Raw genomic sequence first — 57671 nt, 5'->3', positions numbered from 1 at the left:
CCGTGGTTCTCCCTCGCCGTCGTCGCGCTGCACGCGAGTACCGCGGTGGTCCGCCCGGACGGCGCGGGCCTGGCCGACCTCGTCTGCCGCGTGCGGGTCCGCACCCGGTCCAGTCTCAACGGCGAACTGCCCGGACGCCTGGTCCGCTACGCCCCTCCCCGGGAGGAGACTCCCGCCCCGGTGTGAGCGCCTAGTTCTCCCCCCAGTGGAGATAGCCCAGGAACAGGCCGATGAGCACCAGCACCAGCCCGAGCCCCCCGAACATGCCGCGGACCCAGTGGCTCAGCCAGGGCGCGGAGACGATCCGGGCCCGCTCGGGGGACTCCGGGTCGTAGGAGACGGTGACGATCTCCCCGGCACGGGAGGCCATCCACCCGGTGTTCTCGTGCTCCGCGTGGACCTCCCTGCCGTCCTCGGTCTGGAACTGCACGATCATCCGGGAGGCCACCGACGTCTCGTGGTAGCCGATCACCCTCCCCTTGGCGCGCACGCCGTTGCGGACCAGGAGCAGTTCGGTGCGGGTGTCCCTGGTGACCATCCACAGCAGGACGGCACCGACGATCACGGGCAGCAGAGGGTACAGGTCGACCATGGCGGGGGATCCTCTCCGGGGTTCTTCTTCAGGATGTCAGCGCGGGGAGGCGGGGGAGCCGATGAGTCCGTCGGCCATGTGCGCCAGGGTGGTGTGGATCTCCTCGACGGGACGCTCTGGCTGGAGGGTACGCCAGTCGAGGGCCACGGTCACCACCATGCCGAACAGTGCCGATCCCGCAAGGGCCGTGTCCAGGTCCGGTCGCGTCAGGCCGCGTTCCACCATGGCGTCGAGCTGCCCGGTGATGACGCCGATGGCCTCGGTGCGGATCTGTCGGATGGTCGCGTACCAGGCCCGGTTGGTGCGCCAGGCCTCGGCCATCAGCAGCCGGGCCAGTGCCTCGTGGGTGCTGATGAACACCACGCCCGCGCGCAGCACCGTCGCCAGGGCCTCCCGGGGTTCGACCTGCCGCTCGGGGGCGGGGACCGAGGCGCGCAGTGTGTCGGCCAGCCGGGTGATGCCCCACTCCATCAGGGCCGCGTACAGCTCGTTCTTGCCAGCGAAGTTGTAGTAGACAGTGCCCTTGGCGACTCCGGCGCGCTCGGCGATCTCGTCGACCGTGGTCGAGCCGTATCCCTGTTCGGAGATCAGCGTGACCGCCGCCTCGAACAGCTTCCGCCGGGTGGCCTCACGGCGCCCGCTGCGGGGCCTGTCTGCTTCGGTCACGTTCATCGGTTTCCTATCTTTTTGCATCTCCGCTTCGCTTCGATGCGTGTTCGGTGCCTTTGCAGAGGAACCTTCGGCGCCTGCGGTGTGATGGCTCGTTCCTCGCAATCCCACCTCCACCACCTCCAGAACCCTCTCCGGCACTCTCACCTTTTTGGGCCTCCGCTTCGCTTTGGCCCGGGGTTCGGTGCCTTTGCAGAGGAACCTTCGGCGCCTTCGGTGTGATGGCTCGTTCCTCGCAATCCCACCTCCACCACCTCCAGAACCCTCTCCGGCACCGAACGGGCACCCCCTTGTGGTCAAGCTTCGCAGGCGGACCCTCGGCTTGTGGCTGAGGCGGGCGCTCGGCACTCAACCGGGGTTGAGGCTCCCGTTCGGTTCTTCGGAAGTGACCGAAGTGGGGCGGACCGGCTTCCTCCTGTCGCTGAGGTGCGCGGGCAGGGTTCTCGGCCTGTGGTTGAGGTTGGCGGATGGGCCTTTTGCCAGGTGACGGTTGGTGGACGGGGGCATCCTGGGTCCGAGGTGAGCGAGTGGGCCTCACACCTGGGGTCGAGGCTCCCGTTCGGTTCTTCGGTGGTGGCTGAGATGGACCGGGCGGGACCTCGTGGGCCGGGGGCGCCCGTGGTGGGCGCCCCCGGATGTCAGATCTTCAGCGCCGGATAGAGCGTGGACATCGTCCACACCCGCTTGCTGTTCACCGCCCTCCAGGTGAGCAGCAGGGGCACCACGAGCCACAGGGCCATCACCCCGAAGGCCTGCGCGACCAGCATCATGTCCCCGCCGCCGATCAGATGGCGCATGGCGGTCACTGCCCAGTGCAGGGGCAGGTACGGACCGATCGCCTGGAAGAACGTCGGACTCGTCTCGATCGGGTAGGTACCGCCCGCCGACGTCAGCTGGAGGACCAGCAGCGCCAGCGCGACGACCCGGCCCGCCGCGTTGAACCTCACGTTCAGGTACTGGACGGTCGTGGTGAAGGCGGCCGAGGTGAGCGCCAGGAAGGCGAGCATCAGCGGCCAGTTCTGGGCCTGCAACCCCAGGGTCAGGTGCAGGACGGTCATCATGACCGCCACCTGCGCCCAGCCGAGCAGCAGCGGCACGACACGTCCGGACAGCGCCACCCGCCAGGACGGTGCGGAGGAGGCCAGGGCCCGGGTGGACAGCGCGGGCAGGACCATGAACACCACCATGGCGCCCACCCACAGGGACAGGGGCACGAAGAACGGGGCGAAGCCCGTGCCGTAGTTGGGCGCCTCGTTGTCCACCTCGCTGTCCAGACGGACCGGCTCGCTCATCATGTCGGTGGCGCTGACCCGGCCGTCGTCGGAGTAGGTGGGGATCTCGTCCGTGCCGTCGGACAGCCCCTCGGCGAGTTCGTCCGAACCCGAGGCCAGGTCACCCAGGCCCTCGTGGAGGTCTCCGGCGCCGCCGCTGAGCTGCCCCAGCCCGCTGTTCAGCTCCCCGGCGCCCGTGGAGGCCTCGGAGAGTCCGTCGCGGAGCGTGCGCGAACCCTCGGCCAGGTCCTCCAGACCCTCGGCGAGCTCGTCGGCCCTGGCCCTCGCGTCCTTGGCGTCCTCGGCCATGGTGGGCAGGTCCTCGGACAGGGTCGCGGCCTTCTCGCTGAGCGCGGCGGCCTCGGCGGCGGTCGCGTTGATGTCCTCGCGGTTGTCGTTGACGTAACCGGCCACCGACAGCGCGGTGTCCATGGCCTCCTGGAGGTCGGTGAGCAGCGCGTGCAGGTCGGGCTGCTCCTCTTCGAGCTCGGGGTGGTCCCGGAGGTAGGTGGACAGGCGGCCGTCCACCTCACTCAGGGCGGTGACGTCGATCTCCTGAGGCAGGTCCTCCAGGGCCTCGGACACCCCGGCGGAGACCTTCGCGGCCTCCCCGGCGCGCTGCTGGATGTCGGGGATGTCCTCCTCCAGCTGCGGCAGCCACTCGTCGGCCAGGTCGTCGAGCTTGTCGACCTGGTCGGAGACCTGGGTGGAGGCGCTCGTGGCACCGGAGGCGAGGGTCCTGGAGCCCTCGTGGAGCTCCCCGATACCCCCGCTGAGCGTGCCGGCCCCCTCGTGGGCGCCGTCGATGCCCTCGGAGAGTTCACCGGATCCGCTCTCGGCGTCTCCGGCGCCGGTGGCGATCTCCCCGGCGCCGTCGGCCGCCTCCTCCGTCTTGCCGTGGATCTCGTTGAAGCCCAGGAAGATCTGGTCCAGGTAGTCGCTGATGGCCGAGGAGGCCGCCGCCGCGCGGATCTCGTTGAAGGCGCTGCCCGCGAGCTGGCGTACGACGTAGCTGTTGGAGTCGTTGTAGTTGGCGACCAACAGCGCGGGGACCGGGTCCTCGCGGTCCCGCGAGGGCGAGGTGAGGGCCTCACTGAAGTACGTGGGGATGGTGAGGGTGACGTAGTAGGTGCCGTCCTCCAGCCCCTGGGAGGCGTCGGCGGCGTCCACCAGGTGCCAGTCGAGGTCGCCCCGCTCCAGGAGGGTGTCGCTGAGCTCCTCGCCCGCGTTGACCTCCTCGTCGTCGACCTCGGCGCCCTCGTCCTCGTTCACCAGGGCTACCGGCAGGTGCTCCATCCGGTCGAAGGGGTCCCAGAACGACCACAGGTACATGCCGGAGTACAGCAGGGGGATGAGCATGAGCGCGGCCAGCGCCGCTGTGGGCAGCGGTGACCGCAGGAAGGACCGCATGGTGAGCAGCCCGAGCCTGGGCACCGACATGAACCGGTAGACCGGCGCGTCGTCGTTCTTCCCGGCGCCCTCCTTCTTCCTGTCACGAACGCCCACGGTGCCTGCCCCCCTTCGGAGCGGGTCCGTCCCCGGACGGTGAGCCCGCGCCGGGAGCGTCCGTCACGGGGTCCTCGTGGTCGAGCAGTCGGTCGATCCCGATCACTTCCTCGGTCGGTGCCTTCTCGGAGTCCTCTCCGGCGGCCGGGTCCCCGTCCTCCGCGCCGTCGCCCTGCCTGATCAGGAGGGGGCCCTGGGTGTCGGGTCCGGCCACGGCGTCGAGTTCCTGGGCGTCGGCGCAGGTGGCGATGACGGTGAGTCCCTCGTCGGTGAGGTTCCTCAGGGACCGCCACATGTCGGCCTGGTGTTCGCGGCTGAGGCCGCCGTCCACGTTGTCGACCACGAGCAGGCGCGGTTCGTAGACCAGCGCGAGCGCGACACCGAGGCGCCGCCGCTCCAGCATGGAGAGCTCCTTGACCATCGTGCGGCGGTCCAGGTCGGCCAGGTCGGCCGCCTCCATCGCCTGGTCGGTCACGGACCGCGCCGCGGGGCGCATGCGCAGCAGGCGGGCCTCGGAGAGGTGTTCGCTCACCCGCAGGCGGTCGTCGAGGGCGTTGACGTCGTCCATCAGCCCGAGCGAGCTGATCCGCCGTACCCTCCGTGCCTGCTCGGGCAGCGAGTATCCGTCGACGTGCAGGCTGCCCGCGGTCGGCCTCATCCGGCCGGACAGGGTGAGCAGCAGCGCGCTGCGTCCGCCCCCGGAGTCCGCCTGGAAGACGGTGAGCGTTCCGGGCCGGGCGGTGAAGTCGACCCCCGTGTAGACGGGTCCCTCTCGGGTGGTGAGTGTGACGCCCTCGGCGTGCACACGAGCTCCGGTGGCCCGACGCATTCTTGCGACCTCCCCTTTTTTGAACTGACCAGTCAGTACAAATTCACGGCTCCACGGTACTGCTCCGGGGCGGCGCTCCCGAGCGTTCGGGTCTGTGTCCTCGCGCACAACGCGACGCACCACGGGCGGGAGGATCGGCGCGCGAAAAATGAGGGGTGCTGGCCCCGGGTTCGAAGTCAGGTACGTTGATACGTAATTACGTAGAAATGGCGATCTCAGGGAGACCAGCATGCGCGGCATCCTCACGAACCTCGGCGGACCCCTGCTGGTGGTGTACTTCGCCTACGCCGCCGTGGCGATCGCCTTCGATCTCCCCTTGGAGCCGCTGCTGCCCCTGCTCCTCCTCGCCGGGGTGTTCCTCGTCGGCCCGCGACTGTGGACCCGGAAGCCCTCCGAACAGGCCGTGCGGGACGCCACCGTCGAGGTGGCCCCGCCGGTCACCGGTGAGTGGGTGGGACTCAACAGTCCGGCGGACAGGGTGCCCAGCCACGGCACCCACCAGTACGGCCAGACCTACGCGATCGACGTCTACGTGGACGAGGGCAGACCCCCGGGCCGCAACTACTGGTGGCCGCTCTCGCGCCGCCCCGACGACGGCTATCCCGCCTTCGACCAGCCGCTCCTCGCGGTCGCCGACGCCACCGTCGTGCGCGTGCGCGACGGCCAACGTGACCACCGCAGCCGCGACACCTGGCCCGCGCTGCCCTACATGTTCCTCGAAGGGATCGTCCGGAGCCTCGGAGGTGCGCGCCGGGTGATCGGCAACCACGTCGTCCTGGACCTCGGCGACGGTGTGTACGCCGCCTACGCACACCTGAGGAGGGGGTCAGCCGAGGTCCGCGAGGGCGACCGGGTCACCGTCGGAGAGCGGATCGGGCGGTGCGGCAACTCGGGAAACTCCAGCGAGCCCCACCTGCACTTCCAGCTCATGGACCACCCCGACCCCCACCGGGCAGTCGGCGTCCCCTTCCGTTGGACCGGGGTCGGAGTCCCTGCCGCGGGGCAGTCCTTCACCGGCCTAGACTGCGCCTGAGAGCCCGGACGGGGAGCGGACGAGGAACCGAGGAACACACGTGAGCGACGTCGCGCAGCGGGCGGCCCAGGCCCTGGACGACCCGGAGAACTGGCCGAGCGACCCCAAGGAGGCGGTGGCCCGGCAGCGCCTGCTGGCCGACCGGGTCCGCACGGAGGCACTCGACCCGGACTCGGTGCGCTACGTGGCGGGCCTCGACGTCAGCTACGGAGTGGGTGACAAGGAGCTCGCGGCCGCCGCCGTGGTCCTGGACGCCCGCACTCTGGAGGTGGTGGACACCTCCCTGGTCGCCGACACCCCGTCCTTCCCCTACATCTCCGGACTGTTCGCCTTCCGGGAGCTGCCCCCCGTGCTCCGCGCCATCGAGGGCCTGTCCGTCACCCCGGACGTGTTCGTCTGCGACGGCTTCGGCCTCGCCCACCCGCGCCGCTTCGGGATCGCCAGCCACCTGGGGGTCCTCATCGACGCTCCGGTGGTCGGCTCCGCCAAGTCCGTGCTCTACGGCCGCAACTCCATGCCGGGGGAAGAGCGCGGCTCGTGGACGCCCATGGTCGCCGGCCGCTCCGAACTGGTCGAGGACACCGAGACCCTCGCCGCGGAGGGAGGCGAGGTCATCGGCCGCGTCCTGCGCACCCGCGCCCGGACCAAGCCCGTCTACGTCTCCGTGGGCCACCGCGTGGACCTGGAGGGCTCCGCCGACCTCATCCTGCGCGTGTCCCCCAAGTACCGCGTCCCCGAACCCATCCGGCACGCTGACCGCCTCTGCGGCCAGTACCGCAAGGAACACGTGGCCGCCCAGGGAGGGACCGCCGAACCCGCCTAGGGCGGACCGGCCCCGGACACGCGGAAGGGGAGGGGCCCGAAGACCCCTCCCCTTCACGGAGGTCCCGTAAGGGGACCCGTGTCGTCTACCAGCCGTTCTCCACGGGGCGGCCCTCGTTGTACCCGGCGGCGCTCTGCACGCCGACCACGGCGCGCTCGTGGAACTCCGCCAGCGAGGTGGCGCCCGCGTACGTCATGGAGCTGCGCACACCGGCGATGATCTGGTCGATCAGGTCCTCGACACCGGGACGCTCGGCGTCCAGGTACATGCGGCCGGTCGAGATGCCCTCCTCGAACAGCGCCTTGCGGGCCCGCTCGAACGGGGAGTCCTCGGACGTGCGCAGACGCACCGCACGCGCCGAGGCCATTCCGAAGCTCTCCTTGTACTGGCGCCCCTGGGCGTCACGCATGACGTCGCCGGGCGACTCGTAGGTACCGGCGAACCAGGAACCCACCATCACGTTGGAGGCACCGGCGGCCAGGGCCAGGGCGACGTCACGCGGGTGGCGCACCCCTCCGTCCGCCCACACGTGCCTGCCCAGCTCACGGGCGGCGGCCGCGCACTCCAGCACGGCGGAGAACTGCGGACGGCCGACGGCGGTCATCATCCGGGTGGTGCACATCGCGCCCGGACCCACGCCGACCTTGACGATGTCGGCCCCGGCCTCGATGAGGTCCCGGGTGCCCTGCGCGGTCACGATGTTGCCCGCGACGATCGGCACGTTCGGCGACAGCGCGCGGACCTTGCGGATCGCGGAGATCATCTTCTCCTGGTGGCCGTGCGCGGTGTCGATCACCAGGGTGTCCACCCCGGCCTCGAGCAGCTCGGCGGCCTTACCGGACACGTCGCCGTTGATGCCCACCGCGGCCGCGATGCGCAGCCGGTTCCGGTCGTCCACGGCGGGCCGGTACAGGGTGGAGCGCAGCGCGCCGGTGCGGCTGAGCACGCCCACCAGGGCACCGTTCCCGTCGACGACCGGGGCCAGACGGTGCCGGTTCTCGTGGAGTATCCCGAACGCGGCCTGCGGCTCGGTGCCCTCGGGGATGGTCAGCAACTCGGCGGACATCACGTCGTGCAGTTGGGCGAACCGGTCGGCTCCCGCGCAGTCCGCCTCGGTGACCACGCCGACCGGGCGGCGCGCGTCGTCGACCACGATGACGGCGTTGTGCGCCCGCTTGGGCAGCAGGTTGAGCGCCTCACCGACGGTACTGGTGGGGTTCAGGGTGATGGCGGTGTCGTAGACCAGGTCGCGCTGCTTGGTCCACGCGATGACGTCGGAGACCACCTCGAAGGGGATGTCCTGCGGGATGACGGCGATACCGCCCCGACGGGCGACCGTCTCGGCCATCCTGCGGCCCGCCACGGCGGTCATGTTCGCGACGACCAGCGGCATGGTGGTGCCGGTGCCGTCAGGGGAGGACAGGTCGACGCTCAGCCGGGAACCCACGGCGCTGCGGCCCGGGACCATGAAGACGTCGCTGTAGGTCAGGTCCTGGCTGGGAACCTGGTCGTTGAGAAAACGCAATGCCTCTACCTCGGTCAAGACCGAAGGGGGTGGACCACTCCGCCCGACTGCGCGCGGGCGGCACCCTGTTGATCCCCCTCTTACCTGTCAAGTATGCCGTCACCGATTAGGTTGGGGGTACCCCCGTCTGGCATGATGACTCGATTCCCGCCTCAACCCGGTCCTCGCCCCTGCCCTCGAACGGTGCCGATTCCTCCGCGCCGTAGGCGTTCACGGGTTTAACAGGGCCCTCCAGGAGAACCCCGCATGTCGCGTTTCACGCTCGCGCAAGTCAAGGAAGAGACCTACAAGGCGAAGGACGCCTGGTGGACGGTCTTCCTGGTCGATCCGCTCGCGGGTCGCATGGTGGTGTGGACGGCGAACCGGACCAACATCACACCGAACCAGCTCACCCTGGGCGCGGGCGTGCTGGGCCTGCTGTCCGCGATCTGCTTCGCCGCGCCGATCTGGGCCGGTCCCCTGGGCTGGGCCTGGCTGCTCGCCGGTGCCCTGCTGTTCCACCTGAGCTTCGTCCTGGACTGCATGGACGGCAAGATCGCCCGCCTGAAGGGCACCGGATCGGTCTTCGGGAGCTGGGTCGACTTCGTCTTCGACCGCATCCGCTTCTTCGGCTGCGTGATGGCCCTGCTGATCGGCCAGTGGCTGGTGACGGGGCAGGCCGCCTACCTGATCGTCGCGCCGGTGGTGGTCTTCTTCGACCTGCTGCGCTACCTCAACGGTTCGCAGGTCGCCAAGACCCGCAAGACCATGAAGCAGGCGCTCGCCGTGGCCTCGGGGGACACCGAGCGGCTGCGTGACGAGGCCACCAACCCCGACGTGTCCGACCCCGAGGACGACGAGGTGTCGGAGACCCCGGGCAACGCGGACGCTCCGGCTCCCCGCGGCCTCTACCCCCGGGTGCGCAACGCGCTGCTGAAGCACCGGGTGCGCCCGCACCTGTTCAGCGGCATCGAGTTCGAGATGTTCGTGTGCGTGGTGGCGCCCGTGACCGTCCTGGTCGCCTTCTTCACGCCGCTGAACAGCCTGATCATCCCGGTGGCGGTCTTCTCCTGCCTGGCGCTGGGCTTCTTCGAGGTGGTGCTGGTGGCCCGCCTGTGGAAGGAGTCCCGCCGCTTCGAGGCGCGCCGCCGTGAGCTGGCCGCCGTGACCCCGGCGAGCGCGGGCGGCAGCTGAGCCCGACCCGGAGCCGGGTGCCCGAACGAGGGAGGGGGCGCTTCCGCGAGATGCGGAAGGCGCCCCCTCTTCCCGTCTGCGGGCGTGTCGGTCCGTCCGTCTAGGCGGACGCACGCTCCTTCTCGGCCGTCCGCTTCCTCGCGTCGGCCTCCTTCCTGGCCAGTCCCTTGTCGTCCTGGCGCAGGAACCAGGTGGGTTGTGGTTCGACCGCCCACCGCATGCACGCGCGCACCCACGGGGTGCACAGCAGGAGGGTGAGCCCCAGGCCCAGCGACAGTGTGGTGGCCAGGGCCACCGGGCCGGACATCAGGTCGTACCAGGGGGTGTTCTTGAGCAGGATCAGGAACACCGAGTGGCCCAGGTACACGTAGAGCGTGTAGGCGCCCAGCGACGTGTACCAGGTCTCCCTCTTGGGCGTGAGCGCCAGGACCGCGATGGTCATGACCAGGGCGATGGCCATGAAGGCCAGCCGGAGACCGATGCTCGGCATCAGCGGGTCGATGTCGCGGTCGGTGAGGCTCTCCTTCCAGAAGAGCCAGTCCCTGCTCAGGCGGTCCGAGACCGGCACGGCCAGGACGGCGGTGACGCCCAGCACCAGCACGGAGCCGATCCGCACCCAGAGCCGGTCCAGGTGGGCGAAGTGCTCTCGGCGCAGGCTCAGCCCCAGCACGAAGAACGGCAGGAAGCTGAGCACCCGGCCGATCGAGAGGGTGCTGCCCAGGTCCGCCGTGGTGGCGAACAGGGAGATGACCACGGCGATCGCCACGGGCCAGCGCAGCCGCTGCCAGACCGGCACGGTGAGGCGCCACAGGAACAGGGCGACCAGGAACCACAGGGTCCAGGTCGGCTTGAGCACGGACAGGGTGTCCGGGAGTCCGCCCCGCTCGACCGTGTAGATCGCCTGGTGAATGGTCCAGAAGACGAGGTAGGGGACGGCCAGCGTCAGGACCAGCTTCTCCACCCGCATCGACGAGGAGTCGAAGGACCGGGAGAGATAGCCGCTGATCATGATGAACGCGGGCATGTGGAAGAAGTAGATCCAGTAGTAGAGGGCACTGGCGGGCCCGTAGTCGGAGAGCGGCTCGATCGCGTGGCCGACGACGACCAGGGCGATGAGGATGAACTTGGCGTTGTCGAGTCGGGCGTCACGGCCCGGCGGTCGCGCTGCCGTCGGGGCCTGGGCTCCCGGGGCCGGGGCGGCGGCGCCGTCCCCGTTCTCCGCGGACTGGGGTGCCGGACTGGTCGTGGATGAGGCCACTAGGGACTCCGAGATCACTGATTTCTGGGGCTTGGTATGTCGGTCCCGCGACCCTCCGTGCGGGATTGGGGTCGACCTTCGGTCAGGGGCAGTGGTCCGATGGCGTGGTGCCGCGTGGCGCGCGAGGGGGGCACCGGCGAATCCGTTGCGCAAACACAGTTCCGTTACCTTACTGAGACATACTGCGGTATGCCAGTAGTTCGCACAAATCAGGTAAAAGTTCCCGGAGGCGTGCCGGGGTCCGAGGAACCGGGACCCGCGAGGGCGCGCGCACCCGTGGACACGGGTGTGGGATGGCTTACCGTGTGCAGACCCTAACCCATGGGCACCACCGAGGGGCACCAAGGCACACCGCGGCACGAACGTGTCGGTGTGAACCGGCGACGGACACGCCGATAGGCTGCCCCCAGGCGGCAGAACCCCCAGTCAAACTGTCACTGCCCGCCAGTCGAGAACGAAGAAGGCGGTGGAAACCGTGCCGCACGCGGTGGACCCCAACCGTGCAGCCCAGCACGGAAGCGTGGTCATGCGACTCCTAGACGAGCTGTTCCCGCTCGTCGAGGGGGTCTACGTCGACCTCCACAAGAACCCGGAGCTCTCCCACTCCGAACAGCGCACCGCCAGCGTCGTCGCGGAATGGCTGAACCGAACCGGCTACGAGGTCCACCGGGGCGTCGGCGGCACCGGTGTGGTCGGCATCCTCCGCAACGGCCCCGGCCCCACGGTGATGCTGCGCGCGGACATGGACGCCCTCCCCCTGGAGGAGAAGACCGGTCTGCCCTACGCCAGCACGGCCAGGGCCGAGGGCCCCGACGGCGCCGAGGTACCCGTCATGCACGCCTGCGGCCACGACGCCCACACCGCCTGCCTGATCGGCGTCGCCGACCTGCTCTCGGAGACCCGCGAGGAGTGGGCCGGGACCATCATGATCGTGGCGCAGCCCGGCGAGGAGAGCCTCGACGGCGCCCAGGGGATGATCGACGACGGCCTCTACGACCGCTTCGGCCGCCCGGACGTCATCCTCGGCCAGCACCTGGGCCCGCAGCCCGCCGGGCTCATCTCCCACCGGGCCGGGATCATCCTCGGCGCGGCCAGCGCCTACCGGGTGCGGATCTTCGGCGAGGGCGGCCACGCCTCCCAGCCGCACACCACCGTGGACCCGGTCCTCATCGCCGCCAACATCGTCACCCGCCTCCAGGGCGTGGTGTCCCGCGAGATCAGCCCCAGTGAGATGGCGGTGCTCACCGTCGGCAGGATCCAGGCGGGCACCAAGGCCAACATCATCCCCGACGAGGCCTACCTGGAGATCAGCACCCGGGCGCTCAACGAGAACGTCTCGGACCAGCTGGAGCAGGCCATCGAGCGCATCGTGCGCGCCGAGGCGGCCGCCTCGGGCGCCAGCCGCGAGCCCGAGGTCGAGCGCTTCCAGAGCAGCGGGGTCACCCACAACGACCCGGCCAGCACCGCCGACGTCGCCGCGGCCCACCACGCCTACTTCGGCGGCGACTACGTCATCCACCTGCCGGACCCCTCCCCGGCGACCGAGGACTTCTGCCGCTTCGGGCTGCCCGAGGACCCGCAGCCCATCCCGTACGTGTTCTGGTTCGTCGGCGCCACACCGCACGACGTGTGGGACAGCGCCCCCGGCGACACGCCCTACGAGAAGATGGGCAACGTCCCGAGCAACCACTCGCCGTACTTCTCACCCGACCGCGAACCCACCCTGCGGGCCGGGCTCGCCGCGCTCACCATCGCGGCGCTGTCCTACGTGGGCAGCGACAACCCCAACCCGGCCGCCCTGGCGCCGGCTCCCTCCGCCGCCCCCGTGGGTTCGGCCTTCCCGGGTCCGGCGCCTACCGACACGGCGGACCCGCGCGGCAACACCGACCCCGGTGGCCACTCGGCGCGCACCGCGACCCCCTCGGAGGGGCCCGCGAACTCCTTCGACCCACTCTCCGACCCGCTGACCGGACCGCGCCCGGCGGAGCCCAGCTTCTCGGACGAGGCCAACGACGCCTACGACAGCGCCTTCCTGGCCGCCTCCTCCGCCTGGCCGGAGGAGCCCGGCAAGTCCACCCACGACACCGACATGCAGTCGGTGATGGGCCGCCAGGACCAGGAGATCCGCGACGAGTGGCGCAGCGAGAAGGCCGAGGAATCGACCCTGTCCACCGACATGGCCGCGATCATGGACGAGGACGAGGTCCCCGCACCGCCGCCGGGCCCGCCCGCCGGACCGGCCTTCGGGGGACCGCCGCCGATGGGCAGCGCCCACTCCGCGCCACCGCCCCCCGGCCCGGACGACGACCTGCCCGACGCCCAGTACCGGCTCTGACCGCACGTGGGGGCAAGCCTCTGGCGATGGGGTGACCCCCGCGTCCGCCGCTCCCTGCGCCACCACCGGGAGACACCCCTCCTGGTGGGCTGCGTCGCCGTCACGGTCCTCGCCGTCGTGGGGGCGGTCAGCCGGGCACTGTCCGGCGACCCCAACGAGCCACTGCTGCTCCTGAGCATCCCCCTGCTGGTGTTCTTCGTGCGCGGTCAGCTCTACGCCAGACAGAGGGTCAACGGCGTACGCATCACCGAAGCGCAGTTCCCGGAGGCGTACCGGATGGTCGCCGACGCCGCCCGCTCCTTCGGGATGAGCCAGGTGCCGGAGGCCTACATCGTCCTGGGCAACGGCACCATCAACGCGTTCGCCTCCGGGCACGGCTTCCGCCGCTACGTGGCCGTCCACAGCGACCTGTTCGAGGTGGGCCACCGACTCGGCGACCCCGACGCGCTGCGGTTCGTGATCGGCCACGAGGTGGGCCACATCGCCGCCGGGCACACCTCGTTCTGGCGCCAGTTCGCGGTCTCCATCGCCCAGGTGATCCCCGGCGTGGGCAGCACCCTGGGCCGGGCACAGGAGTACACCGCCGACAACCACGCCTACGAGTTCTGCCCGGAGGGCGTACCGGGCATCCGGGTACTGGCCGCGGGCAAGTACCTGTACCCGGCCGTGGACTTCGACGACATCGCCGCGCGCGCCCACACCGACACCGGGTTCTTCGTGATGCTGGTCAACCTCCTCTCCAGCCACCCGGTGAACACGTTCCGCTTCGCCGCGTTGGCCGACCGGACCACACCGGGGCGGGTGCTGTAGCTGTGTTTTCTTGGGCCTCCGCTTCGCTTTGGCCCGGGTTCGGTGCCTTTGCAGAGGAACCTTCGGTGTCTTCGGTGTGATGGCTCGTTCCTCGCAATCCCACCTCCACCACCTCCAGAACCCTCTCCGGCACCGAACGAAAGCACCCCCCTTGTGGCTGGGGTGTACGGGCGGGGCTCACGCCTGTGGCTGAGGTGCCCCGGTTGGCCCTCTGCATGTGGCTGGGACGGTCCCGTCACGGGAAGCCCTGGTGGCTGGGGCTCGTGTTTCCGGCTGAGGCGCCCGGTTAGCGTCGCGCCTACTGGTGTCCCAGGCGGTGGCTCAGTTGGGCGGGCAGCGGCTCGTGGCGCACGTAGTCCCGGGTGAACACCCCGGTGCCGTGCGAGACGGAACGCAACTCCACGGCGTAGCGCACGATCTCCAGCTCCGGGACCTCCGCCCGGACCACCACCCGGCCGCCGGGTGCGGCCTCAGTGCCCACCACGCGACCGCGCCGGGCGGACAGATCGCTCAGGACGGCGCCCAGGTGGGCGTCGTCGACCTCCACGGTCACCGTGTCCACCGGCTCCAGGACCGCCAGCCTCGCTGACGCGGCGGCGTCCCTCAGCGCGAGCCTCCCGGCCTTCTGGAAGGCCGCGTCGGAGGAGTCCACCGAGTGCGCCTTGCCGTCGTGGAGCGTCACTCGCAGATCCACCAACGGGTGCCCGCCGCCCACGCCCTCGGCCATCTGCGCACGGACGCCCTTCTCCACCGAGGGCACGTACTGGCGGGGGACCACACCGCCCACGATCTGGTCCACGAACTCCAGCCCCGCGCCGGGCTCCAGCGGTTCCACCCTGATCCGACACACGCCGAACTCGCCGTGCCCGCCGCTCTGCTTGACGTTGCGGCCGGTTCCCTGGACGGGGACGGTGAAGGTCTCCCGCAGCGGGATCAGGACGTCCTCAGTCTCCACACGAACGCCGTAGTGGTGTTCGAGCCGGTCCAGGGAGGCGTCCAGGTGGGCCTCGCCCAGGCACCACAGGACCATCTGGTGGGTCTCCGGGTTCACCCGCACCCGGAGCGAGGGGTCCTCGGCCAGGAGCCGGGCCACCGACTGGGACAGCTTGTCCTCGTCGGAGGCGGAGGCCGGGTGGATCGCCACCGGCATGGTGGGCTCGGGGAAGTGCCAGGGCGACACCCGGAGCGGCAGTTCTGGCGCGGAGACCGTGTCGCCCGTCCGGGCCTCGGGCAGCTTCGACACCAGGCACAGGTCACCGGCGATCACCTCGCCCACCGGTCGCGCCCTCGCGCCGAGCGGGACCGAGAGCGACCCCAGCCGCTCGTCGTCCCCGGAGCGGTCCAGCTCCACCGGGTCGTGCGGTCCGGTGCGCACACCGTGGCCGTGCAGGTGGGCCTCGGTGTCGGGCCGCAGCGTCCCGGAGAACACCCGGACGAGGCTGACGCGGCCCACGTAGGGATCGCTGGTGGTGGTCAGTACCTCGGCCACGAGCGGGCCGTCCGGGTCACACGACAACCCCTCCACCGGCCGGCCGTCCGGGCGGGTCACCGACGGGAACGGGCGCCGGGTCGGGTCCGGGCAGGAGAGCGGGAGCTCGCGCAGGAGCTCCCGCACGCCCACACCGTGGGTGGGGCTGAGCGCCAGCACGGGGTGGAAACCGCCCGCCGCCACCGCTTGCTTGAGGTCGGCGATGAGCAGGTCCGGGTCGAGTTCCCCGCCCTCCATGTAGCGCTCCATGAGGGCCTCGTCCTCGCTCTCGGTGATGACCTCCTCGATGAGGGTCTCCCGCAGCGGGCCCGCCTGTGCACGCAGCCAGTCGGGGGTCGCGCACGGGACGGGCTCGGAGCCCGGGCCGCCTCTCTCCGAGTAGTCGTGGTACCGCTCCGAGACGAGCCCCCAGAGCCCCACCAGGGTGCGCTGGTCCCCGGAACCCCGCATGGCGGGCACGTACGCCGGGTGCACACCGGGGCCGAACGCCTCCTGGCAGCGCGCCACCACCGCGTCGAAGTCGGCGCGCGGATGGTCGATCTTGGTGACGGCCACCGCGCGCGGCATGCCCACGGCAGCGCACTCCTCCCACAGCATGCGGGTGCGCCCGTCGACGCCGTCCATGGCCGAGATGACGAACAGGGCGGCGTCGGCGCCGCGCAGCCCGGCGCGCATCGCACCGACGAAGTCGGCGTAACCGGGGGTGTCCAGCAGGTTGACCTTGACGTCGCCCACCATGACCGGGTTGACGGTCAGGTGCACCGACCTCCTCTGGCGGACCTCGACCTCGTCGTGGTCGCTGACGGTCGTGCCCTCCTCCACGTTGCCGGGGCGCCTGATCTCCCCGGCGGCGAGGAGCAGCGCCTCGACCAGACTCGTCTTGCCCGCGCCGGTGGGCCCCACCAGAGCGACGTTGCGGATGTCCTGGGGCCTGGCGGCCCCGGGTACGGCTTCGGTTCGATCAACCATCCTCGTCTACCCAGCCCTTCCGGGTCCGGTCGGTGGTCGGACAGGACCACCGCTTGAGTGACCTGCGACACTCTCCACGGTCGCTCCTCACGGCCCCGACCACAAGGGGTACGCCGGTCGACTTCCGTCATGGGCGCTTGTGTGGCTCTATGACCCGGGTCGTTCTTCTAGGCTGTGCCCGTGCCATGGTCGGAGAGTCTCCCTCAATTCAGTCTCGCCGGGACCCTTCTGACGGTCCTGCTGCTGTTCTTCGCGGCGTTCGGTGAACCCCTGCTCGGACGGCGCGCGTTCGCGTGGCTGTCGCGCCGTGAGAACGGCGACGAGCGCGCCCTCGGGCTGCTGTACGCGGTCACGATGGCGATCCACGTGCTGTGGGGCCTGCTGGTCCTCGTGGTGCTGCTGCTCTCGCCCAACCTGAACCTGGTGGACCTGGGTCTGCGTACCCCGGACGCCTTCGGGCCCATCGTGGGCGCCGCGATCGGCGGCACCATCGCGCTGGCCGCCTTCTGGGTGCTGGTCAACGGCCTGCCCACCCGGGACCGCCTGCCGATCCCGTCCCGGCGTTCCCGGCGCGGAGCCGAGGCCGAGGGCGGGCGTCGGGGCCGCAAGGCGCACCGGGGACGCCGGAGCGCCCCCAAGCCCATGACCCTGCCGCAGCCGGGCCACAGGCAGTACCTGCTGCTGCCGCGCACCGGTCGCGAGAGGGCGCTGGCCGCCGGGATGGCGGTCACCGGTGGCGTGTTCGGCGAACTCCTCTACCGGGGCCTGTTCATCACCCTGGTCGCCAGCATGGACGTCCCGCTGTGGATCGCGGCGGTGCTGTCCGTCGTGCTCTTCTCGCTGGCCCACGCCTACCAGGGCTGGTGGGGGCTGCTCAGTGCGGGCTTCTCCGGCACCCTGTTCACCGTGCTGTACCTGGGCACCGGCAGCCTGGTCGTCCCGGTGCTGGTGCACGTCGCGCTGAACCTGCGCTCGGTGGTCTTCCCCCCGGCCTCGGAGCGGGAGGCCGCGGAGGAGTCCCTGCGCCTCGACGACTACTACGACGACGAGTACGAGGACGAGTACGCCGACGACTACGCGGACGACGAGTACGGTCGCACGGGCGAGTTCGAGGCGGTCGACCAGGAGGCGGAGCCGGTGGGTCAGGAGCCCGCCGACGCCCAGGCGCCGCCGCGCGGCCTCCCGCCCCAGGGGCCTCCGGAACAGGGTCCGCCGGTGACCGGCGGGCAGCACGCGGGTACGCCCCCCTACGGTTCGGTGCCGCCGCACGCGAACCCCCACCCGTATCCGCCGCAGCCGCCTCACCCGCAGGGTCCGCCTCCCGGGTACGGTCAGGGGCGCCCGCAGGGCCCGCCGCCTCCCCAGGGGCCGCCTCCCATGGGGCACCCGCAGGGGCCGCCGCCTGGCTACCCTCCCGGCCAGGGCCAGCCCCAGCAGAGGCCGTTCCCGCCGGGTCCCTCACACCAGGCACCGCCACACCAGCCACCGCCGCCCCAGGGGTTCACGGGCCACCACCCGGGCCACGGCGCCGGGGCCGACACACTGGGGCCGCACTCCCCATACCGGGACTGATCGTGCACGATGGAGTGGTGTCCGACGCCATTGACCACTCCATCGCCCAGCCCCAGGAGAACCGTTTCTGGTTGACCACCTCGGACGGGGTGGGGATCGACGCCGTGCTGCTGCGCGCCGCCGCGCCCCGAACCACCGTGGTGGTCCTCGCCAACGGCTTCACCGGGACCTACCGGAGCCCCCACACACGCGCCGTCGCCCAGGGCCTGCTGTCCGTCGGCGACGTGATGACCTTCGACTTCCGCGGCCACCACGGGTCCGGCGGACGCAGCACCGTGGGCGACGCGGAGATCCACGACCTCGAAGCGGTCGTGGGCCGCCTGCGCGCACTCGGGTACACCCACATCGCCACCTTGGGCTTCTCCATGGGCGCCGCCGTCGCCATCCGGCACGCCGCCATCTTCGGCGGGGTCAGCGCCGTGGTGTCCGTGAGCGCCCCCAGCCGCTGGTACTACCGGGGGACCCGCTCCATGCGCCTGCTCACCTTCGGAGTGGGCCGCAGCTTCGGCCGCGCCTTCCTGCGGCGCTTCCGCAAGGTCCGCGTCACCGACCAGCGCTGGAACCCCACCCCGGCCGAGCCACGGGAGGTCGCCGGGGAGGTCGCGCCGGTCCCGCTCCTGGTCGTGCACGGCGACACCGACAGCTACTTCCCCGTCTCGCACGCCGCCTCCATCCACGATGCGGCGCGCGAGCCCAAGGACCTGTGGATCATCCCGGGCATGGGCCACGCGGAAAGGGCGGTCACTCCCCAGCTCGTGGACCGCCTGCGCGTCTGGCTGGGGGAGCGGCTGCCCCAGCCGGAACAGCCGGGCTAGGGGACCGGAGGGGAAGGACGAGCCGTGTCGACAGTCCGCCACGGCTCCATTAGAAAGGACGGATGATCCGATCTCGTTCCTCCTCGGCCGGGAGCGGTGCCCCCGCCCCCAACGGTGACGACCTTCCCGGGCTCCGGGGGCGGGGCTTCGGCCTCCTGATCATGGCCACCGCCGTCAGCCTGTGCGGGTTCGCCGCCGTCCTCCCCCTCGTGCCCCTGTGGGCCAGCCGGGGCGGGGCGGGCGAGTTCGGCGCGGGCGGCACCACCGCGGTCTTCATGCTCACCACCGTCCTCACCCAGCTGGCCATGCCGTGGCTCCTCGACCACGCGGGTGGGTACCGGTGGACCTTCCCCGTGGGCTCCCTGATCATGGGCCTGCCCATGCCGCTGTTCGCCCTCACCACCGATCTCGGCCCGCTGCTGGCGATCTCCGCGGTGCGCGGCGTCGGCTTCGGGATGGTGACCGTGGCCGGGACTGCGCTCGCCGCCCGGCTGGTGGCGAGGGAACAGGTCGGCAGGGCCACCGGCTACTACGGCCTGGCTGTCGGCCTGCCGCAGATCGTGATCCTGCCAGGCGGGGTGGCGCTGGCGCTCAGCCTCGGGTTCGACACCGCCTTCTGGCTCACCGGGATCTGCGGCGTGGTGGCGGCGGTGCTCGCCTCCGGCATCTGGTTCGCGGACGGTGGCCGCAACCGGGCCGCGCTGCGCGGAGCGGGACACGACGAAGTCGGCACGGAGGACGCCTCGGCCTCCCCGCGCGGCCTGGCGCTGATGGTCGCCCTCGCGGCGCCGCTGGTGATCATGCTGGCGGTGTCCTCGGCCGCCAGCGGCGTGGTCACCTTCCTGGCGATCCCGTTCGAACGGGCGGCCTGGCTGGTCGGCTCGCTGTTGGCCGCCTACGCGATCGGCGTCGTCGCGGGGAGATGGACCGCCGGTGTCCTGTACGACCGCCACCGGCGCACCGTCCTGCTGATGCCGGGAACGCTCGCGGCGGCCGCGGGCGCGGGCCTGCTCACCGCCGGGCTGTGGGCCAACGGCGACGGGACGCCCGGTGTGGGCGTGTCCCTGCTGGTGCTCGGCGGCTCGGCGCTGTTCGGTCTCGGGTTCGGCGCCGTCCAGAACGAGACCGTCACAGTGATGCTGGGCCGCGCCGGGCCGACCGGGTACGGCCGGGCCAGCGCGGCCTGGAACATCGGGTTCGACGCGGGCACCGGGGTCGGGGCGGTCGGTCTCGGCCTGCTCATCCAGCTCACCGGGTACGGCCCCGCGTTCGCGGTGGTCGCCGTGGCCCTGGTCGCGGTCCTGCCGCTCGCACGGGCCCGGGCGCCGCGCCGGAGGATCAGTACGAGCTGATGTGCACGTGGTCGTAGTGGTTCTGGGTCAGGTCGCCCCGGTCGTTCATCCAGGTCCACTGGCGTGACGTCGACTGCCAGATCTGCTGTTCCCAGATGATGTACTTGATGCCCAGGCGGTCGGCGTTGGCGATGCCGTAGTCGGAGATCTGCTGGCCGAGGGCCTTGTTCTCGGCTGAGGGCGCGGCGCCGTTCGCGCTCATCATGAAGTCGCAGGCCGTACCGGTGCCGTGGTCGTCGTTGCTCGGACGCCAGCAGCCGACCGGGTAGGGCGCGCCGAACTGCATGATGACCTCGTCGCGGATGGCCGCCATCCGGGGCGTGGTCTGGTCCCAGCCACCGCCGCGCGCGCTGTCGGGGATCGACCCGTTGCCGGGGTTCTCCGGGGCCTCGGGGACCTGCTCGGCCTCGTACTCCTCGATGCGCTTGGTGACCTCCTCGCGCTGCTCCTCCAGCTCGTCGATCAGCTCGGAGGCCTCGGACATCTCGTCCTGGAGCTGGCCGGTGAGCTCGGCCTGCTCGTCGCGGAGCGAAATGAGCTCGGCGATCTGCTCGGCCTGGCTCTGGCCCAGGTAGTCGACGGTCGCGGCGTCCGCGAACATGTCCTCGGGCTGGCTGGAGAACACGATCTGGAAGGTCGGGTCGAAACCGTCGCCCTTGTACTGGGCGGCGGCGATGGCCGACACCCCGCCGCGGGACTTCTCCAGGCGCTCGTCGAGCTCCTCCAGGTCCGCCTCGGCGGTCTCCACGCGGTCCTTGATCTCGGTGTACTGGAGCAGCTCGCCGTCGTAGGTCTCCTCCAGCTCCTCGGCCCGCTGGTTCAGCTCGTCGATGTCGACGTCGTCGTCCGGGTCGGCGTGGGCCGCACCGGGCAGGCCGACGAGGACGAGTGCGGTCATGGCGGCGACGGACGCCGTGAACCGGCCGCGACGAGAGGCGTTACGAGGAGTGGATGTCATTTCTGCTCCGTGGATGATCCGAGAGCATCCGCTGCGCCGGGGGGACGGCTACGCCGTCACGGGAGGGAGTTGCTCAGCGGACCATACGAGGTCTCGGTGATACGTGCACAGTGAGTTGACTCGCGTTGCTGTGGGGGTTGAGCGGGGGTCTGTCCAGAAGATACCCGGAGCGGGTGACCACCCCGAACGCCCGGTAGCGCGTGGGGGGTCAGCCGCCGAACGCGCTGGGCAGGCGGACGGCGGTCGAGGGTGCGGGCTTCTCCGAGGGCAGGAACCAGTCCGAGCGGCGGATGTCGCGCAGGGCCCGCTTGCGGGTCTCGGCGTCCAGCCGGTCGATGTAGAGCATGCCGTCCAGGTGGTCGGTCTCGTGCTGGAGGCACTGCGCCATCAGACCGGTTCCCTCGACGGTGACCGGCTCGTTGCGGAGGTCGACGCCCCGGACCACGGCCCGCTGGGCCCGGCGGCTCTGGTACCAGAGCCGGGGGATCGACAGGCAGCCCTCGTCGCAGTCCTGGAGTTCCTCGGAGAGCTCGACGATCTCGGGGTTGATCACGTATCCGGTGCGGCCCTCGACGTCGTAGCTGAACACGCGGGAGCCGACCCCGATCTGGGTGGCGGCCACCCCGGCGCGCCCGGGGGCGTCGACGGTGTCGAGAAGGTCGCGGACCAGCTTCTCCGTGCGCTGGTCGAAGGTGGTCACGGGTGCGGTCCGGGTCACGAGGACGGGGTCGCCGAAGCGGACGATGGGGCGCATGGTCATGCCCCCAGATTAGTTGCCCGGTCCGGTGGGCCGACCGGCCCGGGTCAGGTGGCCAGACCCGGCCGCAGGGACTCGTCCAGGACCATCTCGATGTAGTCGAGGGCGGCACGGCGGCGGGCCAGGGCGCTCTCGTACAGGGAGGGCGCCTGGGCGCCGCGCCGGACGCGCAGGCACTCGTTGACGATGCGCTGCCAGCGTTCGGGGAAGGCGTGCAGGGCGTACAGGCCCGCGCCGGACTTGGAGGTGATCTCACCGGTCCTGAGGGTGAAGTGCAGCCGGCTGACGCTCAGCACGCTCCAGGAGGGGGCCAGTGACCCGAGGACGGCCAGGCCGCGCGGGGTGACCAGGCGTCCGGCCTTCTCCCGCCAGCGGCTCCAGTGCTCGTCGAGGGAGCCGAGGGACCAGGTGCGCAGGCTCTCCGGCTCGTCCCACACGTCCAGTTCGGAGGGGTGCGGGCCGCGTACGGTGACTCCCCGCTCGGCGAGGACGTGCCAGGTCACCGGGTTGACGTCGACGGCGGCGCGGTCACGGAAGCGGCCGTTGGTGACGGAGGGGACGGGTCCGCAGGCCGACGGATCGAGGTTGAGCTCGTCCCAGGTGACGTGGATGCCGTTGAACTGGGGGCGGGGGACCTCGCCGCGCGTGCGCGCGTGCGCGCGGCGCAGGGCGTCCAGGTCCTCCCGCTCGGCGCGGCGGCCGGTGACGATGACGAAGTCGACGTCGCTCGTGTGCGGGCGGAAGTCGCCGAGGGCGACCGAACCGGTCAGGTAGAGGCCCTGGACCAGGCCAGGGGCCTCCTGGTCGGCATTGGCGAGGAAAGCCTGGGTCAGCGTCTGCACCCGAGGGTGGACGGCCATGCTCAACTCCAGTCTGGGACGGTTCGGTGGTCTTCGGTGGTGTTGTCCGTGTGGCGGGGCGGGCGGCCCCGTCGCGCTGTGGGGAGGCCCCTCCGGCTCGTGCCGGGTGGGACAGCGGGACGTTGGTGGGACCCGAGGTCCCTGCCCATGTGGTTCCCAGTGTGCTGCCGGTGCGGGGGTATCGCAAGTGATCACGCCGGACTCGCACCCTGTCTCCCCACGTCAAGTGGTGTGTGGTTCTGCCGTAGTGGGGGAGTGCGCACCCTTGACAACAGGCGTTCCAGTGTGGCAACGGAGGGGCGTCTCGGAGGAGTGGACGGGAGGCCGGGTCCCCCTTCCTCGGCGCGTTCGAGAACGTGCGCATTCAGTGGCACGTGCATACGGTCCGTGCATTCGCCTCGGTCGTTTATTCGCGTCGGATTTCTCTGGAGAGGTCGGGAGAATTCTTCGGGCGGCGAGCCCCTGGGGTAGCAAAGAATCGGAACCCGGTTCCCGTAGGCGTCGTGCGGCCTTCACTTGTCGGGATATTTGCGTGTTACGGGAGGTCAGTGGTGTTACTTCGAAAGCCCCCGAGATTCACGGAAGTGCCGCGCCGCCAGTCGGAGACGCACGCCACTCTCAGTAGAAGTGGACACGCCGACGTTCGTGGTGGATTGTTATGATTCACCAAGACTTCCCCAGGTGATAACCATCACAGCCATTGTCTGCTGTTTTCCTCCGCGTAACACTGGGGTGCTTTCCGGAAATCCCACGTGCCTACGCTCAGTGGACCATGGCAGACGCCTCAGCGATCCCAAGGAGCCGATCATGGTCCCCACGATGGTTCTCGTAGCCGACGACTCCCGAGACGCCCACCGACGAGAGGCCCTGTGCGGCTTGGCCGAGGCCGTGGCGGCGCGCGGCGAGGCGCCCGTATCGGCGGCCTTCGGCAGCCCGGACGAGGTCAGGGCCGCGGTCCACGCCGTCCGTGGCCCCAAGGTGGTGGTGCCGGCCTTCGTCGCGGGGGGCGACGTCGCCAGCGCCCACCTGCTCACCCGCCTGGACCTCGGCCGCATGGAGGACTCCTGCCACACCCCGCCACTGGGAGCGGTCCCGTCCATCGTCGCCGACCTCGCCGGGCGGCTCGCGGACTCCGGCCGCAGGCCCGACGACGGCGTGGTCCTGGCGGCCGACGGCACCACCGGCACCGAGGAACGGCAGGTGGTCATGGACGTGGCCCGGATGCTGAGCCGACGCCTCTCCTCCCCGGTCCAGGTCGGCTACCTGCGCACCTGGGCGCCGTCCGTCATCGACGCCGTCGAACGGCTGCGCCGCGACGGCCGGGACCAGGTCGCGGTGGCCGCCTGGAGACTGGTCGACGGACCGGACTTCGACCTCCTCCGCCGACTCGACACCACCGCGATCACCGCGCCGCTGTGGCCGTCCGAACTGGTCGTGGACACGCTCCTCGCCCAGCACCGGGCCGCCAAGGGGCGCCTCACCTGACCTGCCGGGCCGGTGCCCCTCGCGGCGGCACCACCACGAACAGCCACGACGCCGTTACCAGCGCCGCGAGGATGGGTATGTGCCTCAGGGGCGGGAACTCCTCGCACCCGCGACGCGGTGCCCGCCGTCGCCTCGACGCCCTCGCGGCGCGGCGACGGCGCGGGCCACAGCCCCGAGGCACCCGAACGTCGACCCGGTGCGCGGTCCCTCCACGGCGGGCACCGGCGTGAGCGAACCGAAGGTGGATGTATGAACGACGGAACAGCGCAGTTCGTCGACGCCCGACAGCGTCGTCGTCTGGAGAGGCGCTTCGGGGGACACGTCACCGAGTGGCTGGCGGAACTGCCCGCGATCGTCGAGAAGCTGTCCTCCGAGTGGCGGCTCTCCGTCGAGGGCCCCGCCCCGCACGGGCGCACGTCCGTCGTCCTCTACGTGCGCAGAGCGGACGGCGGTGAGGGAGTCCTCAAACTCTCCCCGGACAGCGGGCTCTCCGTCTCCGAGGCCGACCTCCTGCGCATGTGGGCGCCCTCCCGACGCGTACCCGACGTGTGGGGTGTGGACGCCGACCGAGGCGCCTTCCTGATGGAACGGGTCGAGGGCGACACCGTGGCCGCCACCGGCGTGGTCCCGTCCATGGAGACCATCGGCGGCCTCATCGCCGAACTCCACAGCGTTGAGGTCAGTCCGGCCGAACGCATGGAACTGCGGCCGCTCAGCGCCCGGGTGCAGTTCGTGTTCGAGATGTGGGGACGCGAACGCGAGGAGGGCGCCGCGGCCGACACCGTCCCGGCCGCCGCGATGCACCGGGGTGCGGCCAAGGCCCGCGACCTGGCCCACGGTGACGTCGACGTTGTCCCGCTCCACGGCGACCTGCACCCCGGCAACGTCATCGACGGCGGCGAACGCGGCCTGGTGGTCCTCGACCCCCGCGCCTGCCTGGGCGACGGTGCCGCCGACGCGGTCGACTGGGCGGTGTGGAGGGCCGCCGACGTCGCCGAGGTGGAACGCCGTGTGGACACGCTCTCCCGGACGATGTCCGTGGACCCCGACCGGATGATGGAGTGGGTGCGCGCCTTCGCCCCGTGCTTCGCGGTGGCCAAGGCCAACCGCGGGCAGACCGACTCGGTGGAGTTCGACCTGATGATGGACCTGTGCGGAGCGGTCACCCAGTGAGGCTCAGCGCTCCCTCTCGAAGCGGTAGCCGCGCCCGGCCTCGGTGATGAGGTGGCGCGGGTGTGAGGGGTCGGGTTCGAGCTTGCGGCGCAGCTGGGCCAGGTAGACGCGCAGGTAGTTGGTCTCGTTCTGGTAGTTGGGCCCCCACACGTCGTGCAGGAGCTGGCGCTGGCTGACCAGCTGTCCGGCGTTTCGGGCCAGCAGCTCCAGGATGTGCCACTCCGTGGGCGTGAGCCGCACCTCCTCGCCGTCCCGGGTCACGCGCTTGGCTCCCAGGTCCACGTCGAAGGAGTCGGTGTGGACCACCGGGGCCTCCTCCGCCTGGACCGCGCGGCGCTCGGCGGCCCGCATCCGGGCCAGCAGCTCGTCCATCCCGAACGGCTTGGTGACGTAGTCGTCCGCGCCCAGGTCCAGGCAGCGCACCTTCTCCCCGGCGGAGTGCCGGGCCGAGAGCACGATGATCGGCACCTGCGACCAGCCGCGCAGCCGCTGGATGACCTCCACACCCTCCATGTCCGGCAGCCCCAGGTCCAGGAGCACCACGTGAGGGTGGCGCTCCGAGGCCAGGCGCAGCGCGCTCTCACCGTCCGGGGCGGTGTCCACGTCGTAGCCGCGCGCCCTCAGGTTGATCCGCATCGCCCGGATGATCTGCACGTCGTCGTCGACGACCAGGACCCGCATGCCGCTCCTCACTTGTCCGCCTCGTCCACCGCACGCAGGGTGAACACCATGGTCAGTCCGCCACCCGGGGTGTCCTCGGGAGCCAGGGTGCCGTGCATCGCCTCAACGAAACCACGCGCCACAGCCAGGCCGAGCCCCACACCGGTTCCCTGGGGTGCGTCCCCCAGCCGCTGGAAGGCCTCGAACATCCGCTGTTTGGCCTCGTCGGAGACGCCCGGCCCCCGGTCCACCACCCGCAGCTGGACGCTGTCGCCGTGCGCGCTCGCCGCCACCAGCACCGGGGTACGCGGATCGGGGTTGTACCGCACCGCGTTGGTGACCACGTTGGCCACGGCCCGGTCCAGCAGCCCCGCGTCCACGCGCACCCGGGGCAGACCGTCCGGGACGTCCACCACCACCGCGTCGCCCGGCACCCCCAGCAGCGTCGCCGGGATCACCTCCTCCAGCGCCACCGGTCGCAGTTGCGGCCGCACGCTGTCGGTCTGCACCCGGCTCATGTCCAACAGGTTCCCGATGAGCCGGTTCAGCCGGTCCGCCGACTCCTCGACCGTCTCCAGCAGTTCCGCGCGGTCCTCCTCCGAGAGCTGGATGTCGGTGGCGCGCAGGCTGGACACGCTCGCCTTGATGGAGGTGAGCGGTGTGCGGAGATCGTGCGAGACCGCCGCCAGCAGCGCCGTGCGGATGCGGTTGCCCGCGACCTGGCCACGCGCCTCGGCGGCGTCCCAGGCCAGCCGCTGGTGCTCCAACGCGATCCCCACGTGCGTGGCGAAGGCCTCCATCACCCCGCGGTCGGCGGCGGGCAGCACCCGTCCGCGCAACGCCAGCGCCACGGAGTCGGAGACCGCCACCAGGGCGTCCGCCTCGTCGGGGGCCTCGCACGCCGGAGCGCCCACACTGTGCACGGGGTACCAGCGGCCGTCGTCCAGGCGTTCCAACAGGGTCGCGGAGCGCTGCCCGAAGGTCTCCCTGATCCGCCGCAGCAGCGCCTGGAGCGGTTCGTTCCCGGACAGCACGCTCGCCGCCAGCAGGGCGACCGCGTCCGCCTCGGCGCGGGCTCGCAGGGCCTGAGACGACCGCCGGGCGGCCATCTCCACCATGGTGGCCACCAACCCGCCCACCAGGATGAACGCCGTCATCGACAGGAAGTTGTCCAGGGAGACCGAGGGTCTGCCGTGCAGGGGTGAGAGCAGCACCGTGAGCAGGACGGCGCTCCACAGCGCCGAGGCCAGAGCCGGGCGCAGACCGCCCACGGCCGCGGTGGCGACGGTGATCAGCAACAGGAACAGCGGGTCCGCGGCCGGACCCACTTCGGAGAACACGGGCAGCGCCAGCACCAGCGTGACGAACGGGGGTGCCATCAGGGACAGCGTCCACCCCCACAGCCGCCGGTGCTCGTTCAGGCCGCGCCCCGGCGGGGGCAGCGGCCAGTGCCCCCGGCCCACCTCCTCGTGCGTGACGATGTGCACGTCGATGTCGCCGGACTCCCGGGCCACGATCGTGCCCACGCCGGGGCCGAACACGTACTGCCAGGGCCGCCTGCGCGATGATCCGAGGACGATCTGCGTGGCGTGGGCGCCGCGCGCGAACTCCAGCAGCGCCGAGGGCACGTCGGCGCCGACCACCTGGTGGTAGGTGCCGCCCAGCTCCGCCAGGAGGTGCCGTTGCCGCAGCAGCTCTCCGGTGGGGCGTTCACCGATCCCGCTCGGCGGCACCACGTGCACCGCGAGCAGGTGGCTCGGCTGGGGGCGCCCGCCGCGCGAGCGGGCCGCCACCCGGGCGGCGCGGCGGATGAGGGTCTCGCCCTCGGGCCCGCCGGTCAGGGCCACCACGACTCGCTCGCGGGCCTCCCAGGTGTCGCGGATCTCGTGCTCGCCCAGGTAGTGGCTGAGGCCCTCCTCGACCCGGTCGGCGGTCCAGAGCAGGGCGAGTTCGCGCAGGGCCGCGAGGTTCCCCTCGCGGTAGTAGTCGGCCAGCGCGGCGTCCACCCGCTCGGCGGGGTGCAGGTCGCCGTGGGCCATCCGGCGGCGCAGCTCCTGCGGGGTGGCGTCGACCAGCTCGATCTCGGCCGCGGCGCGCACCACCCGGTCCGGGACGGTGTACTCGGGCCGGACCCCGGTGATCTGGTGGACGACGTCGTACAGCGAGTCCAGGTGGTGGACGCCCACGGTGGACAGGACGTCGATCCCCGCGGCCAGGAGTTCCTCCACGTCCTGCCAGCGGGTGGGGTTGGGGGACCCGGGCTCGTTGGGCCGGGCGAGGTCGTCCACCAGGACCAGCCGGGGCGCGCGGGTGATCACCGCTGCGGTGTCCACGGCGCCGGTGGGCAGCGGAGGGACGGTCTCCAGGCCCTCCAGCAGCGCGGAGGTCTTGGCGCGGCGGTGGGTGTGGACCGCGCCGACCACGACGTCGGTCCCGCGTTCGGCCCGGCGTCTGGCCTCGGCCAGCGCGTGGTGTGTGCTCCCGACCCCGGGGGCCGAGCCCAGGTGGATACGGAGTGTTCCTTTCACGTGTCCCATTGTGGGTGCGCGAGGACGCGGACGCCTTCGTCGGGGGTGATCCCGACGACGGAAGGTGACCGAAAGAGGACGCGGGGAGATTCTTCACGTCCGGTGTCCGGTAGAACTTGAAGGGCCCGATTTCTACAGATCAGACCACGAGGTAACCCCATGGGACAGCCCCCGCCCCCGAACGGCCCGCAGGGCCCCTACCCCGGCCAGCAGCCCCCTCAGGGCCCGCCGCCCGGGTACGGCCAGCAGCCGCCGCAGGGGCCGCCGCCCGGGTACGGCCAGCCGCCGCAGGGTCCTCCTGGCCAGTTCCCCCCGCAGGGCCCGCCGCCCGGATACGGACAGCAGCCGCCCCAGGGGCCGCCCGCGGGTTTCGGTCAGCAACCTCCGCAGGGTCCTCCCGGCCAGTTCCCCCCGTACGGCGCCCCCGGGCAGTACCCGCCCGGCCACGGCCCGCAGGGTGCTCCCAAGAAGAAGACCGGTCTGATCGTCGGCGCGGCGGTCGGCGCCGTGGTGCTCGTCGCGGCCATCGGCGGGGTCCTGATCGCGGTCAACTCCAGTTCGGTGTACACGTCCATGCCAGACAACTGCGCCGACGCCTTCGACAGCGACGTCCTGAGCCCCGTCTTCGAGGGGTCCGTCCCCTCGCTGTCCGGTGAGTTCGACCCGGAGTCCAACAGCATCGGCGACTCGTACGGCACCCTGTCGTGCTCGGGTGAGGCGAACGGTGTCAGCGTCGAGGTCTACGCGGAGCTGTTCGACCCCGAGGACGGGGTGGCCCTCCAGGAGGTGGAAGAGGTCTTCACCGAGGAGGAGGTGACCGAGGACTTCCTGGACGAGCCCGCCGAACCCGGCGAGATCTCGGACATGGACCCCGGGTACGGCACAACGGGGCAGGTTCTGTGGAACTACACGTCGGTCGGTGACCAGGGTGTCGCGGTGGCCACGACCGCTGAGGGCGGCGGTGACACCTACGGCTTCGCCATGGGCGCGTTCGTCACGGACAACATCGCGGGCGGCATCGTGGTCAGCGACACCGAGAACGCTCGTGAGGTGCAGGACCTGTTCAACTCCGTCGAGTCGGTCAGCGGCGACCTCGCCCGCCAGTTCAAGCGGTCGGCCGAGAAGTAGGCGGTCGGCTCCGACCCCGCACGGGACGGGTGCGGGGGCGGAGCGCGCCGTTCCGGAGTGGCCGGGAGCGGACAGACGGCGCCCGTGAGCGGGTGCGCGGGGCCGGTGCCGGGTAGAAGTGAGGGGGTTACGCACCCCCTTCCGAAGACACCTGTCTTCCAGTGACACGGATCACGAGGCACTTCCATGGGACAGCCCCCGCCCCCGCACGGTCCCTACGGCGTACCGGGCTCCCACGGCTCGCCCGGCCCCTTCCCCGGGACGCCCGGGCAGCCTCCGTTCCCGGGGCAGCCGGGGCAGCCTCCGTTCCCGGGGCAGCCCGGTCAGCAGCCGTTCCCGGGCCACCCGGGCCACCCGGGGCAGCCGGGGCAGGCGTGGCAGCCTCCGTTTCCGGGCCACCCGGGGCAGCCTCCGTTTCCGGGGCAGCCCGGTCAGCAGCCGTTCCCGGGCCACCCGGGCCCACCCGGCCAACCGCCGTCGGGGCCCCGGCCCACCGGTCCCGGCCATCCCCGACCGGGCGGGGGACCCCGTCGGAGGTGGGGGCCGATCCTGGGCGGCATCGGCACGGTCGCCCTGCTCCTGGTGTCCACGGGGGTGGTGGTGGCGTCCTTCTCCGGAGGCAGCGGCCCCTACGCCTCCCTGCCGGGGTGCGGGACCGTGCTGCCGCGCGAGATCACCGACGAGATCCCCGGCGTCCGGAGCCCGAGGGCGACCGGGCAGTACCGGGACCTCCAGGGCGGACGCGAAGACGCCGGGGGAGGGGACCCCGAGGTACTCGGTCTCCTGTCCTGCCAGGTGAGCGACCGCGACGACCGCGAACCGCTGTGGCTCACCGTCTGGTTGTTCGAACCCCACCCGCAGGACGCGCAGGCCGCCCGCGAACTCAACGAGTTCGTCGTCGAACTGGTGCAGGAACGTCGTCTGACCTGGGAGGACGGCGGCGCCTTCGACGAGGAACCGGGCCGGGACGTGCTCGACTGGCGCGAGACCAGGGTCGGGGACGCGGGGACCGTCGCGATCCTGGAGGACTCGGGCAGCGCCGACCGGGCCGCCCTGGCCAACTTCGACTTCGTCACTGCCAACCTTCGCGTCTGGGGCGGCCACAACCTCTACGGCCACTACGACGAGGCGGAGACGCTCGACTACGTGGAGCGGCTCTCCGAGCAGCTGTACCGGCAGGTCTCCCGGGAGGCGGAACCGGCCACCTGACCGCGCGGCCGGGCGCGGACCCTCTCGGAGTCCGCGCCCCCTTCTCCCCCCCCCGCCGACCGCTCAGGCCTCCGGAATGAGCTTGCCCGGATTGAGCACGCCCTCCGGGTCCAGCGCCGACTTCACCGCGCGCAGCACCTCGCCGCCCAGCGGGCCGAGTTCCGCCTCCATCCACGGACGGTGGTCGGTGCCCACGGCGTGGTGGTGCGTGATGGTGCCGCCGTTGGCCACGATCGCGTCCGAGGCCGCCCGCTTGGCACGGTCCCAGCGCGTGGCGGGGTCCTCGCCCGCCCCCGTGGCCACGGTGAAGTAGAGGGAGGCGCCGGTGGCGTAGGTGTGCGAGACGTGGCACTGCACCACGGCCCCGCTCTCGTCGTCGTCCAGGGCACCGGTCAGGGCGCCCACCACGGCTGTATACAGGGGCAGCAGGTCGCTCCAGGACGCGGCGGTCTCCAGGGTCTCCGCCAGGATCCCCGCCGACAGCAGGGTGTCGCGCAGGTACGGCGCGTGGAAGCGGGTCTCGCGCCAGTGCGCCACCGGGTCCGGGCCGAGCGGGGTGCCGCCCGCGGCCTCCATGACCTCCCGGACCACGGCCGCGCGCGCCTCGACCTCGGCGTCGCCGCCCTCGAAGCCCAGCACGGCCTGGCAGCCGGGGACGGCCTCGCGCCCTCCGAGGGCCGCGTTCACGAAGGTCTCGGTCTCGTCGGACAGCCGCGCCATGGTGGGCCGGGTGTCCGACTGGGCGAGCGTGCGCAGCGCGTCCACCCCGGTGGCGTAGTCGGGGAAGGACCAGGCCTCGTCCAGGACCCGCTTCGGCCTCGGACGGACGCGGAGGGCCACCTCGGTGATCACGCCCAGCGTGCCCTCCGAACCCACGAACAGACGGCGCAGGTCGGGTCCGGCGGCGGAGGCCGGGGCGCCGCCGGCGTCCAGGGTGCCGCGCGGGGTGGCGACCCGCAGGCCCACCACCATGTCCTCGAACCGCCCGTACCCGGCGGAGGCCTGCCCGCTGGAGCGCGTGGCGGCGTATCCGCCGATGGTCGCGTACTCGTAGCTCTGCGGCACGTGCCCGAGGGTGAGCCCGTGCTCGGCCAGCATCGCTTCGGCGTGCGGGGTGCGCACCCCCGCGCCGAGGACTGCGGTCAGGGACGCGGCGTCCAGGGAGACCAGCCGGTTCAGGCGGCGCAGGTCGAGGGTGACGACCGCGCGGAAGCCGCCGTCGAGGGGGGAGACCCCGCCCACCACGCTGGTGCCGCCGCCGAAGGGCACCACGGCCACGCGTTCGGCCGAGCAGAGCGCCAGGACCCGCTCCACCTCGTCGTGGTCGGCGGGGTAGAGCACGGCGTCGGGGGCGGGGGCACGCCCGGCTCGGCGGGCGAGCAGGTCCGGGGTGCTCTTGCCGCCCGCGTGGACCAGGCGGGCGGCGTCGTCCACGATGACGTGCTCGGCCCCGAGGACCTCGGTGAACCTCGCGGTCAGCGGGCCGTCCAGGCGGGAGGCGGGCAGTTCCACGTCCTCCGCGGCCACCGGGGGCATGTCCCTGGTTTCGGCGCGCAACACCTGGGAGACGAGTTCGCGCAGCCCGGGTTCGAGCTCCTTGGCCTTGGCGGGGTCGCCCCAGGCGTACCAGTTCATGTCCGGAGCGGTGTCGACGGTGTCGGCGAGGCTGACTGGGGCGTGTTCAGTGCGAGCATCGTGGGTCATGCTCTACAGTTTTACACATGGCGTCAAAACGTAACGTAGAGGACGACATCCTCGACGCGGCCCGTGCCTGCGTCGAGGCCTTCGGCGTCCGCCGCACCACCCTGACGGACGTGGCCCGGCGCGCGGGCGTCAGCCGGCCCACCGTCTACCGGCGCTGGCCCGACGTGACCGCCCTGGTCGCGGACCTGCTCACCCGCGAGCTCCGGCGCATCCTCGTCGCCGAGGAGGTGGGTGCCCGCGTGACCGACAGGACGGGCGGCACGGAGAGCATCCGCGCGCAACTGGTCCGGCACGCGGCCAGGGTCGCCCGCGCGATGCTCGCCCACCCGCTGGTCACCCGCATCGTGGACACCGAACCCGAACTCCTGGCCACCTACACCTTCCACCGGCTCGGCAGCAGCCACCTGGCCGCGCTCGAACTCCTCGAACCGGTCGTCGCCGAGGGGCAGTCCGACGGCTCGGTGCGCGGGGGAGACCCCGCCGTCCTCGCCCACCTGTTCATGGTCACCGTGCAGAACACCGTGACCTCCCACCGCCTCCTTGCCGAAGTCCTCGACCACGACGGTCTGGTCGAGGAACTGTCCACGATGCTGGACGGCTACCTGAGGCCCTGACCCACCGTTCACGGCCCCTGCTCCCCGGCCCACCTCATCGGAAAGGACGCCCCGATGCGTCAGCAGCAGCACACCCGGTCCGCATCCCTGAACGCCGCCCGGCGCGCCGCCGACCTCGCCGAGCTGGAGGCGCGTCCCGAGGTGGACGTCCTGGTGGTCGGCGGGGGAGTCACCGGCGCGGGAGTGGCCCTGGACGCCGCCTCGCGCGGCCTGTCCACAGTGCTCGTCGAACGCGAGGACCTGGCGTTCGGCACCAGCCGCTGGAGCTCCAAACTGGTCCACGGAGGGCTGCGCTACCTCGCCAAGGGGCAGGTCGGCATCGCCTACGAGAGCGCCCGCGAACGCGATGTCCTCATGCGCGTCACCGCGCCCCACCTGGTCCGACCCATGCCCATGGTGGTGCCCGTCTTCCGGGGGTCCGGCCTGGCCCGCCCCCTGTTCGTCCGCGCGGGGATGGGACTGGGCGACCTCCTGCGCGTACTTTCGGGGACCCCGTCCTCGGTGCTGCGCGCCCCCCGCCTCCTGAACGCCCGCCAGACCACCCGCCTCCTGCCCGGGGTGCGGACGGAGGGGCTGCTCGGCGGCATCCTGTCCTTCGACGGCCAGCTGGTCGACGACGCACGCCTGGTCGTGGGCATCGCCCGCACCGCCGCCCGTGAGGGCGCCCGGATCATCACCCGTTGCTCCGCCGAGAGCGTCAGCGCGGACGGGGTGGTCCTGCGTGACGAGCTCACCGACCGGATCATCCCGGTCCGGGCGCGCGGGGTGGTGAACGCGACCGGTGTGCACGCCGACGCCCTCGACCCCGGCATCCGGCTCAGCCCCAGCAGGGGAACCCACCTGGTCCTGGACGGGGCGAGCCTCGGCCACCCGACGGCCGCGCTCACCGTCCCGCTTGAGGGGAGCGTGAGCCGGTTCGTGTTCGCGCTGCCCCAGCCCGACGGCCGGGTCTTCGCCGGGCTCACCGACGAACCCGTGGACGGCCCCGCCGCCCGGGTCCCCGAGGTCCCCGAGGAGGACGTGGACTTCCTGCTCGCCCAGTTCAACCGGGTCCTGAGGACCAGGTTGACCAGGTCGGACGTCATCGGTTCCTTCGCGGGGCTGCGGCCGCTGCTCCAGGGCGACGACACCAGCGCCAACCTCTCCCGCGAGCACTCCGTTTCGGTCGCGCCCAACGGGACGGTGACGGTGGTCGGCGGCAAGCTCACCACCTACCGCGCGATGGCGGAGGAGACCGTCGACGCGCTCGTGGCGGCGCACCGTCTCCCCGCGAGCGCCTGCCGCACCCGCGCGGTCCCGCTCGTGGGCGCCGCGTCCCACGAGGAGCTCGACGCGTTGGACGCTCCGCGCCACCTGGTGGCCCGGTACGGAACCGAGGCACTCGACGTGATCGCCGAGGCCGGAGGGGATCCGGCGGCGCTGATACCCGTCGCCCGTGGCATCACCCCCGCCGAGCTGCGCTTCGGCGTGCGACACGAGGGAGCTCTGAACGTCGGGGACCTGCTGGAACGCCGCAGCAGGCTGGCCCTTGTCGACAGCGACCGGGAGCGCGCGGAGGGCGCGGCCAAGGCGGCGCTGGCCCGGGCGGAGTGAGAAAAAGGGAACGGATGCGGCGAATTCGGGAACTCACCACACCCGGCTCCCCTGTTCCGCGACGATGTGATCGCGTAAGGTCATACCGGTTCGAGCCCTCCCCCTCCCCCCTCGGACACTCCCGCAGCCGCCCCCGTTCCGGCGCGCCCGTCCACTGAGCCGCCCCGCCGAAGGAGTCAGTCATGCCCACGCTCGTTGCCGTGCCCACCCTCATCAGGAACGAGGACGGTGTTCTCGCGAGGGTCCCGGACGAGTACCGGCACTACTTCAACGGGCGTGTCCCGGTCCCGTTCACCAAACGGCGCTGGGAGTTCGCGGGTGAGCCCGTCAGCGTGCCCATGGTCCGCGCCTTCCTGGACACCTGCGCCGCCGGTCGGGACTCGGACTACCAGTACGTCCTCACCCTGCTCGGCGCCGAGCTCGCCACCAACGCGATCCGGCACAGCAGGTCGGGGGAGCCGGGCCAGAGCTTCGTGATCCGGGTGGACCGGGGGCCGAACGGGCTGACGGTCACGTGCAGGGACAACGGGACCCCCGTCAACGTGCTGAGAGACGAGGGGGGTCAGCTGTTCGCGTCGCCCCCCGAGGAACGCCTCACCGCCGAGGACGGTCGGGGGCTGGCGCTGATCGACAGCTTCGCCACCACGTGGGGGGACAACGGGCACCCCAGTATCCGCAAGGTCTGGTTCCACCTGGCCTACGACATGACCGGGAGCTCCTGGCCCGCCGCCTGACCTGGCGCGGAGGGGGAGCTGGTCTTGTCAGTCGGGGTGACGCGTGCCACTATTTCCTACTTGTAGGTAGCTTGTGGCGCAGGTCACTGATTCGTGCCGTTCCGGTGCGCCCCGGTCACGCGACCACCCCGACCGTCCCCCCGCCGCCCCCAGCGGCCCTTCCCCCAAGGTGCCCCCCATGGACTCCGCGCTCACGACGATCGGCCTGCCGGTCGCCCTCTGCATCATCATGCTCGGCCTGGGACTCTCCCTGACCGTCCGGGACTTCACCCGACTGCTCTCCATGCCCTGGACCATCGTCCTGGTCCTGGGCTGCCAGATCCTCCTGCTGCCGCTCTTCTGCTTCGGTCTGGTCCTGGTGTTCGTCACCCGCTTCGACCTCTCGCCCCTGCTGGCGGTGGGCATGATGATGATGGCCGCGTCCCCGGGCGGCACCACGGCGAGCCTGTACAGCTACCTGTTCAAGGGCAACGTCGCGCTCAACATCTCGCTGACCGCGATCAACTCGCTCACCGCGCTGGTGACGCTGCCGCTGATCACCGGGTTCTCGCTCGGCTACTTCACCGAGGGCGGGTCCATCGGTCTCCAGACCGACAAGATGGTCCAGGTCTTCGCGGTCATCCTCGTCCCGGTCGCCGTCGGCATGCTCATCCGCGCGAAGCTGACCACCTTCGCGGAGCGCATGGAGAAGCCGGTCAAGCTCGGTTCCGTCCTCGTGCTGGTCGCGGTCATCGTCGGGGCCATCGCCGCCGAGTGGGCCAACCTGCCGGAGTACATCCTCTCGGTCGGCCTGATGGTCCTGGTCTTCAACGTGGTCAGCCTCGCGACCGGCTACTGGGCGCCCCGCCTGGTGGGCACCGAGCGCCCCGAGGCCGTCGCCTCCTGCATGGAGATCGGCCTGCACAACACCACGCTGTCGCTCACCATCGCCGTGACCGTCCTGAACAGCACCGAGATCGCCATCCCCTCGGCGGTGTACGGCGTGCTGATGTTCTTCACCGCGGCGGTCGCCGGAGCCCTGCTCAACCGTCGCGGCGCGCGCGAGGACCGGGCCGGGGCCCGGGTCTCCTGACCCCGCAAGCCCACCGCGGCGTTCGCCCCGACCCGCCCGCGGGCCCCAGGCGACCCAGGCGGCGGCGGCTCAGGCGCGGCGGCTCAGGTAGGCCAGGACCGCCCGCACCCTGCGGTGACCGCTGTCCGTGGGCGCCAGGTCGAGCTTGTGGAAGATGTTGCCGATGTGTTTGTGGACCGCGTTCGTGGTGACCACCAGCCGCGCCGCGATCTCGCCGTTGTCGTGCCCCTCCGCCATGAGGGCCAGGACCTCGCGCTCCCGGGCGGTCAGGGTCTCCAGCGGGTCCCGCCTGCGGGTGGTGAGCAGCTGCCGCACGACGGCCGGGTCCATCACGGTGCCGCCCCCGGCGACCCGGTCCAGGGCCTCCACGAACTCGCTCACCCGGCCCACCCGGTCCTTGAGCAGGTAGCCCACCCCGCCCTGGCCGTCGGAGAGCAGCTCGCCCGCGTAGTCGCGCTCGACGTACTGGGACAGCACCAGGACGGGCAGCCCCGGGTGGGCGGCGCGAGCCGCGATGGCGGCGTGGATGCCCTCGTCGCGGAAGCTCGGTGGCAGGCGCACGTCCACCAGAGCGAGGTCGGGGCGGTGCCGGTCCACGGCCGCAGCGAAGGCGGGCACGTCCTCGGCCACCGCGGCCACCTCGTGACCCCGGGTGGACAACAGCAGCTTGAGGCCCTCGGACAACAGCACGTTGTCCTCGGCGATCACGATCCGCACGGCAGTTCCACCCTGAGCGTCGTCGGTCCCCCGGCGGGGCTGTGCACGGTCACGTTCCCGTCCAGCGCGGCCGCTCTGCGGCGCAGCCCACGGACCCCGCTCCCCGCCGACTCGTCCACGCCGCCGTGCCCGTCGTCGGACACCTCGACCCTCAACAGGTCGTCCTCCCGGGCCAGGCGCACGGAGATCGTCTCCGCGCCGCTGTGCCGGACCGCGTTGGTGACCGACTCGGTGACCGCGTAGTAGGCGGCGGTCTCCACCGCCACAGGCAGGGTGCCCGGGTCGGTCACGTCCAGCCGCACCGGCAGGGTGGTCCGCCCGGCCAGCGCGGTGAGGGCGCCCGGCAGGCCCCGGTCGGCGAGGATGGGCGGGTAGATGCCCCGGATGACGTCGCGGAGTTCGGTCATGGCCTCCTCGGTTCCCGTGTGCGCCTGTTCGAGCAGTGCGGCGACCGCGGGGTCCGAGGCGGCCTCCTTCGCCACGCCCAGCTGCATGGCGATCGCCACCAGCCGGGCCTGGGTGCCGTCGTGCAGGTCGCGTTCGATCCGTCGCAGTTCCGCGCCGTGCGCGTCCACCACCCCGGCGCGTGTCCGCTGGAGCTCGTCCACCCGGTGGGCGAGCACCTCCTGCTCGGAGGGAGCCAGGGAGCGGACGCACATCCGGGCGTGCGCGTCGCACATCGGCACCGTCGCCCATCGCAGGATCGCCAGGCCGACCGCGAACTGGAGGGCGGCGGTGGGCAGGGCGACCCCCCAGCCGGTCACCGGATACCCGAGCTGCTCGGGCTGGAACCCGGCCGGGTACGCCCACCACAGGAGTGAGTCGACGGTGTTGACCAGCATGCCGGGGCCGATCAGGGCCAGACATCCGAGCAGGATGCTCACCACCGAGAACAGCGGCATCCACAGGAGCACCCGGTGGGTGGCGGGCGCGCCCACCAGCGCGCGGAAGCCGTGGTCGGGCGGTCGCGGAAGGTCGGGGACGTCGACCCCCAGCCACCGTGCGGCACGCAGCCGGTTCCAGTCGGCCCAACGCGTCACCAGCCGCACCCACCGGGACGCCAGGAACGTCCCCACCCCGCTGAACGGGAGCGCCAGAGCCACCACCAGGGTCAGGGGCGCCATCACGAGGGTCAGCATCCCGAAGACCAGCGCCGCCAGCAGGCGGCCGCACGCCCGCAACGGCCGATCCCACACCTTCCGCATTCCGTGCTCCTCAGCCAGGTTCCGCGTCGGCGTCGATCCGCCGACTCGCACCAGTCTGGGGTATCTGAGGGGGTCGGGCACTACAGCTGGCTACCGGAACCGGGGGCGGGGGTCAGTCGTCGTCACCGTCGTCGTTGGTGAGGGCGTCCACCGCGACGGCGACCGCGATCACCAGGGCGGGGTCCCCGGCGAGGTCGCGCCGGTGGGTGTTGACGTCCACGGCGTAGGTGTCGCGCATCCGGAACCACTTGCGGGACACGACCGCGACGGTGCCCTCCTTGTCGCTGATCGAGTACTCCTTGTCGAAGAAGCTCCCGATCACCTCCCAGTCCTCGCCGCCCTTGATCTCGACGTTGAGCTTGTCCCGGACCGGGTTGAAGAGCCGCTTGCGGACGGTGGCGACGGTCGAGCCGTCGTGCTCCACGCTCATCTGGTCGCGGACCTTGAAGAGCTTCTTGCGGATCACCATGAGGACCTCGCCCTTGGGATCCTTGAGCTCGAAGGTGGTGCGCAACCTCAGGGCCTTGCCGTCCACCCAGAACACCTTGGTGCCCTGTTCGTCCGTCACCCAGAAGTCGTCGCCGATGTCGAACACGCGTTCACGTACCAGAAACTTCATGCCCCGACGCTAATGGACGCGTTCGCCGCCCACCAGGGCGGGGAGCCGCCACACGGCGTCCGCCAGTCGACGGGGGAGCAGCCGGATTCCGGTGCGAGTCCGCGCAGGGCCCTCGCGAGCGGGGCGGGCCCGGTGGTGCGGGCGGCTTCATCCGGGGTCTCCCGGGCCGTCTCGACCCGGGGCCGGGTCGAGACTCGGCAGCCGGTCGAACGACCCGGCCCGCGCTCAGCGCCGCTGGCGCTGGGACAGCCAGATCGCCAGCACCACCAGCACGCAGCCGCCCAACTGGACGGGCGTGACCCGCTCACCCAGGAAGACCGCGCCCATGGCCACCGCGAGCACCGGCGGCAGCACCAGGATCGCCGCGCCGGTGCTCGAGGCCAACCGGGGCAGGGCCGACCCCACCAGCAGCCAGGTCAGCACCTGCCCGGTCAGCGCCAGCAGCGCCAGCCACACCCACGCCATGGTGTCCAGTGAGGCCAGGTCGATCCCGCTCCACAGCGCGCCCAGCACACCGGCGGCCAGTGCGGCCGAGGCGGTGGAGACGCACACCGGGGTCACCGTGTGCCCCTGGCCGCCGCCGAGCCGGGACAGGAAGAGGTAGCCCGCGTAGGTCACCCCGGCCGCGCAGCCGTAGGCCAGACCGAGCCACGGATCACCCTCGGAGACGGCGCCCGCTCCCGGACCGACCACCCCGGCGGTGAGGGCCACCCCGACCAGCATCACCGGCACCGCCAGCAGGAACCGCAGAGGCGCGCGGTCGCCCAGGAACACCCATGCCAGCAGCGGGAAGACCACCACCTGGACGTTGAGCAGGACGGTCGCCATCCCCGCGCCGACGTGCTGGATGCTCGCCACCCAGAGCACGTAGTCCACACCCAGCAGCAGCCCCGCCACCAGGTCCAGCCCCACCAGGCGCAGCGCCCGCGGTCCCACCCGGCGAAGCTCCACCAGCGCCATCGGGACCAGAACGAACAGCGCCAGCGCGCACCTCAGGAAGGCGGCCGTCCCGGTGTTGGCCCCGGACAGCTTCACGAACACCCCCGTGGCCGAGGTGGTGGCCGATCCCGCGATCGCCAGGACCACGGGGTTGGCCCGGTCCAGGACCGACCCCCGCTCTGTCCGTCTCGTGTCCGTTCCCGACACTGGTTCCGCGCCCCCTCCGTCGCCGTCCGGCCCGCCACGTGCGAGCCACAGGACCAGGTTGCCGCCTCCGACCCTGAAACAAAAGCGATGATTTGTCGCTGGTAATCGGTAGTGTTGCTTAGGTGTTCAGCTTGGAACGACTCACGGCACTGGCCGCCGTACGCACCCACGGCTCGATCGCGCGTGCGGCCAGGGTCCTGCACGTCACCCCCTCGGGCATGTCCCAGCAGCTCGCCAAACTGGAGCGGGAGGCCGGGCAGCGTCTGCTCGAACCCGACGGCCGCACCGTGCGGCTCACCCACGCCGGCCGGGTCCTGGCCGCACACGCGGACCGGGTGCTGGCCCAGGTCAGCGAGGCGCAGACCGACCTCGCCGCCCTCGACCGCCAGATCCTCGGCCCCCTGCGCCTGGGCGGTGTGGGAAGCGCCGTGCGCAACCTGCTTCCCGGCGCCCTGTCCGACCTGCTCGCAGAACACCCCCGCCTGGTCCCCACGGTCCGCGACGGCGAGGTGGTCTCCCTGGTCCCCCCGCTCCTGCGCGGGGAACTCGACCTGGTCCTGGCCGAGAGCTGGTCCAGCCGCCCGGTCGCGCTGCCCGCCGGAGTGCGCACGGTGGAGCTCCTGGACGAACGGGTGTGCCTCGCGCTCCCGACGGGCCACCCCCGAGCCGAACCGGAGCCGGTCGACCTCGCCGCGCTGGCGGAACCCGGCGGCCTGCCCTGGGCCAGCTGTCCGGCGGGCACCGAGCCCTACGAGGCGATCCTCCAGGCCTTGCGGTCCCGGGGCGTCGAACCCGACATCAGGTACACGCTCGCCGAGATCCCCTCCCAGCTGGAACTGGTGGCCGCCGGGCTGGCCATGGCGCTCGTCCCCGACCTCGGCCGCCGCACCGCACCGGAGGGGGTCCTGTTCCTGCCCACCGACCCGCCCCTGCGAAGGACGATCAAGGCGGTGTGGCGGGCCGACGCCGAGACCCCGGCGATCCGCGCCTGCGTCACCGCGCTCACCGAACACACCAACCCGCCCCACGGCACCGAACCGAGCACACGAGGAGACACGTGAACACCCCCTGGCACACCCGGCCCATGGCCGCCTTCGACGTCGAGACCACCGGCCTGGACGTGGAGGGCGACCGGATCGTCACCGCGGCACTGTGGCGTATCGACCCCACCCGCAGGACCAAGGACGTCACCACCTGGCTGGCCGACCCCGGTATCGAGATCCCGCAGGAGGCCACCGAGATCCACGGCGTCACCACCGAACACGCGCGTGCCCAGGGGCGCCCGGCCGCCGAGGTGGTCAACGAGATCGCCGCCGCCCTGGAGGAGGTCGTCTCCGACGGGGTGCCCGTGGTGGTCTACAACGCCCCCTACGACCTCACCCTCCTGGACCGCGAACTCGCGCTCCACCGCCCCGACCGGCCCCTGACCGCCCAGCCGCTGGTGGTGGACCCGTTGGTCCTCGACAAACAGGTGGACACCTTCCGGCGCGGCTCCCGCAAGCTGGTCGACGTCTGCGCGCACTACGAGGTCCCCCTCGCCCAGGAGGAGGCGCACGGGGCGGCCGCCGACGCCCTGGCCGCCGCACGCCTGGCCTGGCGGATCGCGGCCACCCACCCGGAGATCGCCGCGTACTCAGCCGAGGAGCTGCACGCCGCGCAGGTCAAGTGGAAGGGGGAGCAGTCCGCCAGCTTCCAGGAGTACCTGCGCCGCCGGAACCCCGAAGCGGTGGTCGACGGTTCCTGGCCGCTGATCGCCGCCCGGGTGTGAGCGTCCGGCGTGAGGGCCGGTGCGATGGCCTCGAGGGGCCGTCGCGGCCCGGGAAACGCGAAAGACCGGCGGGACGTGGTCTCCGCCGGTCTTCCCTAGCTGTGCCCCCTGGAGGATTCGAACCTCCGCACCCGGCTCCGGAGGCCGGTGCTCTATCCCCTGAGCTAAGGGGGCGCGCTGCTGCGAGAACAACTGTAGCAGGGGTTCCGGGATGGTTGGCCACCCGAGCGCCGGGCCCGCCGCCGACCCCTCGCGGATACTGGATTCCAGTGGTGCGGCCACGCTCGGCGGCGGTAGTGTCACGGGCGTGAACGCCCTTCCCGCACGGGTTCTCGTCGTCGAGGACGACGAGGTCATCCGCGAACTCATCCGCCTCAACCTCGAACTGGAGGGGTTCGAGGTGTTCACCGCCATGGACGGTCAGGACTGCCTGGACCGGGTCGGCCACGTCGAGCCGGACGTCATCACCATGGACGTGATGATGCCCCGCCTCGACGGCTGGTCCACGGTCGAGCGGCTGCGGTCGGACGGCTTCACGCGCCGCATCGTCATGGTGACCGCCCGCGCGCAGACGGACGACCGCAGACGCGGGGAGCGGATCGGTGTCGACGAATACCTGACCAAGCCCTTCGACCCCGACGAGCTGGTCGACCTGATCCGGGCGCTCCTCGGGGAGGGCGACGGCGGGATCGGGGGAGCGGCGTGACCCCGCTCCAACTGGAGACGCTCGTCCGGAGGGCCGCCGTGGGTGCCTTCGGACTCGGCGACGCCGACGTCCCCTTCGTGTGGCCGCGCGCCGACCACGCGGACGAGGGCGCCGACGCCGCGATCGCCCTGGCGCCCCGCCTGGTCGGTCGCCTCCGCGACGGGCTCCCCCGGGGCCGTGAGGACTCCCACCGGCTCACGGTGTCCGGAAGCATCGTCGCCCGGATCGCGGCCATGGCCGAGGAGGGCGAACCCGACGCGGGGTTCGCGCATGTCCACACGGACCAGCGCGGCTTCGCCAACTTCACCTTCACCTGCGAACAGCGCCAGAGCCTGCTCCAGGCCGCGGCGGACGGCCCCCGCTACCTCACCGGCCGGGCCTGGACCGGGGCGGGGGAGTGGCCCCACTCGGATCTGCACGAGGCCGGACCCCTCGCCCAGGCCCGCCGTTACGCCCGCGCCGACGCCCGGGCCCGCATCGCCATGGCCGTGGGCGAGAGCCCGCCTCCGCCCGGCCCCGGGGGCGAGGTCTCCTGGCGCGACCGCTACCTGGACACCGACCAGTCCGCCCTGTTCACCCCCTCGGGCCGCGCGCTCGGCCGGATCGGAGAGGCCAGCGCCCGGGTCGCGTTCTGCCGCTCGGTCCCCGAACGCCCCCGGGAGAACGAGACCACCGGCCGCGACCTGCCGGTGCTGCCCTCCGCGGACAACCCCGGATCCTGGGCCCGGCTCACCGACGCCAACCCCGCCTTCCGGCTCCGCTACGCCCACGCGCACGCGCTGAGCAGCACGCGTTGGGCGGCGGACCAGCGGGCGGCGGAGCAGCCGGCCGCCACGGGGCGGACGACCACGCGGGCGCGCTGCCACCACGAGAACGGCGCGAAGGTGCGCGGACTCCTCTTCGACGGCCCCAGCGTCCTGGACACGGCGGCGCGTCGAGAGGAACCCCATATCCTGGTGAGATACCTGGAGGCGCTGACCAGTGCCTACGATGAATGGCGGACCGGTTCCACCGCCGGAGCCGAACCGGCCACGAAACCGGAACCGACCCGGGCCGCGCTCGACCCCGCGCTGCCCGCCGCCGTCGCCGGTGTGGTCGGCACCGGCCTCTTCCTGCTCGGGGTGTCAGCGCCCACAAGGCTGTAGACACCCGCGGCCGCGAACCCGGTGGGGCCAGCCCAACCCCTGTGTTCCGATCGGCTTGGTGGACAATGGGGCGGAGCGACCGCCCCGGCCCGCCCGGAACCTCCCCCGCGCCGAACACAGCACCGCCCAGACGTACCGCAGTCCCAGCCGAAAGACCGCCATGAGCCGCTACGCCCACCCCGCCGGATCCCGCCACGCGGAGGTCCTGCCGGAGGAGAACCCGCCGCTGCCGCCGGAGGACCTCAACGCCCTGAACCCGCGGATCTGGCCCGCCACGGCGCGACGCTCCGGTGGCGAACTCACCGTCGGCGGCGTCGGTGTGCGCGCACTCGCCGCCGAGTACGGCACCCCGCTCTTCGTCATGGACGAGGAGGACTTCCGCGCCCGCGCCCGCGCCTACTCCACCGCCTTCGCCGACGCCGACGTCTACTACGCGGGCAAGGCCCTGCTCACCAGGGCCGTCGCCCGCTGGGTGGTCGAGGAGGGGCTCAAGCTCGACGTCTGCTCCGGTGGCGAGCTGGCAGTGGCCCTGGCCGCCGGGGTCCCCACCGACCGCGTCGCCATGCACGGCAACAACAAGTCGGTGTCCGAGCTGCGCCGCGCCGTGGAGGCCGGTGTCGGCCGGATCATCCTGGACTCCTTCGACGAGATCGACCGCCTGGAGGCGGTGGCCGCCGAGTCCGGCGCCCGCCCCCGGGTACTCATCCGGGTCACCACCGGCGTGGAGGCGCACACCCACGAGTTCGTCGCCACCGCGCACGACGACCAGAAGTTCGGTTTCGCGCTGAGCACCGGCGCCGCGGGCGAGGCGGTCCGCCGCGTCCTGGCCGCCGACCACCTGGAGCTGGTGGGGCTGCACTCGCACATCGGCTCGCAGATCTTCGACACGTCGGGCTTCGAGGTCGCCGCGCGCCGCGTCACCCGGTTCCTCACCCGGATCCACGAGGAGCTGGGTATCACCCTCGCCGAACTCGACCTCGGCGGCGGACTCGGCATCGCCTACACCTCCGGGGACGACCCGCTCGACCCCGGCACCATCGCGGCCAGCCTCACCGAGATCGTCCGCCGTGAGTGCGAGGACGCGGGCCTGCCCATGCCGCGTATCGCCGTGGAGCCCGGGCGCGCCGTGGCCGGTCCGGCCGGGATCACCGTGTACGAGGTCGGCACCGTCAAGGACGTCGAGGGCATCCGCACCTACGTGAGCGTGGACGGCGGGATGAGCGACAACATCCGCACCGCCCTCTACGGCTCCGAGTACACGAGCCAGCTGGTGTCCCGGGAGAGCGACGCCGAGCCGATGCTCTCCCGCCTGGTCGGCAAGCACTGCGAGAGCGGTGACATCATCGTTCACGACCTCCACCTGCCCGCCGACCTGAGGCCGGGCGACCTGGTGGCGGTCGCCGCCACGGGCGCCTACTGCTACTCCATGGCGAGCAACTACAACCACCTGCCCCGCCCCGCCATGGTGGCGGTCCGGGACGAGAACGCACGGGTGATCGTGCGCAGGGAGAACGAGGAGGACCTCCTCCGTCTCGACGTAGGCTGAACAGTCCGCCCGGCGGGCACCGCACCGGTGCCCGGCAGTTCGGACACGAGAGAAGTGGGAGTCACGCCCAAATGGCGATGAAGGTGGCGCTGCTCGGATGCGGCGTTGTGGGTTCGGAAGTCGTCCGCCTGGTCAACGAGCAGTCCGAGGAACTGGCCGCGCGGATCGGCACGCCGATCGAGATCGGCGGCATCGCGGTTCGTCGGCTGGACCGCGACCGCGGCGTCGACCCGGCGCTGCTGACCACCGACGCCACGGCGCTGGTCACCCGCCCGGACATCGACGTCGTGGTGGAGGTCATCGGCGGGATCGAACCGGCCCGTTCGCTGATGCTCGCCGCGATCAAGTCGGGCAAGTCCGTGGTGACGGCCAACAAGGCGCTGCTCGCCGAGGACGGCCAGACGCTGCACGCGGCGGCGCGTGCGGCCGGGGTCGACCTCTACTACGAGGCGTCCGTGGCCGGGGCCATCCCGCTGCTGCGCCCGCTGCGCGACTCCCTGGCCGGTGACAGGGTCAACCGGGTCCTGGGCATCGTCAACGGGACCACGAACTACGTGCTGGACCGCATGGACTCCCTGGGCTCGGGGTTCACCGAGTCCCTGGAGGAGGCGCAGACCCTCGGGTACGCGGAGGCCGACCCCACGGCCGACGTGGAGGGCTTCGACGCCGCCGCCAAGGCCGCGATCCTGGCCCGGCTGGCCTTCCACACCCAGCGGGTCACCGCCGCCGACGTCCACCGGGAGGGCATCACCGCGGTGTCGGCCGCCGACATCGCCAGCGCCCGAGCCATGGGTTGCGTCGTCAAACTCCTGGCGATCTGCCAGCGCTCGGAGGACGGGGAGTCCGTGGGCGTGCGTGTCCACCCGGTGATGCTGCCGGTCGGACACCCCCTGGCCAGCGTCAAGGAGGCCTACAACGCGGTGTTCGTCGAGGCCGAGTCCGCCGGTCGCCTCATGTTCTACGGTGCCGGGGCCGGGGGCACGCCCACGGCCAGCGCCGTCCTGGGCGACCTGGTGGCGGTGGTCCGCAACCGCCTGGCCCACACGTCGGTGTCCGAGGGTGCCCACGACACGGGACTCCCGGTGCACGACATGGGTCACACCATCACCAGCTACCACGTGGCGCTGGACGTGGCCGACCGCCCCGGTGTGCTCTCCAAGGTCGCCGAGATCTTCGCCGACCACGGGGTGTCCATCAAGAACGTGCGTCAGGAGGGGACGGGGGACGACGCCCAGCTCGTGCTGGTCAGCCACCCCGCGCCCGACGCGGCCCTGAGCAGCACCGTCGAGAAGCTCAGCGCGCACCCGATGGTCCGCGACGTCGCCAGCGTGATGCGCGTGGAGACCTTCCAGGAGTAGCCCCGCCGTCCCGGGGACGCGCCCTCGCGCGCCCCGGACGGGGTGTCCACATGGTGAGAAACACCTTCCCGAGATGCAAGACAGCTCGGGCTGGGTCATAGACTCGTAGCTGGTGGGGACCGATCGCTCCCGCGACGCCCCGCCCGCATCCCCACGCGCGCCGGGTCCGGCCGCGCGTCCAGCGCAACAGCATCCACCCGAAAGGGACACCGTCGTGAGCATGGCACGGGCGTGGCGAGGCATCGTCGAGGAGTACCGCGACCGCCTTCCCGTCAACGAGAACACCCCCGTCGTCACCCTCCAGGAGGGCGGCACCCCGCTGCTGCCCGCCACGCGCGTATCCGAGCTCACCGGATGCGAGGTCCTCCTCAAGGTCGAGGGCCTCAACCCCACCGGTTCCTTCAAGGACCGGGGCATGACCATGGCCATCACCAAGGCCGCCGAGGACGGCGCCAAGGCCGTCATCTGCGCCTCCACCGGCAACACCAGCGCCAGCGCCGCCGCCTACGCGATCCGCGCGGGCATGACCTGCGCCGTGCTGGTGCCCCAGGGCAAGATCGCGATGGGCAAGCTCGCCCAGGCCCTCGTACACGGCGCCCGCCTCCTCCAGGTCGACGGCAACTTCGACGACTGCCTGGAACTGGCCCGCAAGCTCAGCGTCGACTACCCGGTCGCCCTGGTGAACTCGGTCAACCCCTACCGCCTCCAGGGACAGAAGACCGCCGCCTTCGAGATCGTGGACGCCCTCGGCGACGCCCCGGACATCCACTGCATCCCGGTCGGCAACGCGGGCAACATCACCGCCTACTGGATGGGCTACACCGAGTACGCCAGAGACGGTGTCTCCACCAAGGCCCCGCGCATGTTCGGCTTCCAGGCCAGCGGTTCGGCGCCCATCGTCGACGGCGCCCCGGTGACCAGCCCGAGCACCATCGCCACCGCGATCCGGATCGGCAACCCCGCCTCCTGGAAGCTCGCCGAGCAGGCCCGCGACGAGTCCGGCGGCCTCATCGACAAGGTCACCGACCGGCAGATCATGGCCGCCTACAAGCTCCTCGCCGCCGAGGAGGGCGTGTTCGTCGAACTCGCCTCCGCCGCGAGCGTGGCCGGACTCCTCCAGGCCGCCCAGGCCGGTCTGGTCCCCAAGGGCAGCCGGATCGTGTGCACGGTGACCGGGAACGGCCTCAAGGACCCGGACTGGGCGCTGGCCGGAGCCTCCTCCGCCACCACCGTGCCCGTGGACGCTCTGGCCGCCGCCAGGGCCCTCGACCTCGCCTAGCCCCGCCCCGGAGCCCAACCGCCCACCCCGGGAATCGACTGGGCGTCTCCCGGGTGAGCGCCCTCCCGTCGACCTGCCCCACAGGCGAAGGGTCGACCGGGAGCCTCAGCCACGGCTGGAGGGCCAGACGGGGGCGCCTCCGCTCCAAGGGGGTGCCCGCCTGCCGACTCTGGGGCTGTCTGGGTCAGCTGACAGGCGAATCCTGTCTGCTCAGCTGCGAATCGGGTCGAGCGCCGACGGGTCTCCTCGGCCACAACTGTGAGTCCCACCCATCTCAGCCACAGCCAGTGTGCTGAGCAGGTCACCTCAGCCGCAGCCGTGGGTCCCGCCCGTCCACCCGAGCCCCAGCGGGTGTGCTGACCGGGTCTCCCCAGCCACAGCCGTGGGTCCCGCTTGCACACCTCGCCGCAGGGGGTTGCCCGTTCGAGCGCCGGAGAGGGTTCTGCAGGAGGAGTCGAGCCGTTAGCGAGGGACGAGCGTCAGGCGTGGACGAGGACGAAGAATCTCTCTGCAAAGGCGCCGAACCCGGGCCGAAGCGCAGCGGAGGCCCAAAGAAGGTCGAGAGCGCCGGAGAGGGTTCTGCAGGAGGAGTCGAGCCGTTAGCGAGGGACGAGCGTCAGGCGTGGACGAGGACGAAGAATCTCTCTGCAAAGGCGCCGAACCCGGGCCGAAGCGAAGCGGAGGCCCAAAGTGGTACAGCCGAACATGCATCGAAGCGAAGCGGAGATGCAAAAAGATAGGGATTAAGGAATGACCCCACCACGCCCCGACCGGGTGTCCGTCCGGGCCCCGGCCACCAGCGCGAACCTCGGGCCGGGCTTCGACGCGCTCGGTCTGGCCGTCCAGCTGTACAACGAGTTCCACGTGGCGACGCGCGCCGACGGTGAGGTCCGTATCCGGGTCGAGGGGGAGGGTGCGGGCGAGGTGCCGCTGGACGGGCGCCACCTCGTGGTCCGTGCCATGCGGGAGGCCTTCGAGCGGGTCGGGGAGGAGCTCCCCGGGCTGGACCTGCACTGCGTGAACGGGATTCCGCACGCGCGCGGGCTGGGCTCGTCCTCGTCGGCGATCGTGGGCGGGGTCGCGGCGGCCTCGGCGCTGCTGGGCAGGGCCGGCGCCGGGGGCGGCCCGGACCGGGACTGGATCTACCAGGTCGCCGCGGACATCGAGGGCCACCCGGACAACGTGGCGCCCTGTGTCCACGGCGGTTACACCGTGGCCTTCCGCGACGGCGACTCCTGGGGCGCCGCGCGGCTCACGCCGGACGAGCGGCTGCTGCCCGTGCTGTGCGTGCCCGGGTGGCGGCTGTCCACTGAGCGCGCGCGGGGGCTCCTGCCCGAGACCGTCTCCCACGCGGACGCGGCCTTCAACGCGGGACGCGCCGCGCTGATGACGGCGGCCGTTTGTGGCCAGACCGAATCCCTGTACGCGGCCACCGAGGATCGGCTACATGAGGCGTACCGCGCACCGGCGATGCCGCGCACCCTCGAACTCATCCGTGACCTGCGTCAACACGAGAAACTCCCGGCGGTGGTCTCCGGCGCGGGCCCCACGGTCCTCGTTCTGTGCTCCGTTCCTGAGGGACGGGCCCAGGAGGATTCGCCGGAAATCATCCGACAGGTTGATTCGATTCGCCGACGGGCGGGTAATGATTGGGACATACGCCCCCTGCACATCGAGCCGGCGGGGGTGCGGACCCCATCTCCCCATCCGTAGCATCTGTGTCGAGGAATAGCCGTGGCCTCTGGTGATGTTAGGCTTGGTGAAGCACCAGATGCCCCGTTGCGGGGCGTGTGCTCATCCGCCACAACGGCTTCCGCGTCCCATACTCCGGCGGTCCGATCTCTCGACCTGTTGGAAGCGGTGGCCCAAGTGTCGATCCAGCGGATTTCCCGCTGTGCCCACGTCTCCCGAGTACGCTCCTCCGTCATGGTCGGGCGTGTCCTCAGGGTAGACAGGCAAAACCTCCGAGCCACTCGCCCCGACGTCTGGCTGTACCCAGAGCCCGCCGCGATTGGGTAGGGGACCGTTTTCGCCGGTTTCCGACATCCACGTGGGGCACGCCCTACCCGGCCCCTGCCGGTTCGCACCATCGGGCCGGCCGCTCATGCAATCCGCTGACGGCCGAAGCCCGCTCCTTGGGAAGGACCCTTAGTGAGCGACACCACCGAACTCCGAACGGACGCGGCGGTCGACAGCAAGAAGAGCACCGACGCCTCCTCGGAGGCCGGAGAGGCCACGACCACGCGGCCTCGCGCAGCCTCGCGCGGCACCGGGCTCGCCGCCCAGAAGCTCCCCGAGCTCCAGAAGCTCGCGTCGAGCATGGGCATCACCGGTACGGGGCGCATGCGCAAGAGCGACGTCATCGCCGCGATCGAGGCCAAGCAGGGCGGCCCGGTGGGCGGTCCCGCGTCGGCCAAATCCGGAAAGAAAGCCGACACCGCTCCCAAGGCCGGTAAGGTCGAGGCAACTGACGGCCCGGCCGAATCCCAGTCTCCCGCCAAGTCGGGCACGGACGAGGCACCGCGCAGGAGCGCCGGTGAGCGGTCGTCCGACCAGGCCGTGACCGAGACCCAGGGTGGGAAGGGTGACAAGCCCTCCCGTAACCGCCGCTCGTCCCGCAGGCGCGGCGACGAGTCCGGTGACCAGACCCGCTCGGTGGACGGCACCGACTCCTCTACCTCCGCGAGCAGCGTGACCAAGACATCCAGCACCCCCCAGAAGAACGGCCCCGACTCCGAGGACCGTGACACCAGGTCCGGGCAGGGTCGCGAGCGCCAGCGCAACCGTCGCAACCGCAACCGCGGCGGTGACGACCAGAACGCCAACAACAACTCCGACCGTCAGCAGGGCGGCGGCGGTGGCGGCGGCCAGAACCAGGGCCGCGGCAACAGCGGGAACAACAACAACGACGACGACGACTTCGGTGGCGGCCGCCGCCGCGGACGCCGTCGGGACCGCCGGGACCGTCGCGGCGGACGCGGGGCAGGCCAGGAGCCGGAGCCGGTCATCGGCGAGGACGACGTCCTGCTGCCGGTCGCGGGCATCCTGGACATCCTGGACAACTACGCCTTCGTCCGTACCACCGGCTACCTGCCCGGGCAGAGCGACGTCTACGTCTCCCTGGCCCAGGTGCGCAAGCACGGCCTGCGCAAGGGCGACCACATCATCGGTGCGGTCCGCCAGCCCAAGGACGGCGAGCGCCGCGAGAAGTTCAACGCGCTGGTGCGCCTGGACTCGGTCAACGGCATGTCGCCGGACCAGGCCAGGGGTCGGCAGGAGTTCTCCAAGCTGGTGCCGCTCTACCCCCAGGAGCGTCTGCGCCTGGAGACCGAGCCGAACATCCTCACCACGCGCATCATCGACCTCGTCGCGCCCATCGGTAAGGGCCAGCGCGGTCTGATCGTCTCGCCGCCCAAGGCGGGCAAGACGATGGTGATGCAGTCGATCGCCAACGCGATCACCGAGAACAACCCCGAGTGCTACCTGATGGTGATCCTCGTGGACGAGCGTCCCGAGGAAGTCACCGACATGCAGCGCACGGTCAAGGGCGAGGTCATCCACTCGACCTTCGACCGCCCGGCCGAGGACCACACGGTCGTCGCCGACCTGGCGATCGAGCGGGCCAAGCGGCTCGTGGAGATGGGCATGGACGTGGTCGTCCTGCTCGACTCCATCACCCGCCTGGGCCGTGCCTACAACCTGGCCGCCCCCGCCAGCGGACGCATCATGTCCGGTGGTGTGGACTCCACCGCCCTCTACCCGCCGAAGCGCTTCTTCGGCGCGGCCCGCAACATCGAGGGCGGCGGCTCGCTGACCATCCTGGCGACCGCGCTGGTCGAGACCGGCTCGCGCGCCGACGAGGTGATCTTCGAGGAGTTCAAGGGCACCGGCAACATGGAGCTCAAGCTCAACCGGTCCCTGGCGGACAAGCGGATCTTCCCGGCCGTGGACGTGGACGCCTCCAGCACGCGTAAGGAGGAGATCCTGATGTCGCCGGAGGAACTGAACGTCGTCTGGAAGCTCCGCCGGGTGCTGCACGCCCTGGACACGCAGCAGGCGATCGAGCTGCTCCTGGACAAGATGAAGGAGTCCAAGAGCAACGCCGAGTTCCTCATGCAGATCCAGAAGACCACGGTGGGCCCCGAGCGCTCGTGATCGTTCCGGAGCTCCGCGCGACGAGCGCGGGGTGACGGTGTGGCGGCCCCCTCCCCGGGTTCGGGGAGGGGGCCGTTCGTGTGTCCGGGGCCGCGTCGGCGGCGGTGTTTCCGGAGTACGGAAGCCGATGATCACCAATGTGTCTCGGATCACATTGGGGGGCTGGTGGGTGTTCGTCCGTGAACGTAGGGTCACGCGGGCCAGAGTGCACACCCCCTACCAGGGAGCCGCCTGGATGGACAACCTCGCCCTGCTCAGCCTTCTCGCGCTCGTCCCGATCCTGGTCGTCGGAGTCCTGCTCGTCGGGTTCCGCGTCCCCGCCATGTACGCGATGCCCGCCGGATACGTCATCGTGGTCGCGATCGCCGTCCTCTTCTGGCGGACCGAATGGGCGGCCGTCGCGGCCTCCACGTTCCAAGGCCTGATCCTCGCCGCGGGCCTGCTCTACATCATCTTCGGCGCGCTGCTCCTGCTCTCCACCCTCACCAGGAGCGGGGCCATCGCCACCATCCGCCGCACCTTCACCGACATCACCCCCGACCGCCGGATCCAGGCGATCATCATCGGCTGGCTGTTCGGCAGCTTCATCGAGGGGGCCTCCGGGTTCGGCACCCCCGCCGCCGTGGTCGCCCCCCTGATGCTCGCCCTGGGCTTCCCCGCCATGGCCGCCGTCATGGTCGGGATGGTCATCCAGAGCACCTCGGTCAGCTTCGGCGCGGTCGGCACCCCGATCCTCGTCGGTGTCGGAGGCGGCCTGGACGGCGGGGGCGGGGTGGCGGCCCGCGCGTCCGAACTCGGCATGAGCTTCCCCGAGTACGTCACCGAGATCGGCTTCCAGACCGTCCTGCTGCACTCGATCACCGGAACCCTCGTCCCGCTGCTGATCTGCTGCATGCTCTGCGGCTTCTACGGCGAGAACCGGCGCTTCTCCGACGGCCTCGCGGTGTGGAAGTTCGCGCTGTTCAGCGGGCTTGCCCTGACCGTCCCCTCACTCCTGTACAACTACTTCCTCGGTGTCGAGTTCACCAGCCTCCTCGGCGGGCTCACCGGCCTCGTCATCGTCGTGCTGGCCGCGCGCAGGGGCTTCCTCATGCCGAAGAGGGTCTGGGACTTCCCGCCCAGGGAGGACTGGCTGGCCCGTTGGACCGGGCGGATCGAGTCCGGCAACGGCGACCAGCCGTCCGACACCGGACGTCGCGTCGGGTTCCTCAGCGCGTGGGCCCCCTACCTCCTGGTCGCCGCCCTGCTCGTGGCCACCCGCACCGTGGAGCCGGTCAAGGAGTGGCTGTCGGGCGTCACCGTGGGCGCCGACAACATCCTGGGCACCTCCATCGGGGACTCCGTCGCCCCCCTCTACTCGCCCGGGGCCACGTTCATCCTGGTCTGCCTCGTCACCTACGGACTGCACCGCATGCGGCCCCGGGAGATCGCCGACTCCTGGCGGATGGCCGGTTCCCAGCTGGCCGGGGCCGCCGTCGCCCTGCTCTTCGCCGTCCCCCTGGTACGGGTCTTCATCAACACCGGGTCGGAGTTCGGCACCACCGCCCTGGAGAGCATGCCGCTCACCCTGGCCACCGGGGCCGCCGAACTCGGCGGGCACAACTGGCCTCTGCTGGCACCCTGGATCGGTGCCCTGGGCGCCTTCGTGGCCGGGTCCAACACCGTCTCCAACCTCATGTTCTCCCTGTTCCAGCACTCCACCGCCGAACGCATCGGCGTCCCGCCGGAGAACGTCGTCGCGGCCCAGGCCGCCGGCGGCGCCGCGGGCAACATGATCACCGTGCACAACGTGGTGGCCGCCTCCGCCGTGGTCGGCCTCGCCGGGCGGGAGGGCGACATCCTCCGCCAGACCGTGGTGCCGCTGACCTACTACCTGCTGATGGCCGGTTCGCTGGCGTACCTGTTCATCCACGGACCTGGAGCCAACGCCGGGCTGCTCATGCTCTGCCTCACTCTCGCGGCCACCGCCGCCACCCTGTGGTGGCTGTGGCGCAACGACCGCCACAAGCCCCTGTCGGGCACGACGAGCGGCTCGCGGACGCCGAAGGGGGGTCGGGAATAGGTACTGGTCCCGGCATGGTTGATGGTCTGGCAAACTGGTATCAGGGAACGGCCGTCCTCCCGAGGGGGAGTGCACGCCGCCCTCTTACCTGGATCGCCGCGACACCGGTTCGCGCATGGTCAACGAACACCGCCCCACCTCCGACGGTGGTGCGGTCGTCATGCGTCCGGCGGTCGCGCACTAGCAAGGAGACACACATGCAGGCCGAAATCCACCCCGAGTACGTCCCGACCGAGGTGACCTGCACCTGCGGGGCCAAGTTCGTGACGCGCAGCACCGTTACCGAGGGCAAGATCCGCGCCGACGTGTGCTCCGCGTGCCACCCCTTCTACACCGGCAAGCAGAAGATCCTCGACACCGGTGGCCGGGTCGCCCGCTTCGAGAAGCGCTTCGGCAAGCGCAGCTAGCGCTGCCCGTCGCCCGGCGGTGCCGCCCCTCCCAGGAGCGGGCGGCGCCACCGGGCATCCAGGCGGTTCCCCGCACGGGGGAGACGGACAGGGCGAGCGACAAGACGGGAACGTGGGAAAGTGAAGCTGGACGACCTCCTTGGGGAGTACTACGAGCTGGAACAGCAGCTCGCCGACCCCGAGGTGCACGCCAACCAGGCCAAGGCGCGCACGCTGGGCAAGCGCTACTCACAGCTCACCCCGATCATCGAGGCCTACCGTCAGCTCAAGGAGGTCGAGAACGACATCGACGCCGCCCGTGAGCTGGCCGCCGAGGACTCCTCCTTCGCGGAGGAGGCCGACCGCCTGACGGAGGAGGCCGAGCAGCTCACCGAGCGCCTGCGCGTCCTGCTCGTCCCGCGCGACCCCGCCGACGACAAGAACCTCATCATGGAGGTCAAGGCCGGCGAGGGCGGCGAGGAGTCCGCCCTGTTCGCGGGAGACCTGGTCCGCATGTACCTGCGCTACGCCGAGCGCCAGGGGTGGAAGACCGAGGTCATCGACGCCACCCACTCCGACCTGGGCGGGTACAAGGACATCACGATCGCCTTCAAGAACAGGGGCACCCCCGAGCCCGGCTCCGGCGTGTGGCCCATGCTCAAGTTCGAGGGCGGCGTCCACCGGGTCCAGCGCGTCCCGGTCACCGAGTCCCAGGGGCGCATCCACACCTCCGCCGCCGGTGTCCTCGTGGTCCCCGAGGCCGAGGAGATCGAGATCGTCATCAACGACAACGATCTGCGCATCGACGTCTACCGCTCCTCCGGACCCGGCGGACAGAGCGTCAACACCACCGACTCCGCCGTCCGGATCACCCACCTGCCGACCGGCATCGTGGCCTCCTGCCAGAACGAGAAGAGCCAGCTCCAGAACAAGGAGCAGGCCATGCGCATCCTGCGCGCCCGCATCTTCGCCGAGGCCCAGGCCAGCGCGGACGCCGAGGCCTCCGCCGAGCGCAAGAGCCAGGTCCGCACCGTGGACCGCTCCGAGCGCGTGCGCACCTACAATTTCCCGGAGAACCGCATCTCCGACCATCGCGTCGGCTACAAGGCCTACAACCTCGACCAGGTCCTCGACGGGGAACTGGACGGGGTCGTCAAGGCCCTGGTGGACGCGGACACCAAGGAGAGGCTCGAAGCCGCCCAATCATGAACTTCCTGCTCGACGAGGTCGCCCGCGCCACACTGAGGCTCGCGGAGGCGGGTGTGGCCTCACCCCGTACGGACGCCGAGGAACTCGCGGCGTTCGTGCACGGTGTCCGTCGAGGGGAACTCCACGCCGTCTCCGACGCCGACTTCGACGCGCGCTACTGGGAGTGCGTCTCCCGCAGGGAGGCGCGCGAACCCCTCCAGCACATCACCGGCCGCGCCTACTTCCGCTACCTGGAGCTCCAGGTGGGGCCGGGGGTCTTCGTGCCACGTCCGGAGACCGAGATCATGGTCGACTGGGCCATCGAGACCCTGCGCGCCATGGACGTGGCCGACCCCCTCGTCGTGGACCTCGGCTCCGGCTCCGGCGCCATCGCGATCTCCATCGCCCAGGAGGTCCCCCGCTCCCGGGTGCACACCGTGGAGATCGACCCCGGCGCCCTGGCGTGGACCCGCCGCAACATCGAGGCCACCGGGCACGCCGACCGCGTCACCTCCCACGAGGGCGACATGCGCACGGCTCTGCCCGAGCTCAACGGCCGCGTCGACCTCCTCATCAGCAACCCGCCCTACGTCCCCACGCAGGAGGCGGGCCTGATCCCGCCCGAGGTGCGCGACTACGACCCCGCGCCCGCGCTGTGGTCCGGCGAGGACGGGCTGGACATGATCCGCGAACTCGAGGCGGTCGGCCGCAGGCTGCTCCGCCCCGGCGGCGCCATGGCCGTGGAACACCACGACGGCCAGGGCATCGACATCCCCCGACTGTTCCCCGAGGACCGGGGCTGGCGCGACGTCCTCAATCGCAAGGACATGGCCCGGCGCGACCGCTTCGTGGTCATGCGCCGCGCCGACGGCGACGGTTAGCCCCCGTGCCCGCCGAACCACACCCCCCATCCCCACCGCAGGACCGGAAACCAGGTCCGGTCGACCGAGATTGAGGTGAACGCTGGTGAGCCGCATCTACGACTGCGCGGACGAGACCGCCCGCAAGGACGGCATCGCCGACGCCGCGTCCGCGGTACGCCGAGGCGAACTCGTGGTGCTGCCCACGGACACCGTGTACGGCATCGGCACCGACGCCTTCAGCCCGAAGGCCGTGGCGAGCCTCCTGGAGGCCAAGGGCCGCGGGCGGGACATGCCGCCGCCGGTCCTGGTGGGCTCCATGCGCGCGGCCACCGCGCTCATCGAGGACCTGGGCAACCACGGCCGCGACCTCATGGAGGAGTTCTGGCCCGGCCCGCTCACGCTGGTGTGCACCGCCACCCCCAGTCTCTCCTGGGACCTGGGCGACACCAAGGGCACCGTCGCCGTGCGGATGCCGATGGACCCGGTCGCGCTGGAACTGCTCAAGGAGACGGGGCCCATGGCGGTGAGCAGCGCCAACAAGTCCGGTCAGCCCGCCGCCGCCACGGCGGAGGACGCGATCGAGCAGCTTGGCGACGAGGTCGCGGTGTACCTGGACGGCGGTGAGGCGGAGAGCCCGGTGGCCTCGACCATCGTCGATCTCACGTACGCGGTACCCCGGGTGCTGCGCTCCGGGGCGATCTCCATCGAGCAGCTGCGCTCGGTGTGCGGCACCGTGATCGGGGAGCTGCGCAAGGGCCGGACCAAGCCGAAGGCACAGGCGGAGCCCGAACCCGAAACCGAGGCGGCGGCCGAACCGCCGGAGGCCGGGACCACCGAGCCGGAGGCCGAAGCCTCCAAGGACACCGACCGCTCCGAGAGCTAGAGGATCAGGCAGTGCGGGAGTACGCGCTCACCTTCGTCATCGCCGCCGCGGTGACCTACCTGCTGGTCCCGCTGGTACGCCGACTGGCGATCGCCTTCGGCGCCGCGCCCCCGGTGCGCGACCGCGACGTGCACACCGAACCCATTCCG

General features: G+C 71.4%; 48 protein-coding genes, 1 tRNA gene and 1 pseudogene (2 of these 50 cut by a window edge). 32 read left to right on the top strand and 18 right to left on the bottom strand.

What is annotated here, in order from left to right; all coding sequences use genetic code 11:
• Positions 1-186: the 3' end of an RDD family protein gene (locus BDW27_RS10425; RefSeq protein WP_110049159.1), read on the top strand. The gene continues 894 nt to the left of window position 1, outside the view; the window shows 186 of its 1080 coding nt (coding positions 895-1080); its start codon lies off the left edge, out of view; its stop codon occupies positions 184-186.
• 4 nt (positions 187-190) lie between these two features.
• Here BDW27_RS10425 and BDW27_RS10420 read toward each other — a convergent pair whose 3' ends face one another.
• The 4 genes from BDW27_RS10420 to BDW27_RS10400 form a co-directional block, all read right to left on the bottom strand.
• The gene (locus BDW27_RS10420; RefSeq protein WP_017546030.1) at positions 191-592 is read right to left on the bottom strand and encodes a DUF3592 domain-containing protein; all 402 of its coding nucleotides are present in this window, start codon (positions 590-592) and stop codon (positions 191-193) included.
• Between the two features lie 36 nt (positions 593-628).
• Positions 629-1258 carry a TetR/AcrR family transcriptional regulator gene (locus BDW27_RS10415; protein WP_370446477.1) on the bottom strand — a complete coding sequence of 210 codons (630 nt, stop codon included), beginning with the start codon at positions 1256-1258 and terminating at the stop codon, positions 629-631.
• A gap of 641 nt (positions 1259-1899) precedes the next feature.
• Positions 1900-3972 carry a YhgE/Pip domain-containing protein gene (locus tag BDW27_RS10405; protein WP_110049311.1) on the bottom strand — a complete coding sequence of 691 codons (2073 nt, stop codon included), beginning with the start codon at positions 3970-3972 and terminating at the stop codon, positions 1900-1902.
• A 52-nt stretch (positions 3973-4024) separates the two neighbouring features.
• The gene (locus BDW27_RS10400; protein ID WP_110049156.1) at positions 4025-4867 is read right to left on the bottom strand and encodes an ATP-binding cassette domain-containing protein; all 843 of its coding nucleotides are present in this window, start codon (positions 4865-4867) and stop codon (positions 4025-4027) included.
• Positions 4868-5096: 229 nt separating this feature from the next.
• On the opposite strand from BDW27_RS10400, the gene BDW27_RS10395 reads away from it, so the two are divergent.
• Complete coding sequence (locus BDW27_RS10395; protein ID WP_110049155.1) at positions 5097-5900, top strand: M23 family metallopeptidase; 804 nt, start codon at positions 5097-5099, stop codon at positions 5898-5900.
• 40 nt (positions 5901-5940) lie between these two features.
• Entirely contained in the window at positions 5941-6723 is a 783-nt protein-coding gene (locus tag BDW27_RS10390) for an endonuclease V (RefSeq protein ID WP_110049154.1), read from the top strand.
• A gap of 85 nt (positions 6724-6808) precedes the next feature.
• Here BDW27_RS10390 and BDW27_RS10385 read toward each other — a convergent pair whose 3' ends face one another.
• A complete protein-coding gene (locus BDW27_RS10385; protein ID WP_017546036.1) occupies positions 6809-8248 on the bottom strand; it encodes a GuaB1 family IMP dehydrogenase-related protein in 1440 nt (479 codons plus the stop codon).
• 246 nt (positions 8249-8494) lie between these two features.
• On the opposite strand from BDW27_RS10385, the gene BDW27_RS10380 reads away from it, so the two are divergent.
• Positions 8495-9421: a CDP-alcohol phosphatidyltransferase family protein gene (locus tag BDW27_RS10380; protein WP_017546037.1), complete on the top strand. Its 927-nt coding sequence runs from the start codon at positions 8495-8497 to the stop codon at positions 9419-9421.
• Positions 9422-9521: 100 nt separating this feature from the next.
• On the opposite strand, the gene BDW27_RS10375 is transcribed toward BDW27_RS10380, so the two are convergent.
• A complete protein-coding gene (locus BDW27_RS10375) occupies positions 9522-10679 on the bottom strand; it encodes an acyltransferase family protein (RefSeq protein WP_110049153.1) in 1158 nt (385 codons plus the stop codon).
• A 466-nt stretch (positions 10680-11145) separates the two neighbouring features.
• Between BDW27_RS10375 and BDW27_RS10370 the strand changes: the two genes are divergently transcribed.
• Positions 11146-13014, top strand: coding sequence for an amidohydrolase (locus tag BDW27_RS10370; RefSeq protein ID WP_110049152.1), 1869 nt, complete (start codon positions 11146-11148; stop codon positions 13012-13014).
• An 84-nt stretch (positions 13015-13098) separates the two neighbouring features.
• Positions 13099-13824 (top strand): M48 family metalloprotease, encoded by a 726-nt coding sequence (locus tag BDW27_RS10365; RefSeq protein ID WP_017546040.1) that lies wholly within the window; start codon positions 13099-13101, stop codon positions 13822-13824.
• A gap of 298 nt (positions 13825-14122) precedes the next feature.
• Here BDW27_RS10365 and BDW27_RS10360 read toward each other — a convergent pair whose 3' ends face one another.
• Entirely contained in the window at positions 14123-16282 is a 2160-nt protein-coding gene (locus BDW27_RS10360) for an elongation factor G-like protein EF-G2 (protein ID WP_110049151.1), read from the bottom strand.
• Between the two features lie 180 nt (positions 16283-16462).
• On the opposite strand from BDW27_RS10360, the gene BDW27_RS27470 reads away from it, so the two are divergent.
• The 3 genes from BDW27_RS27470 to BDW27_RS10345 all read left to right on the top strand — a co-directional run bounded on the left by BDW27_RS27470 (position 16463) and on the right by BDW27_RS10345 (position 20021).
• On the top strand, positions 16463-17854 hold the full coding sequence (locus BDW27_RS27470) for a CPBP family intramembrane glutamic endopeptidase (RefSeq protein ID WP_199560610.1): 1392 nt from the start codon (positions 16463-16465) through the stop codon (positions 17852-17854).
• A 17-nt stretch (positions 17855-17871) separates the two neighbouring features.
• The gene (locus tag BDW27_RS10350) at positions 17872-18669 is read left to right on the top strand and encodes an alpha/beta hydrolase (RefSeq protein ID WP_110049150.1); all 798 of its coding nucleotides are present in this window, start codon (positions 17872-17874) and stop codon (positions 18667-18669) included.
• 62 nt (positions 18670-18731) lie between these two features.
• Entirely contained in the window at positions 18732-20021 is a 1290-nt protein-coding gene (locus BDW27_RS10345) for an MFS transporter (RefSeq protein WP_199560609.1), read from the top strand.
• Here the strand turns inward: BDW27_RS10345 and BDW27_RS10340 are convergent.
• The 3 genes from BDW27_RS10340 to BDW27_RS10330 all read right to left on the bottom strand — a co-directional run bounded on the left by BDW27_RS10340 (position 20008) and on the right by BDW27_RS10330 (position 22596).
• The gene (locus BDW27_RS10340; RefSeq protein ID WP_026129507.1) at positions 20008-20979 is read right to left on the bottom strand and encodes a hypothetical protein; all 972 of its coding nucleotides are present in this window, start codon (positions 20977-20979) and stop codon (positions 20008-20010) included. The two genes, BDW27_RS10345 and BDW27_RS10340, sit on opposite strands and share 14 nt — an antisense overlap.
• 208 nt (positions 20980-21187) lie before the next feature.
• Positions 21188-21739, bottom strand: a complete 552-nt coding sequence (gene def / locus BDW27_RS10335; protein WP_110049149.1) for a peptide deformylase — start codon at positions 21737-21739, stop codon at positions 21188-21190.
• Positions 21740-21783: 44 nt separating this feature from the next.
• Positions 21784-22596, bottom strand: coding sequence for a nucleotidyltransferase domain-containing protein (locus tag BDW27_RS10330; RefSeq protein WP_110049148.1), 813 nt, complete (start codon positions 22594-22596; stop codon positions 21784-21786).
• Positions 22597-23403: 807 nt separating this feature from the next.
• Between BDW27_RS10330 and BDW27_RS10325 the strand changes: the two genes are divergently transcribed.
• Positions 23404-24081 (top strand): sirohydrochlorin chelatase, encoded by a 678-nt coding sequence (locus BDW27_RS10325; RefSeq protein ID WP_017546047.1) that lies wholly within the window; start codon positions 23404-23406, stop codon positions 24079-24081.
• A 249-nt stretch (positions 24082-24330) separates the two neighbouring features.
• Positions 24331-25254 (top strand): aminoglycoside phosphotransferase family protein, encoded by a 924-nt coding sequence (locus BDW27_RS10320; RefSeq protein ID WP_017546048.1) that lies wholly within the window; start codon positions 24331-24333, stop codon positions 25252-25254.
• A 3-nt stretch (positions 25255-25257) separates the two neighbouring features.
• Here the strand turns inward: BDW27_RS10320 and BDW27_RS10315 are convergent, their stop codons facing one another.
• Both BDW27_RS10315 and BDW27_RS10310 read right to left on the bottom strand, forming a co-directional pair.
• Entirely contained in the window at positions 25258-25935 is a 678-nt protein-coding gene (locus BDW27_RS10315) for a response regulator (RefSeq protein ID WP_110049147.1), read from the bottom strand.
• Positions 25919-28451 (bottom strand): annotated as a pseudogene (locus BDW27_RS10310) (ATP-binding protein); the annotation flags it as partial. The pseudogene BDW27_RS10310 and the gene BDW27_RS10315, both read right to left, overlap by 17 nt.
• A 150-nt stretch (positions 28452-28601) precedes the next feature.
• On the opposite strand from BDW27_RS10310, the gene BDW27_RS10300 reads away from it, so the two are divergent.
• Both BDW27_RS10300 and BDW27_RS10290 read left to right on the top strand, forming a co-directional pair.
• Positions 28602-29570, top strand: a complete 969-nt coding sequence (locus BDW27_RS10300) for a hypothetical protein (protein ID WP_233515714.1) — start codon at positions 28602-28604, stop codon at positions 29568-29570.
• A 582-nt stretch (positions 29571-30152) separates the two neighbouring features.
• On the top strand, positions 30153-30779 hold the full coding sequence (locus BDW27_RS10290) for a hypothetical protein (RefSeq protein ID WP_146223254.1): 627 nt from the start codon (positions 30153-30155) through the stop codon (positions 30777-30779).
• Positions 30780-30842: 63 nt separating this feature from the next.
• Here BDW27_RS10290 and BDW27_RS10285 read toward each other — a convergent pair whose 3' ends face one another.
• Positions 30843-32483: an FAD-binding oxidoreductase gene (locus BDW27_RS10285; protein WP_199560608.1), complete on the bottom strand. Its 1641-nt coding sequence runs from the start codon at positions 32481-32483 to the stop codon at positions 30843-30845.
• 17 nt (positions 32484-32500) lie between these two features.
• On the opposite strand from BDW27_RS10285, the gene BDW27_RS10280 reads away from it, so the two are divergent.
• The 4 genes from BDW27_RS10280 (at position 32501) to BDW27_RS10265 (ending at position 36496) form a co-directional block, all read left to right on the top strand.
• Positions 32501-33097, top strand: a complete 597-nt coding sequence (locus BDW27_RS10280; protein WP_017546053.1) for a TetR/AcrR family transcriptional regulator — start codon at positions 32501-32503, stop codon at positions 33095-33097.
• Positions 33098-33151: 54 nt separating this feature from the next.
• Positions 33152-34690 carry a glycerol-3-phosphate dehydrogenase/oxidase gene (locus tag BDW27_RS10275; RefSeq protein WP_110049144.1) on the top strand — a complete coding sequence of 513 codons (1539 nt, stop codon included), beginning with the start codon at positions 33152-33154 and terminating at the stop codon, positions 34688-34690.
• Positions 34691-34872: 182 nt separating this feature from the next.
• The gene (locus tag BDW27_RS10270; protein ID WP_017546054.1) at positions 34873-35424 is read left to right on the top strand and encodes an ATP-binding protein; all 552 of its coding nucleotides are present in this window, start codon (positions 34873-34875) and stop codon (positions 35422-35424) included.
• Positions 35425-35602: 178 nt separating this feature from the next.
• Entirely contained in the window at positions 35603-36496 is an 894-nt protein-coding gene (locus BDW27_RS10265) for a bile acid:sodium symporter family protein (RefSeq protein ID WP_110049143.1), read from the top strand.
• A 69-nt stretch (positions 36497-36565) separates the two neighbouring features.
• Here the strand turns inward: BDW27_RS10265 and BDW27_RS10260 are convergent, their stop codons facing one another.
• From BDW27_RS10260 to BDW27_RS10245, 4 genes are all read right to left on the bottom strand, one after another.
• A complete protein-coding gene (locus BDW27_RS10260) occupies positions 36566-37213 on the bottom strand; it encodes a response regulator transcription factor (RefSeq protein WP_110049142.1) in 648 nt (215 codons plus the stop codon).
• Entirely contained in the window at positions 37201-38418 is a 1218-nt protein-coding gene (locus BDW27_RS10255; RefSeq protein ID WP_110049141.1) for a sensor histidine kinase, read from the bottom strand. Before BDW27_RS10255 ends, BDW27_RS10260 begins: the two co-directional genes overlap by 13 nt.
• A 112-nt stretch (positions 38419-38530) precedes the next feature.
• Positions 38531-39037: an LURP-one-related/scramblase family protein gene (locus tag BDW27_RS10250; protein ID WP_110049140.1), complete on the bottom strand. Its 507-nt coding sequence runs from the start codon at positions 39035-39037 to the stop codon at positions 38531-38533.
• Positions 39038-39262: 225 nt separating this feature from the next.
• Positions 39263-40183: a DMT family transporter gene (locus tag BDW27_RS10245; protein ID WP_110049139.1), complete on the bottom strand. Its 921-nt coding sequence runs from the start codon at positions 40181-40183 to the stop codon at positions 39263-39265.
• Between the two features lie 122 nt (positions 40184-40305).
• Between BDW27_RS10245 and BDW27_RS10240 the strand changes: the two genes are divergently transcribed.
• Both BDW27_RS10240 and BDW27_RS10235 read left to right on the top strand, forming a co-directional pair.
• A complete protein-coding gene (locus BDW27_RS10240) occupies positions 40306-41244 on the top strand; it encodes a LysR family transcriptional regulator (RefSeq protein ID WP_110049138.1) in 939 nt (312 codons plus the stop codon).
• A complete protein-coding gene (locus BDW27_RS10235) occupies positions 41241-41951 on the top strand; it encodes an exonuclease domain-containing protein (RefSeq protein ID WP_017546061.1) in 711 nt (236 codons plus the stop codon). Before BDW27_RS10240 ends, BDW27_RS10235 begins: the two co-directional genes overlap by 4 nt.
• A gap of 102 nt (positions 41952-42053) precedes the next feature.
• Here the strand turns inward: BDW27_RS10235 and BDW27_RS10230 are convergent.
• Positions 42054-42125: transfer RNA gene (locus BDW27_RS10230), tRNA-Arg, on the bottom strand.
• Between the two features lie 133 nt (positions 42126-42258).
• Between BDW27_RS10230 and BDW27_RS10225 the strand changes: the two genes are divergently transcribed.
• The 13 genes from BDW27_RS10225 to BDW27_RS10165 form a co-directional block, all read left to right on the top strand.
• Positions 42259-42657, top strand: coding sequence for a response regulator transcription factor (locus BDW27_RS10225; RefSeq protein ID WP_017546062.1), 399 nt, complete (start codon positions 42259-42261; stop codon positions 42655-42657).
• Positions 42654-43802: a DALR anticodon-binding domain-containing protein gene (locus BDW27_RS10220; RefSeq protein WP_110049137.1), complete on the top strand. Its 1149-nt coding sequence runs from the start codon at positions 42654-42656 to the stop codon at positions 43800-43802. The genes BDW27_RS10225 and BDW27_RS10220 overlap by 4 nt, the downstream gene beginning before the upstream one ends.
• 160 nt (positions 43803-43962) lie before the next feature.
• Positions 43963-45348 (top strand): diaminopimelate decarboxylase, encoded by a 1386-nt coding sequence (gene lysA, locus BDW27_RS10215; RefSeq protein ID WP_017546064.1) that lies wholly within the window; start codon positions 43963-43965, stop codon positions 45346-45348.
• 71 nt (positions 45349-45419) lie between these two features.
• Positions 45420-46706: a homoserine dehydrogenase gene (locus tag BDW27_RS10210; protein ID WP_110049136.1), complete on the top strand. Its 1287-nt coding sequence runs from the start codon at positions 45420-45422 to the stop codon at positions 46704-46706.
• A 220-nt stretch (positions 46707-46926) separates the two neighbouring features.
• A complete protein-coding gene (thrC, locus tag BDW27_RS10205) occupies positions 46927-47985 on the top strand; it encodes a threonine synthase (RefSeq protein WP_199560607.1) in 1059 nt (352 codons plus the stop codon).
• A gap of 750 nt (positions 47986-48735) precedes the next feature.
• Positions 48736-49698 (top strand): homoserine kinase, encoded by a 963-nt coding sequence (gene thrB, locus BDW27_RS10200; RefSeq protein ID WP_199560606.1) that lies wholly within the window; start codon positions 48736-48738, stop codon positions 49696-49698.
• A 438-nt stretch (positions 49699-50136) separates the two neighbouring features.
• Positions 50137-52140, top strand: a complete 2004-nt coding sequence (gene rho / locus BDW27_RS10195; protein ID WP_110049133.1) for a transcription termination factor Rho — start codon at positions 50137-50139, stop codon at positions 52138-52140.
• Positions 52141-52375: 235 nt separating this feature from the next.
• Positions 52376-54202 (top strand): L-lactate permease, encoded by a 1827-nt coding sequence (locus BDW27_RS10190; RefSeq protein ID WP_233515713.1) that lies wholly within the window; start codon positions 52376-52378, stop codon positions 54200-54202.
• Between the two features lie 197 nt (positions 54203-54399).
• Entirely contained in the window at positions 54400-54609 is a 210-nt protein-coding gene (gene rpmE / locus BDW27_RS10185; protein ID WP_017546070.1) for a 50S ribosomal protein L31, read from the top strand.
• A 120-nt stretch (positions 54610-54729) separates the two neighbouring features.
• Complete coding sequence (gene prfA / locus BDW27_RS10180) at positions 54730-55797, top strand: peptide chain release factor 1 (RefSeq protein ID WP_017546071.1); 1068 nt, start codon at positions 54730-54732, stop codon at positions 55795-55797.
• Positions 55794-56657 (top strand): peptide chain release factor N(5)-glutamine methyltransferase, encoded by an 864-nt coding sequence (gene prmC / locus BDW27_RS10175; protein WP_049575474.1) that lies wholly within the window; start codon positions 55794-55796, stop codon positions 56655-56657. The genes prfA and prmC overlap by 4 nt, the downstream gene beginning before the upstream one ends.
• Positions 56658-56742: 85 nt before the next feature.
• Positions 56743-57522, top strand: a complete 780-nt coding sequence (locus tag BDW27_RS10170) for an L-threonylcarbamoyladenylate synthase (RefSeq protein ID WP_110049131.1) — start codon at positions 56743-56745, stop codon at positions 57520-57522.
• A gap of 11 nt (positions 57523-57533) precedes the next feature.
• Positions 57534-57671, top strand: partial view of an MraY family glycosyltransferase gene (locus tag BDW27_RS10165; RefSeq protein WP_110049130.1) — the 5' end (the start) only. It continues 1029 nt past the right edge of the window; only the first 138 of its 1167 coding nucleotides appear in the window; the start codon lies at positions 57534-57536; its stop codon lies off the right edge, out of view.

It is taken from the genome of Nocardiopsis sp. L17-MgMaSL7 (assembly GCF_003182025.1).
GTDB lineage: Bacteria > Actinomycetota > Actinomycetes > Streptosporangiales > Streptosporangiaceae > Nocardiopsis > Nocardiopsis prasina.
The sequence above is the reverse complement of the archived record's forward strand: the minus strand, read 5'-3'. Positions and strand labels throughout refer to the sequence as shown.

Coding starts and splice junctions, on each gene's coding strand:
- BDW27_RS10420 (WP_017546030.1), bottom strand. CDS start 592: ATGGTCGACCTGTACCCTCTGCTGCCCGTGATCGTCGGTGCCGTCCTG.
- BDW27_RS10405 (WP_110049311.1), bottom strand. CDS start 3,972: ATGTCGGTGCCCAGGCTCGGGCTGCTCACCATGCGGTCCTTCCTGCGG.
- BDW27_RS10400 (WP_110049156.1), bottom strand. CDS start 4,867: ATGCGTCGGGCCACCGGAGCTCGTGTGCACGCCGAGGGCGTCACACTC.
- BDW27_RS10395 (WP_110049155.1), top strand. CDS start 5,097: ATGCGCGGCATCCTCACGAACCTCGGCGGACCCCTGCTGGTGGTGTAC.
- BDW27_RS10380 (WP_017546037.1), top strand. CDS start 8,495: ATGTCGCGTTTCACGCTCGCGCAAGTCAAGGAAGAGACCTACAAGGCG.
- BDW27_RS10360 (WP_110049151.1), bottom strand. CDS start 16,282: ATGGTTGATCGAACCGAAGCCGTACCCGGGGCCGCCAGGCCCCAGGAC.
- BDW27_RS10345 (WP_199560609.1), top strand. CDS start 18,732: ATGATCCGATCTCGTTCCTCCTCGGCCGGGAGCGGTGCCCCCGCCCCC.
- BDW27_RS10340 (WP_026129507.1), bottom strand. CDS start 20,979: ATGACATCCACTCCTCGTAACGCCTCTCGTCGCGGCCGGTTCACGGCG.
- def (WP_110049149.1), bottom strand. CDS start 21,739: ATGACCATGCGCCCCATCGTCCGCTTCGGCGACCCCGTCCTCGTGACC.
- BDW27_RS10330 (WP_110049148.1), bottom strand. CDS start 22,596: ATGGCCGTCCACCCTCGGGTGCAGACGCTGACCCAGGCTTTCCTCGCC.
- BDW27_RS10325 (WP_017546047.1), top strand. CDS start 23,404: ATGGTCCCCACGATGGTTCTCGTAGCCGACGACTCCCGAGACGCCCAC.
- BDW27_RS10320 (WP_017546048.1), top strand. CDS start 24,331: ATGAACGACGGAACAGCGCAGTTCGTCGACGCCCGACAGCGTCGTCGT.
- BDW27_RS10315 (WP_110049147.1), bottom strand. CDS start 25,935: ATGCGGGTCCTGGTCGTCGACGACGACGTGCAGATCATCCGGGCGATG.
- BDW27_RS10300 (WP_233515714.1), top strand. CDS start 28,602: ATGGGACAGCCCCCGCCCCCGAACGGCCCGCAGGGCCCCTACCCCGGC.
- BDW27_RS10285 (WP_199560608.1), bottom strand. CDS start 32,483: ATGACCCACGATGCTCGCACTGAACACGCCCCAGTCAGCCTCGCCGAC.
- BDW27_RS10280 (WP_017546053.1), top strand. CDS start 32,501: ATGGCGTCAAAACGTAACGTAGAGGACGACATCCTCGACGCGGCCCGT.
- BDW27_RS10275 (WP_110049144.1), top strand. CDS start 33,152: ATGCGTCAGCAGCAGCACACCCGGTCCGCATCCCTGAACGCCGCCCGG.
- BDW27_RS10270 (WP_017546054.1), top strand. CDS start 34,873: ATGCCCACGCTCGTTGCCGTGCCCACCCTCATCAGGAACGAGGACGGT.
- BDW27_RS10265 (WP_110049143.1), top strand. CDS start 35,603: ATGGACTCCGCGCTCACGACGATCGGCCTGCCGGTCGCCCTCTGCATC.
- BDW27_RS10255 (WP_110049141.1), bottom strand. CDS start 38,418: ATGCGGAAGGTGTGGGATCGGCCGTTGCGGGCGTGCGGCCGCCTGCTG.
- BDW27_RS10250 (WP_110049140.1), bottom strand. CDS start 39,037: ATGAAGTTTCTGGTACGTGAACGCGTGTTCGACATCGGCGACGACTTC.
- lysA (WP_017546064.1), top strand. CDS start 43,963: ATGAGCCGCTACGCCCACCCCGCCGGATCCCGCCACGCGGAGGTCCTG.
- BDW27_RS10210 (WP_110049136.1), top strand. CDS start 45,420: ATGGCGATGAAGGTGGCGCTGCTCGGATGCGGCGTTGTGGGTTCGGAA.
- thrC (WP_199560607.1), top strand. CDS start 46,927: ATGGCACGGGCGTGGCGAGGCATCGTCGAGGAGTACCGCGACCGCCTT.
- thrB (WP_199560606.1), top strand. CDS start 48,736: ATGACCCCACCACGCCCCGACCGGGTGTCCGTCCGGGCCCCGGCCACC.
- BDW27_RS10190 (WP_233515713.1), top strand. CDS start 52,376: ATGGACAACCTCGCCCTGCTCAGCCTTCTCGCGCTCGTCCCGATCCTG.
- rpmE (WP_017546070.1), top strand. CDS start 54,400: ATGCAGGCCGAAATCCACCCCGAGTACGTCCCGACCGAGGTGACCTGC.
- prmC (WP_049575474.1), top strand. CDS start 55,794: ATGAACTTCCTGCTCGACGAGGTCGCCCGCGCCACACTGAGGCTCGCG.